Genomic DNA, 57,157 nt, shown 5'->3' with positions numbered 1-57,157 from the left:
GCTCGTCGCCCGTGCGGGTGTCCCGGTAGGCGACGGCGACGAGGTCGCCGTGCCGGGTGGGCAGGGTCGTGACGGCGACGCGCTCGACGAGGATCTCGGTGGCGCGCCGGTAGGCGGCGAGGTCGGCCACGCTGATCAGGGCGAGGCCGTGCTCGGCCGCGAACTCCCGCAGCGCGGGCAGCCGCATCATCGTGCCGTCGTCGTGCACGAGCTCGGCGAGCACCCCGGCCTCGCCCCGCCCGGCCAGCCGCGCGAGGTCGACCGCGGCCTCGGTGTGCCCGCGTCGCTCCAGGACGCCGCCGGGGCGCGCCCGCAGCGGCAGCACGTGCCCGGGCCGGGTGAGGTCCGCTGGCACCGCCTTCGGGTCGGCGAGCAGGCGTGCGGTGCGGGCGCGGTCGGCGCCGGAGATGCCGGTCGAGACGCCCGTGGCGGCGTCGACCGTCACCGTGTACGCCGTGCGGTAGGCGTCCTCGTTCGCCTCGACCATGAGGGGCAGCCCGAGCCGGTCGAGCGAGTCCCCCGCCACGCCCACGCACACGAGGCCGCTCGTGTGCCGCACGAGGAAGCCCATGAGCTCCGGCGTCGCGGCGTCGGCGGCGAGGATGAGGTCGCCCTCGTTCTCCCGGTCCGCGTCGTCCGCGACGACGACGGGGCGGCCCGCCGCGACGTCGTCGATCGCCCGCGCCACGCGCTCGACGGCGCCGCTCATCGTGCCGCCACCGTCGCCGCGAGGTGCCGCTCGACGTACTTGCTCAGCACGTCGACCTCGAGGTTGACCCGCTCTCCGACGGCGCGGGAGCCGAGCGTCGTGCGGGCCCTGGTCTCGGGGATGAGGCTCACGGTGAACGCGTCGTCGCGGACGTCCACGACGGTGAGGCTCACGCCGTCGACGGCGATCGAGCCCTGCGCCACCACGTACCGCGCCAGCGCCGGGGGCAGCGCGACGTCGACGACCTCCCACTGCGTGCCCGGCGTGCGGGCGAGCACCGTCCCGACGCCGTCGACGTGGCCCTGCACGACGTGCCCGCCGAACCGTCCGTCCGCCGCGAGCGCGCGCTCGAGGTTGACCGGGTCGCCGGCTCGCCGCCCGCCGAGGCTCGTACGGGCCAGGGTCTCGGCCATGAGGTCGGCGGTCCAGGTGGCGCGGCCGTCGTGCACCCCCGTCTCCGCCACGGTCAGGCAGCAGCCGTCGACGGCGATCGAGTCGCCGAGCCGGACGCCCTCGAGCACGGTGTCGGCGGCGACGGTGAGGCGGGCGCCGTCGGCGTGCTCGCGCACCGCGACGACGGTGCCGAGCTCCTCCACGATTCCGGTGAACATGGCTCAGCGCTCCTTCCGCGGCCGCAGGGCGAGCCGCACGGTGGGGATGTCGGTGGCGTCGTCCGGGTCCCGGGGCAGGACGGCGACGTCGAGGAGGTCGAGGCGCGCGGCGTCGGCGATGGTCCCGATGCCGAGGTCGGCGACGGCCGACGCGCCGACCCCGAGCAGCACGGGCGCGACGTACGCGACGACGTCGTCGACCAGGCCGGCGCGCCAGAAGGCGGCGGCCAGCGCCGGCCCGCCCTCGAGCAGCACGTGCCGGTGCTCGCGGTACCAGAGCAGGTCCAGCACCTCGTGCGGGTCGTGGGTGCGCAGGTGCATCACGGCCTCCCCCGCGGCCGCGGCCCGCGCGAGGCGCGACGACGGCGGCAGGTCCCGCAGCCCGACGACGACGCGGTCCGGCTGCTGCCCCGTCAGCGGGGCGTGCCGCACGGTGAGGTCGGGGTCGTCGGCGAGCGCGGTGCCGGTGCCGACGACGACGGCGTCCACCCCGGCGCGCAGGCGGTGCACGTCGTGGCGCGCGGCCCGTCCCGTGATCCAGCGCGAGGTGCCGTCGGCGGCCGCGGAGCGCCCGTCGAGCGTGCTCGCGACCTTCCAGGTGACGACGGGACGGCCGAGCTCCTGCGCGCGCGTCCAGACGGCGTTGAGCGCGCGCGCCTCGTCCGCCAGCACGCCGCCGACGACCTCGACGCCCGCGGCGCGCAGGCGTGCGGCGCCGCCCGACGCGGCGGGGTTGGGGTCGTGCTGGCCGTGCACGACCCGCGCGACCCCCGCGGCCAGCAGCGCGTCGGCGCAGGGACCGGTGCGGCCGTGGTGGTTGCAGGGCTCGAGCGTGACGACGGCGGTGGTCCCGCGCGCGGCGCCCGGGCCGCGGGACTCGGTCGCACGGCGCAGCGCCTCGACCTCGGCGTGCGGCGTGCCCGCGCCGCGGTGGAAGCCCTCCGCGATCGGAGCACCGTCGGCGTCGAGGAGCACGCACCCGACGCGCGGGTTGGGTCCTCGTGCCGGCCCCTGCGCGGCCAGCTCGAGCGCACGCTGCATCGCGGCGCGCTCTGCCGTGGTGGCACTCATCCGTCCTGCCCCTGTCGTCCGGTCGCGGACCCCGGGGCAGGAAGGCGGGGTCGGACGTGCTCGCACCGACCGGTCGCGGACGGTCGTCACGAAGGACGACACCGGCCGAGGGGCCGGGGGTCGGACCGGACGGGGAGCCGTCGCGTGCGCTTCCCATCCGGACTTTGACCGTCGGTCCAGGAGTTCCACCTGGTCAACCGGTCACAGGCTGTGACCGGGTCGCGGACTTTCACCGCCGGCTCGGAATTTCACCGACCCCAGAGCACGCGAGCAATTCGCTCGTCATCGCCGACCGTGCCACGGCCCGCGCCCGCGTGGCAAGCCCGAGTGGCGCACGTCTCACCCGCGACCGCGCGCCGTGCGCCGCTCGTCGTCCCGCCCCAGCGCGACGCCGAGGGCGACGAGCACGAGGAGATCCACCACCAGGCCCGCCACCGCCACCCACTGCACCGCGCGGAACGCGAGCAGCTGGGTGACCAGCAGGCTGACGAGGACCCCGCGCCGCACCCACACCGCCCCCGCGCGGTGGTCCCGCGGGCCGACGACGAGCGCCCGCACGACGCACGCCACGGTCGCGGCGACGGCCACGAGGATCCCGACGCCGACCCAGGACGGCACCGCGATCCCGCCGAGCAGCACCCGCAGCGCCACCACGACCGACCCGGCACTGGTGGCGAGCACCGCCACCGTCACGACCGCGGCGGCCCACCGGTGCTCCATCGCCTCGGCGAACCACGCGGACACCCGGACGACCAGCGCCCGGACGGGGTCCGGCACGGTCACGTCGTCGCGCGGCACGGCCTCCACCAGCGCGGCGACCTCCTCCGCCGCCGGCTCGCCGCGGCCCCGCTCCACCAGCGCCCGCGCCTCCTCGCGCTCCCCGTCCGTGAAGCCGCCCGCCACGCCGGCCACGGCGCGGTCGGTCGCCACCGCGAGATACTCCGCGGGGTGGTGCGCCCGTCGCCCGTGCAGGGCCTCCACGAGCAGCACGAGCACGACGACGACCGCGTAGATCAGCGCCGCCGTCGGCTCGTAGAAGTAGTCGTTGTCGGAGGTGACGAACTTGCCGATCTCGTCGACGAACAGCCCGAAGCCGACGCCGCCCAGCACCGCACCGAGCGACCGCGGCGCCGGCCCGACCCACGACAGCAGCACCACCACCGCGAGCGCCATGCCTAGCCCGCCCCACAGGACGTGCGCCACGTGCAGCCCGCCGCCGCCCACCTGCGGGTACCCGGACGCCGCGAGCAGGAACCGCGTGACGAGCACCGTCGCCACCGTCACGACCAGGAACGTCACCAGGTGGCGCACCGCGGACGTGTCGCGCGCCGCGCCCAGGCGCAGCAGGCGACCACGGCGGGCCAGCGGGGCCCGGCTCATCGGCGGCTCATCGGCGGCTCATCGGCGGCTCATCAGCGACTCGTCGGCGGCTCACCGGCGCGTCAGCGCCGCCGCTTCTCCCGCACGCGGACGCTGATCTCGATGGGCGACCCCTCGAACCCGAAGGTCTCGCGCAGGCGGCGCTCGATGAAGCGTCGGTACCCGGCCTCGAGGAACCCGGTGGCGAAGATGACGAACCGCGGCGGGCGCGTCGAGGCCTGGGTGCCGAACAGGATGCGCGGCTGCTTGCCGCCGCGCAGCGGGTGCGGGTGGGCGGCCACGAGCTCGCCGAGGAACGCGTTGAGGCGCCCGGTCGGGATGCGGGTGTCCCACGACTCGAGCGACGTCTCGAGCGCGCGCGTCAGCTTGTCGGTGTGCCAGCCCGTGCGGGCCGAGACGTTGACGCGCGGCGCCCACTGCACCTGCACCAGGTCCCGCTCGATCTCGCGCTCGAGGTACGGGCGACGGTCGTCGTCCATGAGGTCCCACTTGTTGTACGCGATGACGAGCGCCCGGCCCGCGTCGACGGCCTGCGAGATGACGCGCGTGTCCTGCTCGGTCATCGGCTGCGAGGCGTCGACGAGCACGACGGCGACCTCGGCCTTCTCGATCGCGGCCTGGGTGCGCAGCGAGGCGTAGAAGTCGGCGCCGCGCGTCTGGTGCACGCGGCGGCGGATGCCCGCGGTGTCGACGAACCAGTAGGGCACGCCCTTGATCTCGACGAGCTCGTCGACCGGGTCGCGGGTGGTGCCCGCGGTCTCGTCGACGACGACGCGCTCGGCGCCGGCGATCTTGTTCAGCAGCGACGACTTGCCGACGTTCGGGCGGCCGACGAGGGCGACGCGGCGCGGGCCGGCGGGCCGCAGCTCCCCGTGCTCGGAGACCTCGGGCAGCACCTTCATCGCGGCGTCCAGCAGGTCCCCGGTGCCGCGCCCGTGCAGCGCGGAGACCGGGTGCGGCTCGCCGAGGCCGAGGGCCCAGAGGTAGGCGGCGTCCGCCTCGCCCGACGGCCCGTCGACCTTGTTGGCGCACAGCACGACCGGCTTGCCCGAACGGCGCAGCAGCTCCACGACGCGCTCGTCCGTCGACGTCGCGCCCACGGTGGAGTCGACGACGAAGATGACGGCGTCGGCCAGCTCGACGGCGACCTCCGCCTGCTCGGCGACCTTCGACTCGATGCCCGCGACGTCGACCTCCCAGCCGCCCGTGTCCACGAGGGTGAACTCGCGGCCGGCCCACTCGCCGGGGTAGCTCACCCGGTCGCGGGTGACGCCCGGGGTGTCCTCCACGACGGCCTCGCGGCGGCCGAGGATGCGGTTGACGAGCGTCGACTTGCCGACGTTCGGGCGGCCGACGACGGCGAGCACCGGCAGCGGCGCCTCGCCGGGGCCGAAGCCCTCCTCGTCCCACTCGGCGTCCAGCAGCGCTCGGTCGGCCTCGTCGAGCTCGAAGTCCTCCAGGCCGGCGCGCAGCGCGCGCTCGCGCGCCTCGTCGTCGCCGTCGGACTCGAGGACCTCCGCCACGGCGTCACGGCCCTCGGTGTCCGCATGGTCCGCGGGCGCCGCGGCGACGCCGGGCGCAGGCGGGGCGGTGGGCTCGTCGGTGGGCTCGGCAGCGGGCACGGAGCCGTCGGCGGGAGTGGTCATGCGCACCATTCTCCCAGGCCGAGCGGCCTGTCACGAACGAGACCCGCGTCACCGGGTCCGGACGGTGCCGCGCGCACGCGCCGGGTGGCGGGTCAGGCGGTGACCTGCGCGACGACCGCGAGGACGGCGTCGACCGTCTGGTCGAAGTCGAGGTCGGACGAGTCGACGGTGACGACGCCGTCGGCCGCGACCTGGAACTGGCTGACGGTGGAGTCGTCGCGGTCGCGGCGCAGCACCTGGTCGCGCGTCGCCTCGACGGCCGACTCGTCGGCCGCGCCGTGCACCTCGAGCGAGCGGCGGCGCAGCCGGGCCTCCTCGCTCGCGGTGAGCAGCACGCGGGCGTCCGCGTCGGGGGCGACGACGGTCGTGATGTCGCGCCCTTCCGCGACGACGCCCTTGCCGCCCGAGAAACCGCCCGGCGCGCTCTCGGTCTCGATCACGGCGCGCTGCCGGCGCCGGAGCTCGGCGCGCACGTCGAGGTTGGTGGCCACCTGCGAGACGGCCGTGGAGACCTCGGTGGTGCGGATCGCCGCGGCGACGTCGCGACCGCCCAGGCGGACGGTCGGGGCAGCCGGGTCCACCCCCATCTCGAGCGGCATGGCGCGCACGGCGTCGGCCACCGCCGCCTGGTCGGCGAGGTCGGTGCCGCCGTCGACGCACCACAGCGTCGCGGCCCGGTACATCGCGCCGGTGTCGAGGTAGGCGAGCCCCAGCCGGGCCGCCACCGCCTTGGAGACGCTGGACTTGCCGGACCCGGAGGGACCGTCGACGGCGATGACGACCACGAGTGCTCACCTTCTGTTGTCGCGCGGGGTGTCGCGCGGGACTACGGGACTTCGGGGGCTGCGGGGGGCTGCGGGGACTGCTGGACGGGGTGCGACGACGTCACATGTCGACGTCGCGCATGAGGGTGCCGAGCTCGGTGCGCCCGAGCACCCGCGAGCGCCCGACCCGCAGGTCGCCCAGCACGATCGGGCCGATGCGGGTGCGGACGAGGCGCGTGACCGGGAACCCGACGGCGTCGAGCATGCGACGCACGATCCGGTTGCGGCCCTCGTGCAGCACCACCTCGAGCATCGTCTCGCCGGGCACGGAGTCCACCACGCGCACCTTGTCGGCGCGGGCGAGGCCGTCCTCGAGCTCGACACCGTCGGTGAGCTGCTTGGCGTGGCGGGGGTAGAACTCGCCGCCCGTCACGGTGACGAGGTACGTCTTGCGGATCTCGTACCGCGGGTGGGCGAGCCGGTTCGCGAGCTCGCCGTCGTTCGTGAGGAGCAGCAGGCCCTCGCTGTCGGCGTCGAGCCGGCCGACGTGGAACAGCCGCTCCGGCCGGTCCTTGACCAGGTCGGCGAGGGTGGGGCGGCCCTCGGGGTCGCTCATCGTGGAGACCACGCCGAGCGGCTTGTTCAGCGCGAGGGTGATCTTCGAGGTGTCGAGCTGCACGCGCATGCCGTCGACGTGCACGACGGCCTTCGCCGGGTCGACGCGCAGCCCGAGCTCGGTGACCAGGACGCCGTCGACCTCGACGTGCCCCTCGGCGATGAGCTCCTCGCACTTGCGGCGCGACCCCAGGCCCGCCTGGGCGAGCACCTTCTGCAGCCGGACGCCGTCCGCGACGTGCACGTCGCGGTCCGGCTCGCCGGAGCGCGGCGCCGGACGGCGGGGCGGGGCCTGGCGCTGCGTGCGCCGCGCGGCGGGACCCTGGGGACGGCTGGTGCGGCGGCTCCCGCCGCGGCGTTCGGTGCTCATGGTGCCCGATTCTCTCAGGTCGGGCCGGTCCTGCTCGACGACGCCGCACCACGCCCTGCGCCGGTGCGCCGGCACGGCCCTCAGGCGCCGGCCGCGGCCCCCCGGTGGGCGGCGAGCACCGCCGCGAAGGCCGAGGCGAGGCGGGGCGCGACCGCGCGGGCGTCGTCCACGTCGCCGCACACCATGGCCCCGTCGCGCAGCATCATCAGCTCGGCCGCCACCGCCTGCGGGTCGTCGGCGCCCGCGTCCCGCGCGACGTCGGCGAAGAAGCCCGCGTACCGGGCACGGTGGCCGGCGACGATCCGGCGCACCGGGTGCGCCGCGTCCGCGTACTCGGCCCCGGCGTTCACGAAGGCGCAGCCGCGGAACTGCGCGCTGCCGGCCACGGCGCCCAGGGCCTCGGCGAGGGCGGCGAGGGTCGCCGCCGGGTCGCCGGCATGGTCCCCGCGGAGCCGCTCGAGCAGCGCGCGCTCCTCGTCCGCGATCGCCTCGAGGTAGGCGACGGCGAGGTCGTCCTTCGTCGGGAAGTGACGGTAGAACGTGACCTTGGACACGCCCGCCGCGGCGATCACCTTGTCGGCGCTCACGGCGCGGACGCCGTCCGCGTAGAACAGCCGGCTCCCCTCCTCGAGGATCCGCTCACGCACCCGCCCGCGCCCCGCCGGCCGCTCCGGGGGCGAGGCCGCCGTCCTGGTTCCCATCGCACCAACCTCTCACGTCGAGACCTGCCCCGGGGGGCTCACGACGCGATCCGGGGTGCTTGCGACGACCGGCGTCGCGTGGTCTAGTAGACGAACTAGTAACTCTACTAGGTATCCGACCCAGGAGGACCAGCATGAGCGCGCTCTACACGGCGGTCGCGACCGCCACCGGAGACGGACGGGACGGCCGGTCGCGGTCCGACGACGGACTTCTCGACGTCGACCTCGCGATCCCCAAGGAGATGGGCGGCGCGGGCGGCGCCACGAACCCCGAACAGCTCTTCGCCGCGGGGTACGCCGCCTGCTTCCACTCCGCGCTGAAGCTCGTCGCACGGCGGGAGAAGGCCACCGTGAGCGACTCCGCCGTCGTGGCCGAGGTCTCCCTGCACCCGACGCCCGAGGGCGGCTTCGGGCTGGCGGTCGCGCTGCACGCCGAGCTCGGCGGCGTCGACCAGGCGACCGCCGACGCGCTCGTCGCCGCCGCGCACCAGGTGTGCCCGTACTCGAACGCCACGCGGGGCAACGTCGACGTCACGGTCGACGCGACGGTCGCCTGACCTCAGGCGTCGGGCCCGTCCTCCGCCAGGCCGCGACGGAGGGCCGAGGACGGGTCCAGGGCGATCGCCTCGGCGACGTCCGGCAGGTGCGGCGCCAGGGGCGGCAGCTCCTCGAGCGACGACCAGCCCATCCGATCGAGGAACTCACCCGTCGTGCCGAACAGCACGGCGCCGGTCATCGGGTCCTGGCCCGTCTCGGCGATCAGGCCGCGGGCCAGCAGGGTCCGCACCACGCCGTCGACGCTCACCCCGCGCACCGCCGAGACCTGCCCGCGGGTGACGGGCTGGCGGTACGCGATGACGGCGAGCGTCTCCAGGGCCGCCTGGCTGAGGCGGGACGACTGGCCCTCGAGCACGAAGGCGCCCACGACGTCGGCCTGGGCACGCGCCGAGTAGACGCGCCACCCCTCCGCGCCCTCGCGGAGCTCGAAGCCGCGCGGGCGCCCGCCCGTCTCCCCGCGGTACTCCGCGGCCAGCTCCTCGAGCACCTCGGCGACCTCCGGCACGGGCCGCGCCACGCCGGCCGCGAGCCGCTCGACCGCCACCGGCGACTCCGCGACCATGAGGACCGCCTCCAGCGCCGCCGCCAGCCCGCCCGGCAGGGCGTCGACGTCGACGTCGACGTCGACGTCGACGTCGAGCACCGGCTCGGGCGCGGCCGCCGGCTCCGGCTCGGCGGCCTCCGTCTGCTCGTCCGTCTGCTGCGTCATGCCACGACCTCCGTCACGCCGGCGGCGCCCGCGGCGGGCCCCCCGGTCCCCTCGTCCTGCCCGGGCGTCCCGTCGAACTCCTCGAAGCCCGCCGCGAGCTCGCCGTCGTCCTCCTCGTCCGGGCCGTGGTCGCCGCCGTCGTCCGCCGTCCACCGCACGGTCAGCTCGCCGAGCGCCGTGGCCTGCTCGAACGCCACCCGGCCGGAGCGGAACAGCTCCAGCAGGGCGAGGAACCTCGCGACGGCCACGAGCCGCTCCTCCCCCGCGACGAGCGCGCGAAAGGTCGCGACGTGCTCGCGCCGCAGCCGGCGCGCCACCACGCCCGCCTGCTCCCGCACGCTCACGGTGGAGGCGTGCAGGTGGTCGAGCCCGACGACGGGCGGGGGCTTGGGCTCCAGGGCCCGGGCCGCCAGCTCGGCGAGACGCGCGCCGTCGAGGGTCCACACCAGCTCCGGCAGCAGCGCCGTGAGGTGCGACTCGAGCGGCACCGAACGCGGCACCCGGCGCCCCTCGGTCTCCAGCCGCTCGGCGAGGAGACCGGAGACCTCCTTGTACGCGCGGTACTGCAGCAGCCGGGCGAACAGCAGGTCGCGGGCCTCGAGAAGCTCCAGGTCCTCGGCGTCCTCCTCGACGACGCCCGGCAGCAGCCGCGCGGCCTTGAGGTCCAGCAGGGTGGCCGCGACGACGAGGAACTCGCTCGCCGTCCCGAGGTCCCACGACGGGTGCTCCTCGCCGCGGGCGGTCGCCTCGCGGGACGCGGTCTCGGCCTCGCGGATGTGCGCGACGAACTCGTCCGTCACGGCCGCGAGCGCCACCTCGGTGACGTCGAGCTCGTGCTTGGCGATCAGCGACAGCAGCAGGTCGAACGGGCCGGTGAAGTTGTCGAGGTGGACCTCGAACCCCGGTCGGGCGGCGGAGCCGTCGACGGCGTCGACCGCCTCCCCCTGCTCCGGGGCGACGTCAGGCAGCGTCACCACGGGCGACGAGCTCCCGAGCGAGCTGCCGGTACGCGGCCGCGCCGGCGTGGGTCGGCGCGTAGTTGGTGATCGGCTCGGCCGCCACGGACGCGTCCGGGAACTTCACCGTGCGCCCGATGACCGTGTGCAGCAGCGTGTCCCCGAACGCCTCGTGCACGCGCGCCACGACCTCGCGGGAGTGCAGGGTGCGCGAGTCGTACATCGTCGGGAGGATGCCGTCGATCTCCAGGGCCGGGTTGAGCCGGTCGCGCACCTTCTCGATCGTCTCCACGAGCAGCGCCACGCCGCGCAGGGCGAAGAACTCGCACTCCAGCGGGATGAGCACCCCGTGCGCGGCGGTGAGGGCGTTGACCGTGAGCAGGCCGAGCGACGGCTGGCAGTCCACGAGGATCACGTCGTAGTCGTCGAGGGCCGGTCGCAGCGCGCGGGCGAGGACCGACTCACGGGCCACCTCGCCGACGAGCTGGACCTCCGCGGCCGACAGGTCGATGTTCGCGGGGAGCACGTCCATGCCCTCGATGTTCGTGGGCTGCAGCACGTCGGTGAAGCTGACGTCGCGCTCCATGAGCAGGTTGTAGACGCTGAGGTCGAGGTCGTGCGGGCTGACGCCCACCCCCACCGAGGCCGCGCCCTGCGGGTCGAAGTCCACGAGCAGGACGCGGCGGCCGTACTCGGCCAGCGCGGCGCCCAGGTTGATCGTCGTGGTGGTCTTGCCGACCCCGCCCTTCTGGTTGCACATCGCGACGATGCGCGCGGGCCCGTGGGACGCCAGCGGCGCAGGGTCGCGGAAGTCGGGCAGCGGCCGCCCGACGACGTCGGTACGCGGCTCCTCGAGCCCGCCGGCCGGACTGCCCGCGGGGCTGGTCGCGGTGGCCGCGGCCGGTGAGGCGTCGCTCGTGGTCGTCTGCGTCATGGTGTCGCTCCCGAGTCCCTCGCTCACCTGCGTCACGCTACCTCAGGGCCTCCCGGGGTCCGGGCGGCACGCCGGGCGCGCCGCCCTTCCGGGAGCCCCGCCGCACCGAGCCGCATCGAGCACGCCGGAGTCTCGACGGACGGTCAGCCGAGGGCGCGGGGGTGCGCCGCGGCGTACACCTCGCGCAGCGCGTCGCGCGTCACCATCGTGTAGATCTGCGTGGTCGTCACCGAGGCGTGCCCCAGCAGCTCCTGGACCACGCGGACGTCGGCGCCGCCGGCGAGCAGGTGGGTGGCGAACGAGTGCCGCAGCGTGTGCGGCGACACGTGCTGCGTCAGGCCGGCGCGCTCCGCCGCGGCCTGCAGCACGGACCAGGCGCTCTGCCGCGACAGGCGCGCGCCGCGGGTGTTGAGGAACAGCGCGGGCGTGCCGCGGCCGGCCGACGCGAGGGGTGCCCTGGCACGCACCAGGTACGCCTCCAGCGCGGTCCGCGCGTACGAGCCGACGGGCACCACGCGCTCCTTGTCCCCCTTGCCGCGCAGCCGGACGGACCCGGCGCGCGGCACGCCGTCCTGCCCGCCGTCGTGCCCGCCGCCGTCGAGCAGCCCGTCGACGTCGTCGACGTCGAGGCCGACCACCTCGCTGATGCGTCCGCCGGTGGAGTACAGCAGCTCGAGCAGGGCGCGGTCGCGCAGCGGCACCGGGCCGTCCCCGGCGCCGGCCGCGTCGAGCAGGCGGGCGACCTCGTCGACCGACAGCGCGTGCGGCAGCCGGCGCAGCGCGCTGGGGGCGTGCACCTGGGAGGCGGGGTCGGCGCTCGTCGTGCCCTCGGCGTGCGCGAACCGGTGCCAGCCGCGCACCGCGGCCAGCGCGCGGGCCGTGGACGACGGCGACAGCGGCGCCCCGCCGTCCGATCCCTGCCGAACCACCACGACGTACTCCTCGACGTCCCGCTCGCCGACGTCGTCGAGACCGGACCGCCCCGTCGTGCGCAGGTGGCGCGCGTAGCGGCCCAGGTCCCGGCGATAGGCCGCGACGGTGTTGGCCGACAGCCCGCGCTCGACGCCGAGGTGCGCCAGGTAGTCCTGCAGCGCGGCCGCCAGCGCGGGCGGGAGGGGCGGGGCGGACGAGAGGTCGGGCACCCGGACATCATGCCCCGAGGCGGCGACGGCCACGGCTGCCCGGGCCCCCGGAGGGGTCAGAAGGGCAGGAAGACGTCGACCGCGACGGCGATGAACAGCACCGTGAGGTACGTGATCGAGCCGTGGAAGACCTTCATCGCGCCGAGCTTGCCCCGCTCGGGGTGCCCCGCGCGGCGCAGCATCGCGATCACGAGCCAGAGGAACCAGCCGCCCGAGGCGACCGCGACGGCCGTGTAGAACCACGACATCCCGGCGAGCGGGACCAGCGCGAGGGAGCAGGCGATCATCGCGGCGGTGTGCGCGACCATCTCGACCGCCACGCGGCGGTCCGTGGCCACGACCGGCAGCATCGGGACGCCGGCGTTCGCGTAGTCCTTCTTGAACTTCACCGACAGCGGCCAGTAGTGCGGCGGGGTCCAGAAGAAGATCACGCCGAAGAGCGCCACGGCGGCCCAGCTCAGCGACTCGGTCACCGCGGCCCAGCCGATGAACACGGGCATGCAGCCGGCGATCCCGCCCCACACGATGTTCTGCGGCGTGCGGCGCTTGAGGATCATCGTGTAGCCGACCACGTAGATCGCGATGGCCGCGAAGGTCAGCCACGCTGCCGGGACGTTGACCAGCAGGGCGAACCACAGCAGCGACACGACGCCGAGCACCGTGGCGAACACCAGGGCCGCCCGGGGCGTGATCTCCCCCGTGGCCAGCGGGCGCCGCTTGGTGCGGTTCATCACCTGGTCGATGTCGCGATCCAGGTAGCAGTTGAAGACGTTCGCGGACGCGGCGGCCAGCGTGCCGCCCACGAGCGTCTTGACCACGAGCCACAGCGAGGGCAGGCCGCCCTGCGCGAGGATCATCGTGGGCAGCGTCGTGACGAGCAGCAGCTCGATGATGCGCGGCTTCGTCAGCGCGACGTACGCCCCGAGGCGGTCCCTCCAGCCGGTGCCCGGCGCCCCGTTCGCGCCCCCGCCCTGCTCCGCGTCCGCTCCGCGGCGGTCCGCCCGGTCCGCATCGGCACGCTCCCGCTCGGCGCGCGCGGCCGCGCGGGTCGGCGCCTGGGGGTGGGACGTCGTGGTGCTCGTGGTGCTCACGCGCGTGCTTGTCCGTTCTCGGCTGGGGGTCCGGGGAGCTCGGGCGACGTGGGACGGTCGCCGCCTCATCGTACGCCGAGGTCAGCGTCGCGGCGGCCCGGGCGACGGCCTCCCGGCTGTGAGAAATGCCCGCGCGGACGTCATCTCCCCGGACATCCTCCGGCGCGCGCGGCGCCCGGCTCACCTGGTGGGACGAACCGTGCCGGGACGGGCGTGCCGGGAATGCTCGGCGCTAGGGTGGTGCTGCACAACGGTGAACAGCGGGCCGCCCACCCCGGTCGGCCCCTCGACGCCGTGCCCCCGCCGTCGCCTCGAGGACCCCGTGCGGCGTCCGACGCGACGGCGCCCCGTACCGGCAGAGCAGCAGCAATCACCCGGGGCTCGCTCCGGGCAGGAAAGAGGCACATCTGTGAACGCGTTCGACCCCGTCGTCGCCCCGCTCGAGTGGAGCTCGCTCGACGACCGCGCGGTGAAGACCATCAAGGCGCTGGCGGCCGACGCCGTCGAGAAGGTCGGCAACGGCCACCCCGGCACGGCGATCTCCCTCGCCCCCGCCGCGTACCTGCTGTTCGGCAAGACGATGCGGCACGACCCGTCCGACCCCCACTGGGTCGGTCGTGACCGGTTCGTCCTCTCCGCGGGCCACTCCTCGCTCACGCTGTACCTGCAGCTGTTCCTCTCCGGCTACGGCATGGAGCTGGACGACCTCGAGGCGCTGCGCACCTGGGGCTCGCAGACCCCCGGCCACCCCGAGTACCGCCACACCCCCGGCGTCGAGATCACGACCGGCCCGCTCGGCCAGGGCCTCGCGTCCGCGGTCGGCATGGCGTTCGCGGCCCGCCGCGAGCGGGGCCTGCTCGACCCCGACGCCGCGCCCGGCGAGTCGCCGTTCGACCACCACGTGTACGTCATCGCCTCCGACGGCGACCTGCAGGAGGGCGTGACGTCCGAGGCGTCGTCGCTCGCCGGCACGCAGAAGCTCGGCAACCTCGTGGTGATCTGGGACGACAACAAGATCTCCATCGAGGACGACACCGACATCGCGTTCACCGAGGACACCCTCGCGCGCTACGCCGCGTACGGCTGGCACACCCAGCGGGTGGACTGGACGCAGGGCGGCACCGGCTACGCCGAGGACGTCGACGCGCTCGCCGCGGCCATCGCGGCCGCGAAGGCGGAGACCGACCGCCCGTCGTTCATCGCGCTGCGCACCATCATCGGCTGGCCGTCGCCCACCAAGCAGAACACGGGCGGCATCCACGGCTCCGCGATGGGCGCCGACGAGGTCGCCGGCCTCAAGGTCGCCCTCGGCCTCGACCCCGAGGCGACCTTCGCCGTCGACGACGAGGTCCTCTCCTACACCCGCGCCGTCGCCGAGCGGCAGGCCGACCAGCGCGCCGCGTGGGACCGGTCGTACGACGCGTGGCGCACGGCCGCCCCGGAGCGCGCCGCCCTGCTGGACCGCCTCGTGGCCCACGAGCTGCCGGCCGGCTGGACCGACGAGCTGCCCGTCTTCGAGGCCTCCGAGAAGGGCGTCGCGACGCGCGCCGCGTCCGGCAAGGTCCTCACCGCCCTCAAGGACGTGCTGCCCGAGCTGTGGGGCGGCTCCGCCGACCTCGCCGGCTCGAACAACACCACGATGGACGGCGAGCCGTCGTTCATCCCCGTCGAGCACGCGACCAAGAAGTTCCCGGGCAACCCCTACGGGCGGACCCTGCACTTCGGCATCCGCGAGCACGGCATGGGGGCGATCCTCAACGGCATCGTGCTGCACGGCCTCACCCGTCCGTACGGCGGCACGTTCCTCCAGTTCGCCGACTACATGCGCGCCTCGGTCCGCCTCGCGGCCCTCATGGAGATCCCGACGACGTTCGTGTGGACGCACGACTCGATCGGCCTCGGCGAGGACGGCCCGACGCACCAGCCGGTCGAGCACCTCGCGGCGCTGCGGGCCATCCCCGGCCTCGACGTCGTGCGCCCCGCCGACGCGAACGAGACGGCCTGGGCCTGGCGCGGCATCCTCGAGAACACGGCCAACCCCGCAGGCATCGTGCTCACGCGCCAGAACGTCCCGACGTTCCCGCGCGGCACCGACGGCTTCGCCGGCGCCGAGGGCACGCTCAAGGGCGGCTACACGCTGGTCGACGCCACGAACGACGAGACCGGTGCGCCGGACGTCGTCCTCGTCGGCACCGGCTCCGAGGTGCAGCTCGCCGTGCAGGCCCGCGAGCAGCTCGCCGCCGAGGGCATCGCCGCCCGCGTCGTGTCGATGCCGAGCCGTGAGTGGTTCGACAAGCAGGACGCCGCGTACCGCGAGTCCGTGCTGCCGTCCGCGGTGAAGGCCCGCGTGTCCGTCGAGGCGGGCGTCGCGCAGGGCTGGCGCGAGGTGGTCGGCGACGCCGGCCGCAGCGTCTCGCTCGAGCACTACGGCGCGTCGGCCGACTACCAGACGCTGTACCGGGAGTTCGGCATCACGGCGGAGGCCGTCGCGGCCGCCGCGCGCGAGTCGCTCGCCGCCGTGCGCGGCGCTGGCGACGCCGCCTGAGCGCTCGTAGATTCCCAGGGTGGGGCGTCGCCCCGCGGCGCCCCACCCGGCCCCTGTCGAGACTTCCCGCGCAGGGGCTTCCGACCTGGAAGGACGTCCGATGACGCAGAGCACCGTCCCCGCACCGATCACCGACCTGACCGGCGCCGGGGTGTCCATCTGGCTCGACGACCTGTCGCGGGAGCGCCTGCGCAGCGGCAACCTGGCGGCCCTCGTGGCCGAGCGGGGCGTCGTCGGCGTGACGACGAACCCGACGATCTTCGCCAAGGCGCTGTCCAGCGGCGACGCCTACGACGCCCAGCTGGCCGAGCTCGCCGGCTCGGACGTGGACGCCGCGGTCGAGACCATCACGACCGACGACGTGCGCGCCGCCGCGGACCTGCTGCGCCCGCTCTACGACGCCACCGACGGCGTGGACGGCCGCGTGTCGATCGAGGTCGACCCCCGCCTCGCGTACGACGCCGACAAGACGGTGGTCGTGGCGGAGCGGCTGTGGCGCACGGTCGACCGCCCGAACGTGTTCATCAAGATCCCGGCGACCGTGCCCGGCCTGGACGCGATCTCCCGGACCCTCGCGCAGGGCATCAGCGTCAACGTCACCCTGATCTTCTCGATCGAGCGCTACCGCTCCGTGATGGAGGCGTTCGCGATCGGCCTCGAGCAGGCCCGCGCCGACGGCATCGACCTCGGCCCGATCGGGTCGGTGGCCTCGTTCTTCGTCTCCCGGGTCGACTCCTCGGTGGACGCCGCCCTGGAGAAGATCGGGACGCCCGAGGCGCTCGACCTGCGCGGGCAGGCCGCCGTCGCGAACGCCCGCCTCGCGTTCGAGGCCTACGAGCAGTTCGTCGGCACGGACCAGTGGCGCTCGCTCGCGGCCTCCGGCGCGCACCCGCAGCGGCCGCTGTGGGCGTCCACCGGCGTGAAGAACCCGGAGTACTCGGACACCCTGTACGTCTCCGAGCTGGTCACGGACGGCGTCGTGAACACGATGCCCGAGCCGACCCTGCAGGCGTTCGCCGACCACGGCGTCGTCGCGGGCGACACGGTCCGCGGCACCGCGGGCGCGGCGCGTCGCACGATCGAGACCATCGAGTCGCTCGGCGTCTCCCTCGTCGAGGTCACCGACCACCTCGAGACGGACGGCGTCCGCAAGTTCGAGGACTCCTGGACCGAGCTCCTGGACACCGCGTCCGCCGGGCTGAAGGCCCAGAGCGCCTGAGCACTCCCCCGGGGGCGCCACGGCGCCCCCGGGTCCGCACCACCTCCCGCCCGCACGACGAAGAACGGTGCCCACCTCGTGAGACCGGCCAAGATCACCGCCGAGCACAACCCCCTGCGCGACCCCCTCGACCTGCGGCTCCCCCGCATCGCCGGCCCCAGCGGCCTGGTGATCTTCGGGGTCACCGGCGACCTGTCCCGCAAGAAGCTCATGCCCGCCGTCTACGACCTGGCGAACCGCGGCCTGCTGCCGCCCGGCTTCGCGCTGACGGGCTTCGCCCGCCGCGACTGGGAGGACGAGGACTTCGCCCAGGTCGTGCACGACGCGGTCAAGGAGCACGCCCGCACGCCGTTCCGCGAGGCCACCTGGCGCCAGCTCGCCGAGGGCATCCGCTTCGTGCAGGGGTCGTTCGACGACGACGAGGCGTTCGAGCGTCTGCGCCAGACCGTCGAGCAGCTCGACGCCGAGCGCGGCACGGGCGGCAACCACGCGTTCTACCTGTCCGTGCCGCCCAGCGCGTTCCCGATCGTGTGCCGGCAGCTGTCCGAGTCGGGGCTCTCCAAGTCGTCCCCGGACGCGTGGCGCCGCGTCGTCATCGAGAAGCCGTTCGGTCACGACCTCGAGAGCGCGCGCGAGCTCGACGCCGTCGTCTCCCAGGTCTTCGACCCGGAGTCGGTCTTCCGCATCGACCACTACCTCGGCAAGGAGACGGTCCAGAACCTCCTCGCCCTGCGGTTCGCGAACCAGATGTTCGAGCCGCTGTGGAACAGCAACTACGTCGACCACGTCCAGATCACGATGGCCGAGGACATCGGCATCGGCGGGCGCGCGAGCTACTACGACGGCATCGGCGCCGCGCGCGACGTGATCCAGAACCACCTGCTGCAGCTCCTGGCGCTCGTCGCCATGGAGGAGCCGGTCAACTTCGACGCCGAGGCCCTCCGCGCCGAGAAGATCAAGGCGCTCTCCTCGGTGCGGCTCCCCCGCGACCTCGGGCGCCACACCGCCCGCGGCCAGTACGCCTCCGGGTGGCAGGGCGGCGAGAAGGTCGTCGGGTTCCTCGAGGAGGAGGGCTTCAACCCCGACTCCACGACCGAGACGTTCGCCGCGGTGAAGCTCGAGATCGACAACCGGCGCTGGGCGGGCGTGCCCTTCTACCTGCGCACGGGCAAGCGCCTGGGCCGCCGCGTCACCGAGGTGGCGGTCGTCTTCAAGAAGGCGCCGCACCTGCCGTTCGAGTCCTCCCTCACGTCCGACCTGGGCAACAACGCTCTGGTCATCCGCGTGCAGCCCGACGAGGGCGTCACCCTCCGGTTCGGCGCGAAGGTGCCCGGCACCGCGATGGAGGTCCGCGACGTCACGATGGACTTCGGCTACGGCCACTCGTTCACCGAGTCGTCCCCCGAGGCCTACGAGCGCCTCATCCTCGACGTCCTCCTCGGCGACCCGCCGCTCTTCCCGACGCGCGAGGAGGTCGAGCTCTCCTGGAAGATCCTCGACCCGGTGACCGCGTACTGGGCGGGCAAGGGCAAGCCGGAGCAGTACGCCTCGGGCACCTGGGGGCCGGAGTCCGCCGACAAGATGATGGCCCGCGACGGCCGCTCGTGGCGGCGCCCGTGACGAGCGCCCCCACCCCGGACGACGCCCCCCGCGCCGCGGCGAGCCGGACCCACCCGTGCCGCATCCAGCCGTGCCGCTTCCACAGAGGAGAGCCCCGATGATCATCGACATGCCGGACACGACCACGAACGCGGTCGGCAAGCGGCTCGCCCACCTGCGCGACGAGGGCGGCGCGGTGGCGCTCGGCCGGGTGCTCACCCTCGTCGTCGTCGCGGAGGAGGCCGACATCGAGGACTCGGTGCGGGCGGCCAACCAGGCCAGCCACGAGCACCCGTGCCGGGTCGTCGTCGTCGCCCCGCTGGCGCAGCGCGACCGCTCCGCCCCCCGGCTCGACGCCGAGATCCGCGTCGGTGGCGACGCCGGCGCCTCGGAGGTCGTGGTGCTGCGCGCCGGCGGGCCCATGCTCGACCACCCCGACACGCTCGTCATGCCCCTGCTGCTGCCGGACGCCCCGATCGTCGTCTGGTGGCCCACCGGCGGCCCGGACGCCCCGTCCGCGGACCCGATGGGCGCGATGGCGCAGCGCCGCATCACCGACACGACGACGGCGGCCGACCCGGTCGCGATGCTGCACCGCCTGTCGGGCGCGTTCAGCCCCGGGGACACCGACCTCGCGTGGGCGCGCGTCACCCTGTGGCGCGGGCTCATCGCGGCGGCGGTGGAGCAGCCCCCGTTCGAGCCCGTCACCGCGGTGACCGTCGAGGGCCAGGAGCAGCACACGTCGCTCGACCTGCTCGCCGCCTGGCTCGGCCAGCGCCTGCGCTGCCCTGCCACGGTCGTGCGCACGGACAGCGACGACGCGATCACCCGCGTGACCCTGGAGCGCAAGAGCGGGCCGATCGTGCTCGACCGCCCCGACGGCCGCGTCGTGTCGATCACGCAGCCCGAGAAGCCGGAGCGCCGCATGGCGCTCCCGATCCGCGCGCTGAGCGAGGCCCTCATCGAGGAGCTCCGGCGCCTCGACCCCGACGAGCTCTACGGCGAGGTGCTCACCAAGGGCCTCGAGCGTGTCGAGACCGTCCGGGCGTCGGCGAAGGTCACGGCGTGAGCGCGCCGCTCGTCGTCGTCCACCCCGACCCCGCCGTCCTCGCGGAGGCCGCCGCGGCCCGGCTGCTCACCCGCCTGCTCGACGTCCAGTCGGTCCGCACCCCCGTGCACGCGGTGCTGACGGGCGGCACCGTGGGCATCAAGACGCTCGAGGCCGTGGCCGCGAGCCCGCTGCGCACGGCCGTGGACTGGTCCGGGGTGCACCTGTGGTGGGGCGACGAGCGGTTCCTGCCCGACGGCGACCCGGACCGCAACGAGACCCAGGCCCGCGCCGCCCTCGTGGACGCGCTGGTCGCGGGTTCCGGCCTGCCCGCCGACCACGTGCACGCCATGCCGGCGCGCGGCTCGGTGGTCGACGGCGACCCCGTCGAGACGCCGGAGCAGGCGGCCGCGGCCTACGCGGCCGAGCTCGCGCCGTTCGCCCCGGCGCGCGCGTCCGACGCGGAGGAGGCGGCCGTCCCGGAGTTCGACGTGCTGCTGCTCGGCATGGGGCCGGACGGGCACGTCGCCTCGTTGTTCCCCGGGCACGACGGTCTCGAGGCACGCGGGGCGACGGTCGGGGTGCACGGCTCCCCCAAGCCGCCGCCGGAGCGCGTCTCGCTCACGTTCGACGCCCTGCGGCGGGCGCGCGAGGTGTGGGTGGTCGCGGCCGGAGCGGAGAAGGCGGCCCAGGCCGCCGCCGCCCTCGCGGGCGGAGCGGTGACCGACGTCCCGGCGGCCGGGGCCCGCGGCACCGAGCGCACGCTGTGGCTGCTCGACGCTGCCGCGGCCGGCCCGGCCGCCTGACCTGCTAGCTCGCCGACCGGTGCCGGTCGGCGAGCAGGCGGGCGGGCGTCTCGTCGTCGAACTCGGCGAAGAACTCCCCCACCCGCTCGGTGAGCTCGCTCATCCCGTCGCACGCGAACAGGGTGGGCTGGTAGTGCGAGATGTCGTACTCCACGGTGCCCATCGAGTAGAAGTCGAGCGGCAGGATCGTGGCGCCGCGGAACTCCTCGATCTCGCCGTACGACGACAGCAGGCCCGCGCCGTACGCCCGCAGCTCGCCGTCTTCGTACATCACCCCGAACTCGATGGTGAACCAGAAGACGTCCGCCACGAACTGCAGGCCCTCGGCCGTCTCGCAACGCCGCGCGGCCTCGCCCGCCCGTCGCTTCACGTCGGCGATCGCCGGGTTCGCGAGCAGGTTCCCGTGCCCGACGACCTCGTGGATGATGTCCGGCTCGGGGGTGTACAAGGGCTGCGACCCGTGTCGCAGGTACTGCGTGGAGTGGAAGACGCCGTCGGCGAGCGAGCCGTAGAACTGGTCCAGCGGCACCAGTCCTGCGGCCGGGTGCAGGCGGAAGCCGCTGAGCGGCTCCAGGCCGGCGCTCACCTCGTCGAGCTGCGGCACCCGGTCGGTCGGCAGGCCCAGGGATTCCTTGCCCTCGAGGTATCCGCGGATCGCCAGGCGCTCGTGCTTGGGGGCGAGCTCGGCGCACACGGTGCGCCAGATCTCGTTCTCCCCGTCCGTGTACTCGACGCGGGGCACGGGGTCGCCCGGCGACCAGCGCAGCGCGGGGCCGGCGATGACCTCCCGGCGGCGCCGGTACTCCGGGTCGTTCGCGCCGGGGTGGTCGTCCGTGAGGTGCACCGTGACGCCGTGCTCGTCCTCGGTGACGGGGGCGTAGAGCTGTCCTTCCTCGAACATGCGGCCAGACTACGCCACCGTCTCGACAGGTGGACACCCCTCGGGTCGGAGCCCGACCCTGCTCCGTCAGCTCGCCCGGCGCAGCCCCGTCCGACGCGCTCGCAGCGTCGCGAGCGCCTCCTCGAGGAGCGCGGCGCCGTCCTCCTCGGAGCGCCGTTCCTTCACGTACGCGAGGTGCGTCTTGTACGGCTCGTTCCGCACCGGCTCCGGCGGGTTGGCCGCGTCCAGCCCGGCGGGGAAGCCGCAGCGCGGGCAGTCCCAGAACTCCGGAGGCTCGACGTCCTCGTTCGCCGAGAAGCTCGGCGTCGTCTCGTGCCCGTTCGCGCACCAGTACGAGACCCGCATCCGGGGTGCCGCCTCGCCGCGCTCGGACTCTCCCAGCGGACCCGCGCCGACGCGCGAGCCCCTGATCGCATGACCGGCAGTAGCCACGTCCTGTCGTCCTCACCTTCGACTCAGTGGGCGTACGCCCACGGACGATCTTCGTGAAACCGTCGGACCGGGCTCGGGCCCGGTCCTGGTGCCCCCCTCACCGGCCCGGGGCCGGCGACGGTCGCGGTCGTGCCGGCTCAGCTCACCTTCGTGATGAGGCCCAGCAGCACGATCACGACGAACCAGACGAGCGCGAAGCTCACCGTGATCCGGTTGAGGTTGCGCTCCGCGACGCCGGAGCTCCCGGCGGCGCTCGAGATGCCCCCGCCGAACATGTCGGACAGACCGCCGCCCTTGCCCTTGTGCATCAGGATGAGCAGGGTCAGGAAGGCGCTGGTGATCACCAGGAGAACCTGAAGGATGATCTGCAAAACGTCCACGGTGTCCTCGGCTGTCCTCGTTCGTCGTCCGTCCCGCGGGGCGGGCTTCTGTTCGTCACCCGACCAGGACGTCGTCCCGGCCGGGTCAAGAGTAAGTGACGGACGCCTCTCGAGGCGAACACCGATGTTTCCATCGGGTGACGATCCCGGGAGGCGTCCGTCGGGCGGGTCCGGGCCCGCCGTAGAGGTGTCGCGTCAGGCGACGTGCGACTGGTAGCGCGCGATCTTCGCGAACTCGACCGGGTCGAGGCTCGCGCCACCGACCAGCGCGCCGTCGACGTCGGCCTGGGCCATGATCTGCGCGACGTTGCCCGACTTCACCGACCCGCCGTACAGCACGCGCACGCCCGCGGCGAGCTCCGCGTCGTACAGCTCCGCGAGACGGCCACGGATCGCGCCGCAGACCTCCTGCGCGTCCTCCGGGGTCGCGACCTCGCCCGTGCCGATCGCCCACACGGGCTCGTAGGCGATGACGACCTGCGCGGCCTGCTCCGCCGGCACGTCGGCCAGCGCAGCGTCGACCTGCGCGAGGGTGTACGAGACCTGCTCGCCGGCCTTGCGCACGTCCAGGCCCTCCCCGACGCACAGGATGGGCACGAGGCCGTGCTCGAAGGCGGCGCGCACCTTGGCGTTCACCAGCGCGTCGTCCTCGGCGTGGTACTCGCGACGCTCGGAGTGACCGACCGCCACGTAGGTGCAGCCCAGGCGTGCCAGCATCGGGCCCGAGACCTCGCCCGTGTAGGCGCCCGACGCGTGCGTCGACAGGTCCTGCGCGCCGTAGCGCACATCGAGCTTGTCGGCGTCCACGAGGGTCTGCACCGAGCGCAGGTCCGTGAACGGCGCCAGGACGGCGACCTCGACGGCCTCGTAGTCGTGCTTCGCGTCCTTGAGCGTCCACGCGAGCTTCTGCACCGCGGCGATCGCCTCGGTGTGGTCCAGGTTCATCTTCCAGTTGCCCGCCATCAGGGGCGTGCGGGTGGTGGCCACGATGGGCTCCTCGTTCTCTCGTGCTGGGTGGGAAGGATCGGTCGGCGTCCGGCGCCGCCGGTGCGTCAGTCGGCGAGGACCGCGAGGCCCGGGAGCTCCTTGCCCTCGAGCAGCTCCAGGCTGGCGCCACCGCCGGTGGAGATGTGGCTGAAGCCGTCCTCGTCGAAGCCGAGCACGCGCACCGCCGCGGCCGAGTCGCCGCCGCCCACGATCGAGAACGCGCCCGCCGCGGTCGCGTCGACGATGCCCTGCGCGACCGCGCGGGTGCCCGCGGCGAACGCGTCGAACTCGAACACGCCCATCGGGCCGTTCCACACGACCGTCTTCGCGTCCGCCAGCCGCGCCGCGAACAGCGCGCCGGAGTCCGGGCCGATGTCGAGGCCCATGGTGCCGTCGGGGATCTGGTCGGCAGGCACGGTGCGGTGCGGCGCGTCGGCGGCGAACGAGTCCGCGGCGACGATGTCGGTGGGCAGCACGATCTCCACGCCCGACTCGGCAGCCTGGGCGAGGTAGCCCTTGACGGTGTCCACCTGGTCGGCCTCGAGCAGCGACGAGCCCACGGAGTGGCCCTGCGCGGCGAGGAAGGTGAAGACCATGCCGCCGCCGATGAGCAGGCGGTCGGCCTTCGTCAGGAGGTTCTCGATGACGCCGAGCTTGTCGGAGACCTTCGAGCCGCCCAGGACGACGGCGTACGGGCGCTGCGGGTCCGTCGTGGCACGCGAGAGCGCCTCGACCTCCTTGAGGACGAGGTCGCCGGCCGCGGCCGGGAGCAGCTTCGCGACGTCGTAGACCGACGCCTGCTTGCGGTGCACGACGCCGAAGCCGTCGGAGACGAAGGCGTCGGCCAGCGCGGCGAGCTCGCCCGCCAGCTCCTCGCGCTCCGCGTCGACCTTCGAGGTCTCACGGGCGTCGAACCGGACGTTCTCCAGGAGGGCGACCTGGCCGTCGGTCAGGGCGGCGACGGTCTCCCGGGCCGACGGGCCGGTCAGGTCGCCCGCCAGGGCCACGTCCTGGCCCAGCAGCTCGCCGAGGCGCGCAGCCACGGGCGCCAGGGAGTAGGCGGGGTTCGGCTCGCCCTTGGGGCGGCCGAGGTGGGCGGTCACGACGACGCGCGCGCCGGCGTCCGTGAGGCGCTTCAGCGTGGGCAGCGCGGCCTTGATCCGGCCGTCGTCCGTGATGGTGGTGCCGTCGAGCGGCACGTTGAAGTCCGAGCGGACGAGGACGCGCTTGCCGCGCAGCTCGCCCAGGGTGTCGATGGTCTTCATGGGGCACACCTGTCCGTCAGGGCCCGGTGCGTGCGGCGCGACCCTCTGCGTCCGCACGTCCCGGACCGGGGTGATCTGGTCCGTACATGACGACGTCCGCGTGCGCGGCCGGGGATCGGCGCGCGCACGCGGACGTCGTGACTCACGCTCGAGCGATGTCGGGCGCCGGAGTCGTCAGAGCTTCTCGCCGACGTGGACGGTCAGCGCGACGAGCGAGTTGGAGTAGCCCCACTCGTTGTCGTACCACGAGACGACCTTGACCTGGTTGCCGATCACCTTGGTCAGCTTCGAGTCGAAGATGCTCGTGTGCGGGTTGGTGACGATGTCCGACGACACGATCTCGTCGTCCACGTACTCCAGCGTGCCCTTGAGCGGGCCCTCGGCGGCGGCCTTGACCGCGGCGTTGACCTCCTCGACCGTGACCTCCTTCGGAGCCTCGAAGGTGAGGTCGGTGGCCGAGCCGGTGATGACCGGGACGCGCAGGGCGTAGCCGTCCAGCTTGCCCTTCAGCTCCGGGAGCACCAGGGCGACGGCCTTGGCCGCACCCGTGGTGGTCGGCACGATGTTCTGCGCGGCGGCGCGGGCGCGGCGGAGGTCCTTGTGCGGGCCGTCCTGCAGGTTCTGGTCGCCGGTGTACGCGTGGATCGTCGTCATGAGGCCACGCTCGATGCCGATCGAGTCGTTGAGGGCCTTGGCGAGCGGCGCGAGGCAGTTCGTGGTGCACGACGCGTTCGAGATGATGTGGTGCGCGGCCGGGTCGTACTGGTCGTTGTTCACACCCATGACGAAGGTCGCGTCCTCGTTCTTCGCCGGGGCGGAGATGATGACCTTCTTGGCACCGGCGTCGATGTGCGCCTTGGCCTTGGTGGCGTCGGTGAAGAAGCCGGTGGACTCGATGACGATGTCCGCGCCCAGCTCGCCCCAGGGGAGGTTCGCGGGGTCGCGCTCGGCGAGCGCACGGATCTTCTGGCCGTCGACGATGATGTTCTCGTCGTCGAAGTCGACCGACTTCGGGAAGCGGCCCAGCACCGTGTCGTACTTGAGCAGGTGGGCCAGAGTCTTGTTGTCGGTCAGGTCGTTGACGCCGACGACCTCGATGTCCGCACCCGACTCCACGAGAGCGCGGTAGAAGTTCCGTCCGATCCGACCGAAGCCGTTGATCCCGACGCGGATGGTCACGATTGCCCTCCTCAGGGCGCGCCGGTGAGATCCCGACGCACACGGTTGATGCCGACTTCCGCACGCCGCGAGGGGCGTGCTGATGATTCACGTCGTGACCCCGGAACCACCCGACGTTCTTCCACCGGGCGGTCAGCCTCGGGTCACGTCGTCGTCACCTGACGGAATGAGCCTATACCCGAAACCGTGGTGCCGCTGACCCTCGACGGCCTCGTGAGACATGTGGTCTGACCATATGGACACCGTGGCTCGAGCGCCCCGTCCGCCGCCCGTCGGACGGCGTCAGAGGTCGAGCAGCTCCGGGCTCAGGCCGGCCTCGGTGTCCGGGATCCCGACGTCGATGGCCCGCTTGTCCGCCGTCGACAGGAGGCGCCGGATCCGGCCCGCGACCGCGTCCTTGGACAGCGGCGGGTCGGCCAGCTGCCCGAGCTCCTCCAGCGACGCCTGCTTGTGCGCCAGGCGCAGCTCCCCCGCCTGCCGCAGGTGCTCGGGCACGTCCTCGCCCAGGATCTCGAAGGCACGCTGCACCCGCGCGCCCGCCGCGACGGCGGCGCGCGCCGACCGCCGCAGGTTCGCGTCGTCGAAGTTCGCGAGCCGGTTGGCGGTGCCGCGCACCTCGCGGCGCGCGCGCCGCTCCTCCCAGATCTCGCGGGTGCGCACCGCGCCCATCCGGCGCAGGATCTCCCCGATCGCCTCGCCGTCGCGCACCACGACGCGGTCCACGCCCCGCACCTCTCGCGACTTCGCCTGCACGCCCAGGCGCCGCGCGGCGCCGACCAGCGCGAGCGCCGCCTCGGGCCCGGGGCACGTGACCTCCAGCGCCATGGAACGGCCCGGCTCCGTGAGCGACCCGTGCGCGAGGAATGCACCACGCCACACCGCCTCGGCCTCCGCGACGCCCGCCGACACGACCTCAGGGGCGAGACCGCGCACCGGCCGCCCCCGGGAGTCCAGCAGGCCCGTCTGGCGGGCGAGCGACTCGCCGTCGCGCACCACGCGGACCACGTACCGGTTGTTCTTGCGCAGCCCCCCGGCCTGCACCACGATCAGGTCGCTCGTGTGCCCGTAGAGCTCCGTGATCGACTGCCGCAGCCTCGCCGCGGCCGCCTCGTCGTCCAGCTCCGCCTCGATCACCACGCGGCCCGAGATGATGTGCAGCCCGCCGGAGAACCGCAGCGTCGCCGAGACCTCCGCCTTGCGGCACGACGTCCGGGTCACCTTGATCCGCGCGAGCTCGTCCTTCACCTCTGCCGTCAGCGCCATGGCGTCATCCTGCCACGCGAGGCAAGCACCCTGAGCCGTCGGCGGGGTGCCACCGAGGGCCGGTCACACGTCCCCGTAGACGCCCTCGAACACGTCGCGATAGGCCGCCGCCAGGCGCAGCGGGTCGTGGCGCGCCGTCCCGTCGCCGCGACGGACCTGCCGCATGAGCAGCCGCGCACCCATCGCCTGGGCAGCGTCGGCGAGCTCGTCGACGTCCTCGACGGCGGACGGGTCGGCCAGCACCGCGTCCACGCGCAGCCCGGGCGCGTGCCGGAACAACGCCTCGAGGTGGTCCGTCGCGGTGAGCCCCTGGGTCTCGCCACGCTCGGCGGCCAGGTTGAGCGTCACGCACACCCGCGCGTCGGTCTCGAGCAGAGCCCTCGCGAGCTCCGGCACCAGCAGGTGCACCAGCACCGACGAGTACCAGGATCCCGGGCCCAGCACGACCCAGTCCGCGGTGCGGACCGCCTCCACCGCCTCCGGGCACGCCGGCGGGTCCGCCGGCACCAGCCGCAGCTGCTCGATCCGCCCCTCGGACACGGCGACACGGCTCTGCCCGACGACGGTGTCGAGGGTCGCGACGCCGTCGCGACGCACGTCCGCCTCCACCACGAGAGGCACGGACGCCATGGGCAGCACGCGCCCCCGCGCGCCGAGCAGCCGGCCGACCCAGTCGAGCCCCGTCACCGTGTCGCCGAGCAGCTCCCACAGCGCGACGATCAGGAGGTTGCCCATGGCGTGCTTGTCCAGGCTGCCGCCCGAGACGAACCGGTGCTGCAGCAGGTCGCTCCAGGTGCGGCCCCACTCGGAGTCGTCGCACAGCGCCGCGAGCGCCATCCGGAGGTCGCCGGGCGGGAGCACGTCGAGCTCGTCACGCAGGCGCCCCGACGACCCCCCGTCGTCCGCGACCGTCACGACGGCGGTGAGCCGGTCGGACATCAGCCGCAGTGCGGACAGGCTCGCGAACAGGCCGTGCCCTCCCCCGAGCGCCGTCACCGCCGGCGCCCCAGGGCTCGCGACCGGCGTCGTCACTCCTTCCCCAGGTCGCGGGCCGTGAGGGAGACCCGCTGGCCCGCCTCCCGCAGCCGCTGGGCGATCTCGCCCGCGATCGCGACCGAGCGGTGCTTCCCCCCGGTGCACCCGACGGCGATCGTCACGTACCGCTTCTCCTCGGCCAGGTAGCCGGCGAGGACGGGTTCGAGCGCGGCCACGTACCGGTCCACGAAGTCCCGCGCGCCGGGCCGGGCGAGCACGTACTCCCGCACCGGGGCGTCGCGGCCCGTGAGGTGACGCAGCTCGGTGATCCAGTACGGGTTCGCCAGGAAGCGGACGTCCACGACGTGGTCGGCGTCGAGGGGGATGCCGTACTTGAAGCCGAACGCGAGCACGTTCACGCGCAACGCGTCGGGGGCGCCGTCCGCGATGGCGGCGCGCACCTCGCGCGCGAGGTCGTGGACCGACAGCTCCGACGTGTCGATGACCACGTCGGCGCGCTCCGCGATCGACGCGAGCGCGCGGCGCTCCTCGCCGATGCCGTCGAGGATCCGGCCCTCGCCCTGCAGGGGGTGCGGACGGCGGACGCTCTCGTAGCGCCGCACCAGGGTCTCGTCGCGCGCGTCGAGGTACAGGATCCGGTAGTTCACCCCGGCGTCGCGCAGGTGCTGCAGCACCCGGGTGAGCTCGGCGAAGTACTCCCGCCCGCGCACGTCGACCACGACCGCGAGCCGCTCCACGGACGAGCCCGCCCGGGTCATGAGGTCGACGAGCGGCACGATCATCATCGGCGGCAGGTTGTCGACCACGAACCAGTCGAGGTCCTCGAGGACGCCCGCGGCACGCGAGCGGCCGGCGCCCGACATGCCGGTGATGATCAGCACCTCCGGCTCGGACTGCTCCGGCGCGGGGGTCGCGGCCTCGATCTCGGGAATGCCCTGCGGGACGGTGATGGGGTCCGGCTCGCTCATGCGCCCAGCATGCCAGGAGCCGCACCGTCGTGGCTGGTCGGCGCGCTGCCCGCGTCCGGCGTTACGGCCGGGGAGGTCGCTCCTGAGGTCGTGTCCGGTGCGCCGCCGTCACCGCCGAGCGCGGCGACGACCGCCTCGGCGGTCCGCCGGCCCATGCCGCGCACACCGGCGATCTCCTCCACGCTGGCCGCGCGCAGGCGCTTGACCGAGCCGAAGGTGCTCAGCAGCGCCTTGCGGCGTGTCGGCCCGAGGCCCGGTACGTCGTCCAGGACGGACGCCGTCATGCCCTTGCTCCGGCGACGCCGGTGCTGCGTGATGGCGAACCGGTGGGCCTCGTCGCGCACGCGCTGCAGCAGGTAGAGGCCTTCCGAGGAGCGCTGCAGGATCACCGGGTAGTCCTCGCCGGGGACCCACACCTCCTCGAGCCGCTTCGCGAGCCCGCACAGCGCGACGTCGGTGACGCCCAGCTCGTCGAGCGCGCGCTGCGCCGCCGCCACCTGCGGCGGTCCGCCGTCGACGACCACGAGGTTCGGCGGGTACGCGAACCGCTTGCGCTCCCCCGGCTCCTCGGCGGGCACCTCGCCCGAGCGCGGACGGGCGCGGGCGGGCGCGCCGGCACCGTCGCTGTCGTCGCTGTCGTCGAGCTCCACGTCGCCCGACGCCAGCCGGTCGGCCAGGTAGCGCCGGAACCGGCGGGTGATCACCTCGTGCATGGCCGCCGTGTCGTCCCGTGCCCCGTCACCCTCGGGTCCGCGCACCGAGAAGGTGCGGTACTCGCTCTTGCGCGGCAGCCCGTCCTCGAAGACCACCATCGACGCCGACTGGTACGTGCCCTGCGTGTGCGAGATGTCGTAGCACTCGATGCGCAGCGGGGCCGACTCCAGCCCCAGCGCCTCCTGGATCTCCCGGAGCGCCTGGCTCCGTGTGGTGAGGTCGCCCGCCCGGCGCGTCCGGTGCAGGGCGAGGGCGTGCTCCGCGTTCGCCTTCACGGTGGCGGCGAGCTCGCGCTTGTCCCCGCGCTGCGGCACCCGCAGCTCCACCCGGGCTCCGCGCAGACCGGTCAGCCAGGCCGACATCTGCCCGGGATCCGGGGGCAGCACGGGGACCAGCACCTCGCGCGGGACGGCGTCGCGCGTCTCGCGCCGGGACGCGGCCCGGCCGTCGGCGTCGAGGTCCGCCTCCTCCGCCGCCGCGCGCGCGTCCTCGACGGCGCCGTACACCTGCTGCAGCAGGTGCTCCACGAGCTCCGCGTCCGTGACGTCCTCGACCTTCTCCACGACCCAGCCGCGCTGCCCGCGGATGCGTCCGCCGCGCACGTGGAACACCTGGACGGCGGCCTCGAGCTCGTCGCCCGCGAGCGCGAAGATGTCCGCGTCGGTCGCGTCGGGGAGCACGACGGCGTTCTTCTCCGTGGCCCGGCGCAGCGCCTGGATGTCGTCGCGCAGCCGGGCGGCCTGCTCGTACTCCATGGACGCGGCGGCCTCGTTCATCCGCGCGGTGAGGCGCCGCTCGAACCGCTGCGTGTCGCCGGCCATGAAGTCGCAGAAGTCCTGCGCCAGCTGCTTGTGGTCGTCGACGGTGATCCGACCGACGCAGGGCGCCGAGCACTTGTCGATGTAGCCCAGCAGGCACGGTCGGCCGGTCTGGTGGGCGCGGCGGTACACGCCGGCCGAGCAGGTGCGGATCGGGAAGACCCGCAGCAGGAGGTCGAGGGTCTCGCGGATCGCCCATGCGTGGCCGTACGGCCCGAAGTACCGGGTCCCGGGGCGCTTGGCCCCGCGCATCACCTGGGCGCGCGGCACCTCCTCGGCCATGGTCACCGCGAGGTACGGGTACGACTTGTCGTCGCGGTACTTCACGTTGAACCGCGGGTCGTACTCCTTGATCCACGAGTACTCGAGCGCCAGGGCCTCGACCTCGGTGCCCACCACCGTCCACTCCACCGACGCCGCCGTGGTCACCATGCTCTGCGTGCGGTGGTGCAGGTGCGCGACGTCCTGGAAGTAGTTCGACAGCCGCGCCCGGAGGTTCTTCGCCTTGCCCACGTAGATCACGCGGCCGTGCGCGTCGCGGAACCGGTAGACGCCGGGCGACGTGGGGATCTCCCCCGGCTTCGGGCGGTAGGTCGCTGGGTCGGCCATGCCGTCAGCCTAGGTCAGGCCACCGACGCCCCCGGCGCCGCGGTGGGCGGGCCGGGGGCCGGCGGCCGCTACTTCATCGTCCCCGCCGTGACGGACCCCTGGAGCTGGCGCTGGAAGATCAGGTAGGCGATGAGCACCGGCACGATCGTCACGACCACCGCCGCGAACATCGCGCCGAAGTCCACGGCGTACCCCGCCGACGACACGAACGCGGCCAGCCGCTGCGACAGCACGTAGTTCTGCTGCTCGGGGTTCAGCGCGATCGGCAGGATGAACTGGTTCCACAGGCCCAGGAAGTTGAAGATCGCCACCGACGCCATGCCGGGCCTCGCCATGGGCAGCATCACCTGGAAGAAGGTCCGCCAGTTGCCCGCCCCGTCGATCGCCGCGGCCTCGGCGATGTCGTCCGGGAGCCCGCGGAAGAACGCGTAGAGGAAGAACACCGTGAACGGCAGCGCGAACGCCACGTACACCACGATCAGCCCCGGCAGCGTGCCGAGCAGGGCGGCGTTCTGGAGCACGAAGAACAGCGGGACGATCGCGAGGAAGACCGGGAACGTCAGGCCCGCCAGCATGAGGTAGTAGATGGCCCGCCGCCCGGGGAACTCGAACCGGGCGAGCACGTAGGCGCACATCGCCCCCAGGAGCATCACGAGCACCAGCGCGGACCCCACCACGATGATCGTGTTCACGAAGGCCCGGCCGATCTGGGCGTCGACCCACGCGTTCTCGTAGTTCGTGAACGACCAGTGCTCCGGCAACGAGAACGGCGACGCGAAGATCTCCGCGCTCGTCTTGAAGGAGCCGATGAGCACCCAGATCATCGGTGCGATGACGAGGATGCACCAGATCACGAGGACGGTGTGCGAGACCCCGGCGGCGACGCGGTCGCCGCCCGCCGCGCGGGCGGTGCGGGTCCGTGGGACGGCGCGTGCCGCGCGCGGCACCGCCTCGGCGTGGGCGGTCATCCCCGGCCCCTCTCGCTACGGCCGCCGGCGAGGCGGTTCACGGTGAACACCAGCGCGGCGAACACCAGGGTCACGATCGCCATCGCCACGCCCATCGCGCTGGCGTAGCCGAACTTCCCCTCCGTGAACGCCGTGCGGAACAGCTGCTGGGACATCACGAGCGTCGAGTTGTCGGGGCCGCCCTGCGGGTTGAGCGCCTGCACGTACACGAACAGGTCGAGCGCGATGATCCCCAGGTAGATGTAGGCGGTCTGCACGTTGTCCCGGATGAGCGGCAGCGTGATGGACCACGAGGTCCGCCACCGCCCGGCGCCGTCGATCCGCGCCGCCTCGTAGATCTCCGACGGGACGCCCTTGATCGCCGCGATGAAGAGCAGCATGTAGAAGCCGACGAAGCCCCACACGACCACGAACATCGTCACCGGCATCGCCGTGCCCACGTTCCCCAGCCACGCGAACGACTGGAACCGGTCGAGCCCCAGCCCCGTGAGGATGCCGTTGACCAGACCGTTGCTCGGGTCGAGGATGAGGCGCCACATGATGCCGACGGCGATCGCCGGGATCACGTACGGGAAGAGGGACACGACCCGGTAGAAGCCCGACCCTCGGACGCCCCGGATCTGTCCCCTCCCCGCTCCGCCCACCGTGATGAGGATCGCGAACGTCAGCGCGATGACGATGGTGATGAGCGGGATGAACAGTCCGAACATCACGCTGTTCCCGACGGCGTTGACGAACCGCGGGTCCTGCAGCAGCGTCGTGAAGTTCGCCAGACCCACGATGTCGAACTCGGTCGTGAAGCCCGACCAGTTGGTGAGGGCGTAGAACGCGGCCTGGACGAACGGCCAGATCACGAAGACCAGGAAGAGCGCGAGCGGGAGCCCGAGGAAGACGACGAAGAAGCTCACGGTGTCGAACGACCACCCGCCCAGCCGCCCCCTGCGGGGCCCGCGCCCGGGCCCCGCAGGAGCTCCCTCGCCGGCGGGCAGGACCTGCCCGGCGCCGGGGATGGCGGTCATGACACCTCGATCTTGTCGATCGTGTCGTCGTTCGCGATGCGGTCCGTGATCGCCTGCAGCTCCTTGGTGAGGTCCGCCACCGACTTCTTGCCGTCGAGGAAGGAGTTCCAGATCGGGAGCTGCTCCTGGTTCATGCCGTAGGTGTTGACGAAGTTGAACGTGAAGATGTCGGTCCCGGCCGCGCTGAGCATCTCGGTCTGCGACACCAGTGCCGTCGACCCGAACCCGTCGGCGGGGACGATGTCCTTCACGATCGTCGGGGCCAGCTTCGTCTTGGAGAAGTTCGTCGCGGCCTCCTTCGAGAGCATGACCCGCAGCAGCTCCTTGCCGCCGGCGACGCTCTTGGCCTGCGACGGCACGATGAACGGCTCACCGGCGGTCGAGTGCAGCGCCGTCGCCGGCATCGCCGGGCTCGCGGTGACCGAGAAGCTCGGGACGCCCTTCATCTGGAAGTCGGACGCCGTCTGGTCCTTCATCTCGTTCTCGATCCAGGAGCCCGACGGGTAGAGCAGGGCCTCCTGCTTGTTGCTCCACTGCGCCTGGGCCGCGGTGAACTGCGTGCCTGACCCGCCGGGCTTGAAGTACCCGGCGTCGATGATCTCCTTCATGATCGTGAAGGTCGCCTGGAGCGAGTCGTTGGACCAGCAGTCCGGCTTGAGGTTCTCGAGCGCCAGCCGGACCTCGTCGCCGCCCTCCTTGATGGCCGACTCGATCGCGAGGGTTTGGTAGTACGTCGCGGCCTCGGTGCCCCACAGGAAGAGGTACTTGCCGGCCTTCTTCGCCTCCGCGCCGAGGGCCTTGGCTTCCTCCCACGTGGCGGGCGGCGTCCAGCCGTTCTTGTCGAAGAGGCTGCCCGAGTACCAGACGCCGTAGACGGTGAGGACGTAGTTGAGCGCCGCGAACTTGTCCCCGTAGGTGCCCGGGGCGAGGACGCCCTCGTACAGGGTGTCGCGGATGGTCGTGCCCTCGACGTTGGGCGCGTCGATGATGTCGGTGAGGTCCTCGAGCTGGTCGAGGATCGTGTTGAACCCGATCGACTGGGCGCCCGAGTTGTCCACCAGGTCGGGCGGGTTGCCGCCGACGAAACGCGGCTGCAGCTCCGTGGCGATCTGCGTCGAGGGCGAGACCTTGACGGTCGATCCGGCGTGCAGGCCGGCGAGGACCGTGCCGGCGAACTCGACGTAGTCGACGCCGTAGCCGCCGTCGAAGATCACCGCGTCGACCGTGGTGTTCTCGGCCATGCCGAACGGGTTCTTCGCGTCCATCTCGCCACCGGGGGCGGCACTGGTGGCTTCCTCGCCTCCTCCCCCGCCCGTGGCGCACGCCGCGAGCGGGAGGCCGAACGGGACGGCGGCGGCCGTGTACATCACGGCACGGAGCACCGACCGACGGGAGGGCTGGGGGGTGATGTTGCTCTGGTCAGTGGTGAAGTTGCTGGTCATCGTCGTTGATGCCCTTCGTGTCAGGGTGCGTCGCGGGACGCCCCGTCAGCCGTGCTGCTCTGCCCCGCCCGGGGCCCTGCGCCGACCTCCTCGTCTCGCGCCACGGTGAGCCGTTGCGGCGGGTTCCGCACCGCTCACGGAAATAACTCCCATCCACCACGGGGATGGAGTGGAAAATATTCACGCACGGCCGCCACGTCAACAGCCGACACGACAGTGTGACCGGACTGGTATAGATCACCCGCTCGGGTGCGGGTGGCCCCTTACGAGGCGGGCGCCGCGAGCCGCACGGGCGCAGGCTCGACAAGGACCGCGAAGTTGACCGACCGCGCGATGAAGCACAGGGCGTGCGCGCGGTGGTGGAGCTCCGCCACCGCCTCGTCCGTCGCCTGCGGGCCCGCGTCGACGGTCACCCTCGGTCGCAGCGTGACGTCCGTGAACTGCCCCTCGCCCCGAGACTCCACCCGCATCGTGCCGGTCGTGTCGTCCACGTACTCGCGGACCACCAGGCCGTGCTCGGCAGCCAGGTGGAGGAACCACAGCATGTGGCACTGCGCGAGGCTCGCGACGAACAGCTCCTCCGGGTTGTGGCGCGCCGGGTCACCGCGGAACGCCGGGTCGGCGCTCCCGAGCAGCGGCGGCTTGCCCGAGACCAGGACCGTGTGGTCCCGGGAGTACGACGTGTAGGACGTCGTGCCCGGCCGGCCACCGGGGTCGGAGGCCCCGGCCTCGGCAGCATCGGGCCAGGCGACGGTCACGGCGTAGTTGTGGTGCGCTCCCATGGCCACACGCTAGGACGTCAGGCCGCGCTGCGCTTACCGGGACGCTTCGACGCGGTCTTCCCCTTCGTCGTCGCCTTCCCCGAACCCTTCGTCGTGCCCGTCGCCGAGCCCTTCGCCGAGCTCCGCGCCCGCGGCGCCGACGACGCCGAGGTCGCGGCGGCGGACCTCGCCCGGCCGGCAGGGGTCGCCGTCGGCACGGGTGGGTGCTCCTGGAGGATCGGCGCGAGGAACTGGCCCGTGTGGCTCGCCTCGACGTGCGCGACGTCCTCAGGCGTGCCCTCCGCCACCACCGTCCCGCCGCCGGAGCCGCCCTCCGGCCCCATGTCGACGATCCAGTCGGCGCTCTTGATGACGTCGAGGTTGTGCTCGATGACGAGGACGGTGTTGCCCTTCTCCACCAGCGACTGCAGCACGCCGAGCAGCTTGCGGATGTCCTCGAAGTGCAGGCCCGTGGTCGGCTCGTCGAGGACGTAGATCGTGCGGCCCGTGGAGCGCTTCTGCAGCTCGCTCGCGAGCTTGACCCGCTGCGCCTCGCCGCCCGAGAGCGTCGGCGCCGGCTGCCCGAGGCGGACATAGCCGAGACCCACCTCGACCAGCGTGGTGAGGTAGCGCGAGATCGCGGGGAACGCGGCGAAGAACTCCGCGGCCTCCTCGATCGGCATGTCCAGCACGTCCGCGACCGTCTTGCCCTTGAAGTGCACCTCGAGGGTCTCGCGGTTGTACCGCGCCCCGTGGCACACCTCGCACGGCACGTAGACGTCGGGCAGGAAGTTCATCTCGATCTTCAGCGTGCCGTCGCCCGCGCACGCCTCGCAGCGGCCGCCCTTGACGTTGAAGGAGAAGCGACCCGGGCCGTAGCCCCGGACCTTCGCCTCCTCCGTCTCCGCAAAGATCTTGCGGATCCGGTCCCACACGCCCGTGTAGGTGGCCGGGTTGGACCGCGGCGTGCGCCCGATCGGCCCCTGGTCGACGTGCACCACCTTGTCGAGCTGATCCACGCCCGTGACCCGGGTGTGCCGGCCCGCCACCTGGCGCGCGCCGTTGAGCTCGTTCGCGAGCACGGTGTGCAGGATCGAGTTGACCAGCGTCGACTTGCCGGACCCCGAGACGCCCGTGACCGCCGTGAGCACGCCGAGCGGGAACGACACGTCGATCCCCCGCAGGTTGTTCTCCCGGGCGCCGACGACCGTGACCTTCCGGCCGGGGTCGGTCGCGCGACGCTCCGCGGGCAGCGCGATGCTGCGCCGGCCGGAGAGGTAGGCGCCGGTCATCGAGCCCTCGGCCTCGAGGAGCCCGGCGTAGTCGCCCGAGTGCACGACGCGGCCGCCGTGCTCGCCCGCGCCCGGGCCGACGTCGACGATCCAGTCCGCCGCGCGGATGGTGTCCTCGTCGTGCTCGACGACGATCAGCGTGTTGCCGAGGTCCCGCAGGCGGGTCAGCGTCTCGATGAGGCGGCGGTTGTCGCGCTGGTGCAACCCGATCGACGGCTCGTCGAGCACGTACAGCACGCCGACGAGGCCCGAGCCGATCTGGGTCGCGAGCCGGATGCGCTGGGCCTCGCCACCCGACAGGGTGCCCGCCGGACGCTCGAGCGACAGGTAGTGCAGGCCCACGTCGACGAGGAAGCCGAGCCGGGCGTGGATCTCCTTGAGGACCTCGGCCGCGATGGCGCGCTCGCGCTCGCCCAGCTCGAGCCCGTCGAGGAAGGTCTTGGCCTGGTCGATCGGCAGCCGGCACACGTCCCAGATCGACTTGCCGCCGACGGTGACCGCGAGGACCTCGGGCTTGAGCCGTGCCCCCGAGCACACGGGGCACGGGACCTCCCGCATGTAGGCCTCGTACTTCTCCTTCGACCAGTCGGACTCGGTCTCCCGGTGCCGGCGCTCCAGGAAGGTCACCGCGCCCTCGAAGCCGGTGGAGTACTGCCGCTCGCGGCCCCAGCGGTTCTTGTACCGCACGTGCACCTGGTGGTTGCGGCCGAACAGGATCGCGTCACGGGCGCGCTGCGGCAGCGCGCGCCACGGCACGTCCATGGAGAAGCTCATCTCCTCCGCCAGCGCGGTGAGCACCCGCTCGAAGTACTCCGACGACGTCTGCGCCCACGGCACCACGGCACCGTCGCGCAGGGTCCTCTCCTCGTCCGGCACGACGAGGTCGGCGTCGACCTCGAGGCGGAAGCCGATGCCGGTGCACTCCGGGCACGCGCCGTACGGGGCGTTGAAGGAGAACGTGCGGGGCTCGATCTCGTCGAGCGCGAGCGGGTGGTCGTTGGGGCACGCCCGCTTCTCCGAGAACTTGCGCACCCGGTCGAGGTCGTCGATGTCGGCGTCGACGAGCTCGACCATGACCAGGCCGCCCGCGAGCCGCAGCGCGGTCTCCACCGAGTCGGTGAGCCGGCGCTGGACGCCGTCGCGTGACACGAGACGGTCGACGACGACCTCGATGTCGTGCTTGAGCTTCTTCTCGAGCGTGGGCGGGCTGGTCAGCTGCACCACCTCGCCGTCGACCCGCGCGCGGGCGAAGCCCTGCGTCTGCAGCTCGGCGAACAGGTCGGCGTACTCGCCCTTGCGCCCGCGCACGACGGGTGCGAGCACCTGGTACCGGGTGCCCTCCGGCAGCTCGAGGAGCTTGTCGACGATCTGCTGCGGCGTCTGCGAGCGGACCGGCTCGCCGCACACGGGGCAGTGCTGCGTCCCCGCGCGGGCGAAGAGCAGGCGCAGGTAGTCGTAGACCTCGGTGATCGTGCCGACCGTCGACCGCGGGTTGCGGTTGGTCGACTTCTGGTCGATCGACACCGCGGGCGACAGGCCCTCGATGAAGTCGACGTCGGGCTTGTCCATCTGACCGAGGAACTGGCGGGCGTACGCGGAGAGCGACTCCACGTAGCGGCGCTGCCCCTCGGCGAAGATCGTGTCGAACGCCAGGGAGGACTTCCCCGAGCCCGACAGCCCGGTGAAGACGATCAGCCCGTCGCGCGGGAGATCGAGCTCGATGTTGCGCAGATTGTGCTCGCGGGCGCCGGAGATGACGAGGCGGTTGCTCACCCGGGCATCCTACGTCGGCGCGCCGACATTCGTACAGGCGTTCTATACCTTTCGGGGTCTTTTCGCGTGCCTGACCGGTCACACCCGGCCTCCCGACCCGCTCCTGGACGTCCCGGGCCCGCGACCGCGCGGGATGCTTGGATACGGCCATGTCCGTCTACGCCGTCACGTACGTCTACGTCACCGACCCCGACCGCCTCGCGGAGGTCCGTCCGGAGCACCGGGAGTTCCTCCGCGGCCTGCACGAGAGCGGCACGCTGCGCGTGTCCGGCCCGCTGCCCGCGACGCCGGACGGCGAGCCCGGCGGCGCGCTCCTGGTCGTCGAGGCCGAGGACGCGACCGGCGCGCTCGAGCTGCTCGCGGCCGACCCCATGCGGCGCGAGGGTCTGGTGGCGCACCGCGCGGCGCGGGAGTTCGTGCCCGTGATCGGCGGCTTCGCCGCCTGACGCCGGACGCGCGCGGGCCCCGGACGGCGTGCCGTCCGGGGCCCGTGCGCTCGTGTCGTCAGCGGCCCGAGGACTCCGGCCCGGAGGACGCGGGAGCGGTGCCGGGCTCCGACGCCACGTCCTGCGCCTCCGGTGCCGGCGTCGTCGACGACGCCGCGCCCGCGGCGTCGGCCGCGCCCGCCGGCGCCGCGTCCTTCGCGGCGACCGCGGCGGTCCGCCGCGTCTTCGCCAGGCTCGCGACCGTCGCGATCGCGATCGAGCCGAGGATCACGGCGAGGGACAGCCAGATCGGGATCTCAGGTGCCCAGGCGACGTGCTCGCCCCCGTTGATGAACGGGAGCGTGTTGGTGTGCAGCGCCTCGAGGATGAGCTTGACGCCGATGAACCCGAGGATGACCGCCAGGGCGATCGGCAGGTACACCAGCCGCTCGAGCAGGCCGCCGAGCAGGAAGTAGAGCTGCCGCAGGCCCATGAGGGCGAAGATGTTCGCGGTGAAGACGATGAACGGATCCTTCGTCAGCCCGAAGATCGCGGGGATCGAGTCGAGCGCGAACAGCAGGTCGGTCGAGCCGATCGCGACGAACACCACGAGCATCGGGGTGAACAGCTTCTTCCCGTCGACCACCGTGCGCACCTTCGCGCCGTCGTACTCCTGGCTCACCGGCAGCACGCGGCGGAGCAGGCGGATCGCCACGTTCTCCTTGAACTCCTCCTCGTCGTCGCCTCCCGCCACGAGCTTGACCGCCGTGTAGATGAGGAACGCGCCGAAGAGGTAGAACACCCACACGAACTGCTCGAGGATCGCCGCCCCCGCGAGGATGAACGCCCCGCGCAGCACCAGCGCGATGATGATGCCGACCATCAGCACCATCTGCTGGTGCCGCTTCGGCACCGCGAACCGCGACATGATGATGACGAAGACGAACAGGTTGTCCACGCTCAGGGAGTACTCCGTGAGCCAGCCGGCGTAGAACTCCCCGGCGGGGGCTGTGCCGCCCACCGCCAGCACGATCAGCCCGAACACCAGCGCCAGCGCCACGTAGAAGCCGACCCACAGGCCGCTCTCCTTCATGCTCGGCACGTGCGGGCGCCTGCCGACGATGGCGAGGTCGACGGCGAGCAGGAGGATCAGCGCCGCGAGCGACGCCCACTCGAACCAGACCGGCAGCTCGTGGATCATGCGTCTCCTTCGGAGGTGGGTGTCGGCGCGGCGACGGCACGGGCCCGACGGTCACGCCGGTCGCGCGCCAGGGAGGCGATCGTCGTGACGGCGAGCACCACCACGATGAAGCTGAGGGACAGCGTCGTCGAGATCTCGGGGATCGCCTCGACGTGGTTCCCGCCGTTGATGAACGGCAGCTCGTTGGTGTGCAGGGCGTGGATCACCAGCTTGACACCGATGAAGCCGAGGATCGCCGCGAGGCCGTAGTTGAGGTAGACGAGGCGGTCCAGGAGACCGTCCACGAGGAAGTAGAGCTGCCGCAGCCCGAGGAGGGAGAACGCGTTGGCCGCGAAGACGAGGTACGTCTCCTGCGTGAGACCGAAGATGGCGGGGATCGAGTCGACGGCGAACAGCAGGTCCGCGCTGCCGATCGCGACCATGACGATGAGCATCGGCGTGATGAACCGCTTGCCGTCGATCTTCGCGGTCATCTTGTCGCCGACGTACGTGTCCGTCGTCGGGAAGAGGCGGCGGGTCAGCCGCAGGACGCCGTTCTCGTTCCACTCCTCGTCGTGCCCCGTGCCCGAGCGGGCCTGGGCGATCGCGGTCCAGATGAGGAACGCGCCGAAGATGTAGAAGACCCAGGCGAAGTTCGCGATGATCGCGGCGCCGGCGATGATGAACACCGTGCGCAGCACCAGCGCGATCGTGATGCCGATGAGGAGCACGCGCTGCTGGTACTCGCGGGGCACCCGGAAGCTCGTCATGATCAGGACGAAGACGAACAGGTTGTCGACGCTGAGCGACTTCTCCGTGATGTACCCGGCGAAGTACTCCCCGCCGTACGTCCCGCCCCACACGACCCAGACGATCACGCCGAACACGACCGCGACCGCGACGTAGGCCAGGGACCACGTGGCCGACTCGCGCAGCGTGGGGGCGTGCGGGGTGCGCACGTGGCCGACGTAGTCGACCGCGAGCATCGCGAGGATCACGCCGACGGTGACGATCCAGACCCAGACGGGCACATCCATGAAAACTCCTCCGGTACGTAGCACTGAGCACCGGAGGTCTTCCCCACCCGGAGCGGCTGCGAGCCTGGCGTCCGGGCCGACGAGGCCGGTCCGGCATCCGTGCCGGACGTGATGACGACCTCACCGTGGGCGGGGTACTCCCCTCCAACCCGCACACCCTACATGAGACCCCGGACCCGCCATCCGCGCATGTCACGACGGGATCTCCCGCCCCGCTCAGGCCGTCGCGGCCTGCATCTGCCGCAGCTCCTTCTTCAGCCCGCCGATCTCGTCGCGGAGGCGGGCCGCGACCTCGAACTGCAGCTCCGCGGCGGCGGCGTGCATCTGGTCGCTGAGCTCCTGGATGAGCTCCGCGAGCTCGCCCGCAGCGGCCCCGGCGAGCCGGTTGCCGGTGGTGGCGCCCTCCTTCGGCGAGCCCGGCACGGGCGCGCGCCCCTTGCCCTGCGCGGACGCGGGGGCCTTGCGGTACCCGCCGGACAGCAGCTCCTGCGTGTCGATGTCCTCGCGGGCGAGCATGTCGGTGACGTCCGCGATCCTCTTGCGCAGCGGCTGCGGGTCGATCCCGTGCTCCTCGTTGTACGCCACCTGCTTCGCGCGACGGCGGTCCGTCTCGTCGAGGGCGTACCGCATGGCCGGCGTGATCTTGTCCGCGTACATGTGCACCTGGCCGGTGACGTTGCGCGCCGCGCGCCCGATCGTCTGGATGAGCGACCGCTCGGAGCGCAGGAAGCCCTCCTTGTCGGCGTCGAGGATCGCCACCAGGGACACCTCCGGCAGGTCCAGGCCCTCGCGCAGGAGGTTGATGCCGACCAGCACGTCGTACTCCCCCAGCCGCAGCTCGCGCAGCAGCTCGACGCGGCGCAGCGTGTCGACCTCGGAGTGCAGGTATCGCACCCGCACGTCCTTCTCGAGGAAGTAGTCGGTGAGGTCCTCGGCCATCTTCTTGGTGAGGGTCGTCACGAGCACCCGCTCGTCCTTCTCGACGCGCTCGCGGATCTCGTGCAGCAGGTCGTCGATCTGACCGGTGGTCGGCTTGACGACCACCTGCGGGTCCACCAGACCGGTGGGCCGGATGACCTGCTCCACCACGCCGTCGGACATGGAGAGCTCGTAGTCGCCCGGGGTCGCGGACAGGTAGACCGTCTGCCCGATCCGCTCGACGAACTCCTCCCAGCGCAGCGGCCGGTTGTCCATCGCGCTCGGCAGGCGGAACCCGTGCTCCACGAGCGACCGCTTGCGGGACATGTCCCCCTCGAACATCGCGCCGATCTGGGGCACGGTCTGGTGCGACTCGTCGATGACGAGCAGGAAGTCCTCGGGGAAGTAGTCGAGCAGGGTGTTCGGCGGCGACCCCTGCTCGCGGCCGTCGATGTGCCGCGAGTAGTTCTCGATGCCGCTGCACGTGCCGATCTGGCGCATCATCTCGATGTCGTACGTGGTGCGCATCCGCAACCGCTGCGCCTCCAGCAGCTTGTTCTGCCGCTCGAGGTCCGCCAGCCGTTCCGCGAGCTCGGTCTCGATGCCGCCGATCGCCCGCTCCATCCGCTCCGGGCCCGCGACGTAGTGCGTGGCCGGGAAGAGGTAGACGCTCTGCTCGTTGCGGAGGACCTCGCCCGTGAGCGGGTGCAGCGTCTGGATCGACTCGATCTCGTCGCCGAACATCTCGATGCGGACGGCGAGCTCCTCGTACACGGGGATGATCTCCACCGTGTCGCCGCGCACGCGGAACGTGCCGCGCGTGAACGCCATGTCGTTGCGCGTGTACTGCATCTGCACGAAGCGGCGGAGCATGTCGTCGCGGTCGACCACGTCCCCGACGTCGAGCCGCACCATCCGGTCCACATACTCCTGCGGGGTACCCAGGCCGTAGATGCAGGACACCGACGCCACGACCACGACGTCGCGCCGGGTCAGCAGCGACGACGTCGCCGAGTGCCGCAGCCGCTCCACCTCGTCGTTGATCGACGAGTCCTTCTCGATGTAGGTGTCCGTCTGCGCGATGTACGCCTCGGGCTGGTAGTAGTCGTAGTACGAGACGAAGTACTCGACGGCGTTGTTCGGCAGCAGCTCGCGGAACTCCGTGGCCAGCTGCGCGGCGAGCGTCTTGTTGGGTGCCATGACGAGGGTGGGCCGCTGCAGCTTCTCGATGAGCCACGCGGTCGTCGCGCTCTTGCCGGTGCCGGTCGCGCCGAGCAGGACGACGTCCTTCTCCCCCGCCTGCACGCGGGACGTGAGGTCTGCGATGGCGGTGGGCTGGTCTCCCGAGGGCTCGTAGTCGGACACCACCTCGAAGGGGGCCACCGCACGCTGCAGGTCGGTCACGGGTCGCATGGCACCACCGTACGGCGCGCCTCCGACACCCACCGGTGAGCCCGCCGGTGCGACGGCCGAGGGCGCGCCGCCGCGGCGTCAGGCCTCGGACGCGGCGGCGGACTCCTCGTCCACCTCCGCGCGCAGACGCTGCCAGAGCGTGTCGACCTGCTCGCGCAGCCCGTCCTCCGTGCCCGTGCCGTCCAGCACGACGTCCGCGACGGCGGACCGCTCGTCGTCCGTCGCCTGCGCGCCGACGCGCGCCCGCGCGGCCGCGTCGTCGAGGCCGCGCCCGCCCACGAGCCGCGCGACCCGCTGGTCCGCCGGGGCGTGCACGACCACCAGCAGGTGGAAGTGGTCCGCCTGGCCCGTCTCGACGAGCAGGGGGATGTCGTGGACCACGACGGCCCGGTCGTCCGCCGCGCCGGCGAGCGCCTCGCGCTCGGCCGCGAGACGGCGGATCTCCGGGTGCAGGATGCCCTCGAGGCGCGCCCGTGCCGCCGCGTCGTCGAAGACGAGCCGCCCGAGCGCGGGCCGGTCGAGGGAGCCGTCCGCCGCGAGGACGCCGTCGCCGAAGGCCGCGACGACCTCCTCGAGCCCGACCGTCCCGGGCTCCACCACCTCCCGGGCGAGGACGTCGTGATCGATCACGACGGCGCCCAGCTCGGCGAGGCGGCGCGTGACGACGGACTTCCCTGCGGCGATGCCGCCCGTGAGGCCGATGCGAAGCATGGGCCCATCCTGCCCCCGGCGTAGGCTTCCCGCCATGAGCGCCCAGCGGCACCGGGCCGGGGCGGGCCGGGAGGTGCCATGGCGGGCGGACCCATGATGCGGTCGTACCTGAACGACGCGACGGTGAAGGACCGCCGGCTCGCGGGCCCGACGCTCCGACGCATCCTCGGCTTCGCCCGCCCGTACCGGGCGCAGCTCGCGGCGTTCGTCGGGCTGCTGGTGCTCAGCGCGGCGGCCGGCGCCGTCACACCGCTGCTGTTCCGCCGTCTCATCGACGACGGCATCGCGACCGGCGACCGCGGGCTCGTGCTCGCCATGGCCGCCGCCGCGGCGTCGATCGCGATCGTCACGGCCGCGCTCGCGGTGGCGGAGCGCTGGTTGTCGTCGCGCGTGGGCGAGGGCCTGATCCTGGACCTGCGGTCCGCCGTCTTCGACCACGTCCAGACGATGCCCCTCGCGTTCTTCGCCCGCGCGCGCACCGGCGCGCTCGTGCAGCGGCTCAACGGCGACGTGCTCGGCGCGCAGCAGGCCTTCACCTCGACGCTGCAGACCGTAATCTCCAACGGGCTGACGATCGCGTTCACCCTCGCCGCGATGCTCGCCATGTCGTGGCGGCTCACCCTGGTGTCCCTGGTGCTCGTCCCCGCGTTCGTGCTGCCCGCCCGCTGGTTCGGGCGCCGCCTCGCCGGGCTGGCGCGCACCGGGTACGACCTCAACGCGGACGCCGGGCAGATGATGAACGAACGGTTCAACGTCGCCGGCGCCCACCTGGTCAAGGTGTTCGGCGACCCGGAGGCGGAGAGCGCGCGGTACGCGGCCCAGGTGCGCCGGCTGCGCGACCTCGGTGTCCGCACGGCGCTGCTCGGCACGTGGTTCCGCGTCGGCCTGACGACGCTCGCGTCCCTGGCCATCGCCGTCGTCTACGGCCTGGGCGGGCTGCAGGCGATCGCGGGCGAGCTCACCGTCGGCACCGTCGTCGCGCTCACCGCCTACCTCGGTCGCCTCTACGGGCCGCTCACCGCGATGTCGAACGTGCAGGTCGACGTGATGACCGCCCTGGTCAGCTTCGAGCGGGTGCTCGAGGTGCTCGACCTCGAGCCGGCGCTCGCCGAGAAGCCCGGCGCCGCCGACCTGCGCGCGGCGGTGGCCTCCCGGGGTGCCTCCGTCGAGCTGGACCGCGTGACCTTCCGGTACCCGCGGGCCGACGAGGTCTCGCTCGCGTCCCTCGAGTCGGTCGCGACCCTGCGCTCCGACCCCACCGGGGACACGCTGCGCGACGTGTCGTTCTCCGTGCCCGCCGGCGCGATGGTCGCACTGGTGGGGCTCTCCGGGGCCGGCAAGACGACCGTCTCCCAGCTCGTCTCGCGCCTGTACGACCCCACCTCCGGAACGGTCCGAATCGCCGGAGCGGACCTCCGCGACGTCACCGCCGCGTCGCTGCGCGGCACTGTCGGCGTCGTCGCCCAGGAGGCGCACCTCTTCCACGACACCGTGGCCGCGAACCTCCGCTTCGCGCGGCCCGACGCGACCGACGAGGACCTCGAGCGGGCGCTGCGGCAGGCCCGCATCTGGGACCTGGTGGCCCGGCTGCCCGAGGGCGTCGACACCGTGGTCGGCGACCGCGGCTATCGCCTCTCCGGCGGGGAGCGGCAGCGGCTGGCCATCGCGCGCCTGCTGCTCAAGGCGCCCGACGTCGTCGTGCTCGACGAGGCGACCGCCCACCTGGACTCGGAGTCCGAGGCCGCCGTCCAGGCGGCGCTCGACCAGGCGCTGTCGGGCCGCACGTCCCTCGTCATCGCGCACCGGCTGTCGACCGTCCGGGCGGCGGACAGGATCGTCGTCCTCGCCGAGGGCCGCGTGGTGGAGACCGGCACGCACGCCGAGCTGCTCGCCGCGGGCGGCCTCTACGCCGAGCTCTACGCGACGCAATTCGCGGACGCCGGCGCGACGCCCGCCGAGTAGGCGCGCACCCTCCGGCCACGCACGACGGCGGCCCGCCACCCCGAGGGGTGACGGGCCGCCGTGGGCTACCGGTAGGTCGCGGACGACCCGGTGTCAGTCGCCGATCAGTTGCCCGTGAGCTTCTCGCGGAGCGCGGCGAGCGCCTCGTCCGAGGCGAGCGTGCCCGCGGCCTCCTGCGCCGGCGGGGCCGACGAGTAGGACGAGGACGAGCTGCTCGAGCTGCCGCTGGGGACAGCGTCGTTGACGGCCGCGTCGGCGTCCGCCGCGATGGCCGCACGGACCTGCTCGCGGTGCGACTCCCAGCGGGCGTGCGCCTTGGCGTACTCCGCCTCCCAGGCCTCGCGCTGCGTCTCGAAGCCCTCGAGCCACTCGTTGGTCTCCGGGTCGAAGCCCTCGGGGTACTTGTACTCGCCGTTCTCGTCGTACTCGGCAGCCATGCCGTAGAGCGCGGGGTCGAAGTCCTCGGACTCCGGGTCCATGCCCTCGTTGGCCTGCTTGAGCGACAGCGAGATGCGGCGACGCTCGAGGTCGATGTCGATGACCTTGACGAACACCTCGGCACCGACGCTGACGACCTGCTCGGGCAGCTCGACGTGGCGGACGGCCAGCTCGGAGATGTGCACCAGGCCCTCGATGCCGTCCTCGACGCGGACGAACGCACCGAACGGCACGAGCTTCGTGACCTTGCCGGGCACGACCTGGCCGATGGCGTGCGTGCGGGCGAAGGTCTGCCACGGGTCCTCCTGCGTCGCCTTCAGCGACAGGGAGACGCGCTCGCGGTCGTGGTCGACGTCGAGCACCTCGACGGTGACCTCCTGGCCCACCTCGACGACCTCGGACGGGTGGTCGATGTGCTTCCAGGACAGCTCGGAGACGTGCACCAGGCCGTCGACGCCGCCCAGGTCCACGAACGCACCGAAGTTGACGATCGAGGAGACGACACCGGGGCGCACCTGGCCCTTCTGCAGCGTCTGCAGGAAGGTGGAGCGGACCTCGGACTGCGTCTGCTCGAGCCAGGCACGGCGCGACAGGACCACGTTGTTGCGGTTCTTGTCGAGCTCGATGATCTTGGCCTCGATCTCCTTGCCGACGTACGGCGCGAGGTCGCGGACGCGACGCATCTCCACGAGGGAGGCGGGGAGGAAGCCACGAAGACCGATGTCGAGGATGAGGCCGCCCTTGACGACCTCGATGACGGTGCCGGTGACGACGCCGTCCTCCTCCTTGATCTTCTCGATCGTGCCCCAGGCGCGCTCGTACTGGGCGCGCTTCTTGGACAGGATCAGGCGACCCTCCTTGTCCTCCTTCTGGAGGACGAGAGCCTCGACGGCGTCGCCCACGGCGACGACCTCGCCCGGGTCCACGTCGTGCTTGATGGAGAGCTCCCGGGACGGGATCACGCCCTCCGTCTTGTAACCGATGTCAAGAAGGACCTCGTCGCGGTCGACCTTGACGATCGTGCCTTCCACGATGTCACCATCGTTGAAGTACTTGATGGTGGCGTCGACGGCGGCAAGGAAGTCCTCTTCGGTGCCGATGTCGTTGACGGCAACCTGCGGGGCGGACTTCGTGGTGGAGATGGTCATTGAGTAGATGCTCCGATGCGGACAGGACGTAGTGCGGACAGGGTCTGTGGCGCGAGCACCCGGGCATCGACGCGGGGACCGGTCCGCACGACGGCGGTCCGAACCCCGAGACGTCCTCAGGCGCACTGCACCGCCGACAATCTTATCGATCGTGCGGCGAGGGGTCAACGCGGCCCCCGTGCCACGATGGCCGGGTGAGCCACCATCCTCCCGCGCCCCGTCCCGTCACGCACGCGGGGTACGACGACGTCCCCGACGAGGCGGGGAACGCGGCCGCGCGGGGGTGGTGGGACGAGAACGCCGACGAGTACCTCGCCGAGCACGGCCCGTTCCTCGGCGACGCGGGCTTCCGCTGGGGCCCGGAGGGGCTCACCGAGGCGGAGGCCGGCCTGCTCGGCGACGTCGACGGCGCGCGGGTCGTCGAGATCGGCGCCGGGGCGGCGCACTGCTCGCGCTGGCTGGTCGGCCGCGGGGCCCGGGTCGTGGCCACCGACGTCTCGGCGCGGATGCTGGCCGGCGCGGCACGGCTCAACGACGCCACGGCCACGCCGGTGCCGCTGGTGCAGGCCGACGCCCGGTCCCTCCCCTTCGCCTCCGGGTCCGTGGACGTCGTGTTCACCTCGTACGGAGCCATCCCGTTCGTCGCGGACGCGGAGCGCGTGCACGCCGAGGCGGCCCGCGTGCTGCGGCCGGGCGGCCGGTGGGTGTTCTCCGTGACGCACCCCGTGCGCTGGGCGTTCCCCGACGACCCCACCACCCGGGGCCTCACCGTGCACCGCTCCTACTTCGACCGCCGTCCGTACGTCGAGACCGACGACCTGGGCGAGGTGCGCTACGCCGAGTACCACCGCACGGTCGGCGACCACGTGCGCGACGTCGCCGCCGCCGGCCTCCGCCTGCGCGACGTGGTCGAGCCCGAGTGGCCGGAGTGGAACACCGCCACCTGGGGCGGGTGGAGCCCCGAGCGCGGCGCCGTGCTGCCCGGCACCGCGGTCTTCGTCACGACCAAGGACTGACCCGAGGGGCCCGACCGGTCGTCGGCGGTGACGAAGACGGACGCGGGCCAGGTGCCGTCACGGTCGCGGGACCGAGATCCATCGCCGTCCTCCCCGTCAGTGCCCGGCGTCGTGCCAGGTCGCCCCCGCGCCGACGGAGACGTCCAGCGGCACGTCCAGTTCCACCGCGGAGCCCATCTGCGAGCGCAGCACGTCCTCGGCCGCCTCGCGCTCCCCCGGCGCCACCTCGACCACCAGCTCGTCGTGCACCTGGAGCAGCAGCCGCGACGCGAGGCCCCGCTCGTCCAGCTCGCGCTGCACGCCGAGCATCGCGACCTTGATGATGTCGGCGGCGCTGCCCTGGATCGGGGCGTTGAGCGCCATGCGCTCGGCCATCTGCCGCCGCTGCCGGTTGTCGCTCGTGAGGTCGGGCAGGTAGCGCCGGCGCCCCAGGATCGTCGCGGTGTACCCCGTGGCGCGGGCCTCCTCGACCACCCCCGTGAGGTAGTCGCGCACCCCGCCGAAGCGGGTGAAGTAGTCGTCCATCAGCGACTGCGCCTCGCCGGTCGGGATCGTGAGCTGCTGCGACAGCCCGAAGGCGCTCAGCCCGTACGCGAGCCCGTAGCTCATCGCCTTGATCTTCGAGCGCATCTCGGCCGTGACGTCCTCGGGCGCCACCTCGAACACCCGGGACCCCACGTACCGGTGCAGGTCCTCGCCGGACCGGAAGGCCTCGATCAGCCCCTCGTCGCCGGACAGGTGCGCCATGATCCGCATCTCGATCTGGCTGTAGTCCGCGGTGAGCAGCGTCTCGTAGCCCTCGCCGACCCGGAACGCGCGGCGGATGCGGCGGCCCTCCTCGGTGCGGATCGGGATGTTCTGCAGGTTCGGGTCCGTGGAGCTCAGCCGGCCCGTGGCCGCGATCGTCTGCTGGAACGTCGTATGGATCCGCCCGTCGGGCGCCACCGACTTGAGCAGGCCCTCGACCGTGGAGCGCAGCCGGGTCGCGTCACGGTGCGCCAGCAGGTGCTCCAGGAACGGGTGCTCCGTCTTGACGTACAGGTCCTGCAGGGACGCGGCGTCGGTGGTGTAGCCCGTCTTGATCTTCTTGGTCTTGGGCATGCCGAGCTGGTCGAACAACACCTCCTGCAGCTGCTTCGGGCTGCCGAGGTTCACCTGCCGGCCGATCACGTCGTACGCGTCGGCCGCGGCGTCCGCCACCATCGACGCGAACTGCTTCTCGAGCTCCGTGAGGTACTCGACGTCCGCCGCGATGCCCGTGGCCTCCATCCGCCCCAGCACGGCCGTGAGCGGCAGCTCCAGGTCCGTGAGCAGCCCCGCGGCGCCGCGGTCCTCGAGCTGCCCGGACAGCGCCTGCGCCAGGTCGACCACCGCCGCCGCCCGCACGGCCGCCTGCCGCGCCCGCGGGTCCTCGTCGCCGCCGTCGAGCGCGAGGTCGAGGGCGCCCTGCCCGGCTGCGTCGGGCGCCTCCCCCGCGGACAGCTCCCGCCCGAGCAGGCGGACCGTGAGGTCGGCGAGGTCGTAGCCGCGCTGGTCGGGGTAGCAGAGGTAGGCCGCGAGCTCGGTGTCGAACGAGACGCCCCGCAGGTCGAGACCGCGCCCGGCCAGCTCGTGCCCGGCGGTCTTGGCGCCGTGCACGACCTTCGGCGCCGCCGGGTCGGCGAGCCACGTCGCGAGCGCGCGCTCGTCCTCGGGCGTCACGTCGGCCAGCTCGACGACCGTCGCGGTGGTCTCCCCGTCGTGGTCGTCGGCGAGCGCGACGTCCCACGCGTCCCCGGCCCCCGGCGTCGGCGTCCCCGTGACCTCGAGCCCGAGGGGGCGGCCGGAGCGCGCGGCCAGCCAGCCGCCCAGCCCGCCGGGCTCGAGCGCAGCGAGCGCGACCTGCACGCCCTCCGCCTCGACCGCCTCGGCCGGCTCCGCGGACGGGTCCGCCGCGAGCAGGCGGTCGCGCAGCGCGCCGAACTGCAGGGTGTCGGACACCCGGTGCACGGCCTCCCGGTCGAAACCGGCGAGCCCCAGCTGGTCCACCGACAGGGGGAGCTCGACGTCGTCCAGCAGCCGGTTCAGCTCACGGTTCAGGCGTACCTGCTCGACCGCCTCCCGCAGGTTGCCCGCGGCCTTGCCCTTCAGCTCGTCGACGTGCTCGAGCAGCGGCTCGAGGCCGCCGTAGGTCGTGACCCACTTGGCCGCGGTCTTGGGGCCGACGCCGGGCACCCCGGGCAGGTTGTCGCTGGACTCCCCCACGAGGGCCGCGAGGTCGGGGTACTGCTGCGGGGGCACGCCGTACTTCTCGGCGACAGCCTCCGGGGTCATGCGCGCCAGGTCGGACACGCCGCGCTTCGGGTACAGCACGGTGACGTCCTCGGTGACGAGCTGCAACGAGTCCCGGTCGCCGGAGCAGACGAGGACGTCGAAGCCCGCCTCGCGGCCCTCGCGGGCGAGCGTGGCGAGGATGTCGTCGGCCTCGATGCCCTCCCGCTGCAGCGCGGGGACGCGCAGCGCCTCGAGGACCTCCTTGATGAGCGGCACCTGCCCGCGGAAGACCTCGGGGGTCGCGTCACGGTTGCCCTTGTACTCGGGGAACCGCTCGGTGCGGAACGTCACGCGACCGGCGTCGAACGCGACGGCGGCGTGCGTCGGCTGCTCGTCGCGCAGCAGGTTCGTCAGCATCGAGGTGAAGCCGTAGACGGCGTTCGTCACCTGGCCGCTGGACGTCACCAGCGTGTCCGGCAGCGCGAAGAACGCTCGGTACGCCATGGAGTGGCCGTCGATCAGCAGGAGGCGTGGGCGGGTCCCGGTTCGCGCGGAGGTCGTCACGGGTGCCAACCTATCGCCCATGTCTGACACCACCGCCGACGCGCCCCGCTTCCCCCGCACCCTCGAGGAGTGGAGCGCCGCCGCGCGGGGCACGCTCATCGAACGCCTCGGGATCCGGCTCACGGAGGTGGCCGCCGAGCGCACCGCCGGCACCATGCCGGTGGCCGGGAACACCCAGCCGGCAGGGTTGCTGCACGGCGGCGCGACGGCGTCGCTCGCGGAGACGCTCGCCTCGGTCGCCGCGCAGCAGCACGCGGGACCGGCACGCGCCGCGGTCGGCCTGGAGCTGAACGCGACCCACCACCGCGGTGCGCGGTCCGGGAGCGTGCACGGGGTGGCCACGGCCCTGCACCTGGGGCGGTCGACCGCCGCCTACGAGATCGTCGTCACCGACGACGACGGCCGGCGCGTCTGCACCGCGCGGCTCACCTGCATGATCCTCGACGCCCGCTGAGAGCGGGCGGGCACCGCGCGGGCCGCGGAGCCCGACGGACCGGTCAGGAGGGGACGGACTCGCTCGCCGGGTCGTGCCGCGTCGCGACACCCAGGGAGGTCACGCCGTCCGGGCCCTCCACGCCCTCGCCGCGGTCGGCGGCACGCTCGGCGGCCGCGCGCAGCGCGGCGTCCCGCTCGGCCTGGAAGGCGCGCAGGTCGACCGGGCCGGTGGGCAGCCCCGCGGCCCGCGCCCGGCGACGGCGGGCGACGAGATCCTCGATCGCCGCGCGGGTCGCGTCGCGGCGCCCCGCCCGGGCCGCCGTCCGCGTCCCGCGGGGGTTCTCCTGGACCAGCCGGCGCTGCAGCGTCGCCGTGGCGACCACGCGGTGCCCCGACGTGGGGGCGAAGCCCAGCCGGGCGAGGAAGCGGTGCATGCCGCGGGCGCCCGGGGCGGGCGCGCAGTAGACGTTCTCGGCGCCCCGCTCCCCCGCCACGGCGGCCGCGGCCGCGAGGAGCGCGTGCCCGACGCCGCGGCGGCGGGCGGACGGGCTGACGAAGACGGCGTCGACGTACAGGCTCGTGGTCGTCGCGAACAGCAGCGGGTCGATGACGCGCAGCACGGCGAACCCGCAGATCTCGCCCTCGTGGCTCGCGACGAGCACCTGCCCGCCCGCACCCAGCAGCACGCTCAGGTGCTCCAGGAGGCGAGAGGCGTCCGAGGGGGTCCCCTGCGCGGCCGACGGCGACTCCTCGACGGCGCGCTCCGCAAGGCGCGCGACGTCGACCATGTCGTCCTGCTCGACCGGCCGGACCTCGACCGCTGCACGCATCGGCACCTCCTCGACGAATGACCGTCCCGTCCCGGGGCGCGGTGGGAGCCTTCCCACCCCGACTCCGAGGGCCACCCCGGCAGCCCCGGGGTCACGGTCGTTGAAGCATGAATATCACAGATTGGTCACGACACCCAGGCGACGATAGCGACCCCGTCGCCCTCGCACAATGGGCAGTGGCCCGGTCCCAGGACTCCTCCTGCGACCGGGCCACCGTGGTGCGGATCAGGCTCCGCCGACCTGCTCGATGACGGCGTCCGCGACCTCGCGCATCGTGAGGCGGCGGTCCATCGACGTCTTCTGGATCCAGCGGAAGGACTCCGGCTCGCTCAGACCCATCTTGGTCATGAGGAGGCCCTTCGCGCGGTCCACGCGCTTGCGGGTCTCGAACCGCTCGGTGAGGTCGGCGACCTCGGCCTCGAGCGCCCCGATCTGCTGGTAGCGGGAGATCGCGATCTCCACCGCCGGGAGCAGGTCCGCCGGCGTGAAGGGCTTGACGACGTAGGCCATCGCGCCGGCGTCGCGCGCCCGCTCGACGAGCTCCGTCTGGGAGAACGCGGTGAGCAGGACGACCGGGGCGGCGTGCGCCTTGCCGATCCGCTCGGCCGCCGAGATGCCGTCCAGCTCGGGCATCTTGACGTCCATCACGACGACGTCGGGCTTGAGCTCGGTGGCGAGCCGCACCGCGGTCTCGCCGTCGCCGGCCTCGCCGACGACGTCGAAGCCCGCCTCGCGGAGCGTCTCGACGACGTCCATCCGGATGAGCGCCTCGTCCTCGACGACGACCGCGCGACGCGCGGGTCGCTCCGGCGTCTTCGGGGCCTCGGGCTCCTGGTCGATCAGGGGCGGCAGGTCGAGCGGCACCGTCGCCTCGGGCTTCGCGTCGTGGGGCTTCTCGTCGGTCACCCGTCCATCCTAGTGGTCGCGCGGGGGCGCCGCGTCCCGTGCCGGGTGTGACGAGTGCGACGGCTCGGCCCGCCGACCGGCCGACGGACGGTTCGGTCGCCGCCCCGCGCGCGTGGTTGGATGGGCCGCGCGCCCCGGTAGCCCAACCGGCAGAGGCAATCGGCTCAAACCCGATCCAGTGTGGGTTCGAATCCCACCCGGGGCACCTCCGCGTCCGCACGACGCCCCCACGACACCCCCTCGACCCGGACCCGGCGCGAGCCCTTGCCGCCGTCCCGCCGTGTCGGTAACTTTCAGGATCAAGCCCTTTCGGGGCAACCCTTGACCGCTCCGCACGTGTCCGGCGTCGCCGCTCCCCCGCAACGAGGCGAGGGCCCGGCGACCCCATCGCGACGGCGACGACGCCGGCGCCACCTGGCAGGACGACCGGCCACGGCCCACCGACCGCGACGTGGCGGTCCGCGAGTCGCCCTGCAGCAGCACGAGGCAGGAAGGACCACCTGACGATGCGCGACGACCACACCGCCGTCGGACCCACCGCCCCACGGGAACCGCGGGGACCACGGTTCGACCGGCGCCACCTCCTCACCGGCACGCTCCTGGGCGCGGCGAGCGTCCCGTTCGCGGCGGCCGCCACGCAGGCGGCACCCCGCCGCGCCGCGGCCCCGGCGTCCGCCGGGCGCCCCGCCCGCCCCGTCGTCCCCGGCGCCGACCGCGCGCACGCCGACGGCTGGTCGGCCCTCAGGGGCGACCGGGTCGGCGTGATCACCAACCCCACCGGCGTGCTGCGCAGCCTGCGCAACGTCGTCGACGAGATGCACGAGTCCGGCGCCGTCGACCTCGTCGGAGTCTTCGGGCCCGAGCACGGCTTCCGCGGGACGGCCCAGGCCGGCGGCTCGGAGGGCACCTTCGTCGACGAGCGCACCGGACTGACCGTCTACGACGCCTACGGGGCCGGCGTCACGACGATGACCGAGATGTTCCGGGCCGCGGAGGTGGAGACCGTCGTCTTCGACATCCAGGACGTCGGCGCCCGCTTCTACACGTACATCTGGACGATGTGGACGGCGATGCAGGCCGCCGTCGCGACGGGCTCCCGCTTCGTCGTGCTCGACCGGCCCAACCCGGTGGGTGGCACGGCACGCGGCCCGATGATGACCGCCGGGTTCACGTCGGGCGTCGGGGCCAAGGAGATCGTGCAGGCCCACGGCATGACCGTCGGGGAGCTCGCCCGGTTCTTCGACGGCGAGTTCCTGCCCGACGTCGCCGGCGCGCGCCTGGACCGGCTCGACGTCGTCGAGGTCGCCGGCTGGCGGCGCGACGTGACCTTCGCGGGCACCGGGCTCGACTTCGTCATGCCCAGCCCGAACATGCCGACCCCCGACACGGCCCTCGCCTACCCCGGGACCTGCATGTTCGAGGGCACGAACCTGTCCGAGGGGCGCGGCACCACCCGCCCCTTCGAGCTGATCGGCGCGCCGTACGTCGACCACCGCTGGGCGGCGGCCCTCACGGACGCCGGCCTGCCGGGCGTCCTGTTCCGGGAGGCCTACTTCAACCCGACCTTCAGCAAGCACGCCGGCACCGTGTGCGGAGGCGTCCAGGTCACCGTCGACGACCCGGCCCGGTTCGACCCGGTGCGCACCGGGGTCGCGATGCTCGTGGCGGCGGCGTCCCTCTACCCCGAGTTCGCCTGGCGCGAGGACGCATGGGACCCCGAGCGGCCCTTCTGGATCGACAAGCTCACCGGCTCGCCGCGCCTGCGGCAGCAGATCGACGCCGGGGCCACCACCGACGACGTCGTCGGCGCCTGGCACGACGAGCTGGCGGACTTCGACAGGCGTCGTCAGCAGTACCTGATCTACCGCGGGCCGCGGGCGTGAGCGCCGCCCTGCGGCGGGGGCCGCGCCAGGGCCGCGTGGCGACCGCGGCCGTGCTCGCGGCCGGCCTGGTCGCGGTCCCGCTCGTCCACGCCACCTCGGCGGCCGCCGACCAGCGCGGGCCCGCGGTGGGCTTCATGCCGCCGTCGACCACGCTCGCCGCGGCCGACCCGGCGGACGTCGGGCTCGACCCGGCGCCGATCGAGGAGGCCGTCGCGCAGGTCCGCGCGCACGAGGTGCCGGTGGGCTCGGCGGCCTACCCGCTCTACCCGGGGGCCGTCGGCCTCATGGGGTACCAGGGGAAGGTCGTGCGCACCGACGCCAGCGGCTGGGCCGTCGCCTACGGCGACGAGGGCGTCGCCCTGCCCGCCGACGAGCGCGTGCCGATGCGTGAGGACACCATCGTCGACCTCGCCTCGGTGTCGAAGCTGTTCACCTCGATCGCGGTCGTCCAGCTGGTCCAGGAGGGCCGCGTCGCGCTCGACGAGCCGCTCGCCACCTACGTCCCCGAGTTCGCCGCCGGCGGCAAGGGGGAGGTGACCGTGCGACAGCTGCTCACCCACACCTCGGGCCTCGTGTCGTGGCTGCCGCTGTGGAGCGCCTACCCCGACCCGGAGTCCCGGATCGCCGCGGTGATGGCGCAGCCCCTCGACGCGCCGCCGGGGACGCGCTACCTGTACAGCGACCTCAACCTCATCAGCCTCGGCGTGCTCGTCGAGCGCCTCCGGGGCGCGCCGCTCGACCAGGTCGTGGCCGACCGGATCACCGGCCCGCTCGGGATGACGGACACCGGGTACAACCCGACCGCCGTGGAACGTACGGCGGCGACGGAGTACCAGGCCAGCCCACCGCGCGGCGTCGTCCGGGGCGAGGTTCACGACGAGAACGCCTGGTCCCTGGGCGGGGTCGCCGGGCACGCCGGCGTGTTCTCGACGGCCGGCGACCTGGCGATCCTGTCCCAGGCCCTGCTCAACGGCGGCCGGTACGGCACGGCCCGCATCCTGTCCCCCGCGTCGGTGCGTCTCATGGTCACGGACCTGAACGGCGCCTTCCCCGGGGACGCCCACGGGCTCGGCTTCGAGCTCGACCAGCGGTGGTACATGGACGCCATGTCGGGGCCGCGCACGGCCGGGCACACCGGGTACACGGGCACGTCGATCGTCATCGACTTCGACACGCACTCGTTCGCGATCCTGCTGACCAACCGCGTGCACCCGTCGCGCGACTCGGGCAGCATCAACCCCGCGCGGCGGGAGTGGGCGAGCGGTCTGGCCCACGCCCAGGGGATCGAGCCCCGGCGCGGCGCGGACGCCTGGTTCTCGGGCGACGAGAACGCCACGACGTCGACGCTCACCACCTCGCTCGACGTGCCCGCGAGCGGGGGCCGCCTGGCGTTCGACCTCTACCTCGACACGGAGGAGACCGACCTGCTGCACCTGGAGACCTCCGCCGACGGCGGGACGACCTGGGCGCCGCTGCCGTTCACCGTGCGGGACCGCGGCCCGGCCGAGCATCCCGACGGCACGGCGTCGGGCTCGGGCACGCGGCGCTGGGCACAGGCCCGGGCACAGCTGCCACCGGGCGACCTGGACCTGCGCTGGCGCGTCGTCACCGACCCGCTGTACCTCGGCCGCGGCGTCCTGGTCGACGACGTCGTCGCCCGCGCCCCCGGCTCCCTCCTGCTGGACGGGGAGGCGACGCCCGAGGCGTTCCGGGCCGACGGCTGGCGCCTCGTGAGCCGCTAGGTCCGGCCCGGGAACGCCGGGTACGACGACGCCGGGGGCGTGCGGCAGGCTCGGC

48 protein-coding genes, 1 tRNA gene and 1 riboswitch (1 of these 50 cut by a window edge) are annotated in these 57,157 nt (G+C 73.1%); of the genes, 13 read left to right on the top strand and 36 right to left on the bottom strand.

The window, feature by feature from the left end; translation table 11 throughout:
* The 8 genes from ACFCZN_RS06260 to ACFCZN_RS06225 form a co-directional block, all read right to left on the bottom strand.
* On the bottom strand, positions 1-709 hold the 5' portion of the coding sequence (locus ACFCZN_RS06260; RefSeq protein WP_430556183.1) for a bifunctional 3,4-dihydroxy-2-butanone-4-phosphate synthase/GTP cyclohydrolase II. Its footprint begins 620 nt before the window's first position; the window shows 709 of its 1,329 coding nt (coding positions 1-709); the start codon lies at positions 707-709; the stop codon falls past the left edge of the window.
* Positions 706-1,320: a riboflavin synthase gene (locus ACFCZN_RS06255; RefSeq protein WP_430556182.1), complete on the bottom strand. Its 615-nt coding sequence runs from the start codon at positions 1,318-1,320 to the stop codon at positions 706-708. The genes ACFCZN_RS06260 and ACFCZN_RS06255 overlap by 4 nt, the downstream gene beginning before the upstream one ends.
* A gap of 3 nt (positions 1,321-1,323) precedes the next feature.
* A complete protein-coding gene (ribD, locus tag ACFCZN_RS06250; protein WP_430556181.1) occupies positions 1,324-2,391 on the bottom strand; it encodes a bifunctional diaminohydroxyphosphoribosylaminopyrimidine deaminase/5-amino-6-(5-phosphoribosylamino)uracil reductase RibD in 1,068 nt (355 codons plus the stop codon).
* A 140-nt stretch (positions 2,392-2,531) separates the two neighbouring features.
* Positions 2,532-2,661: riboswitch (FMN riboswitch) on the bottom strand.
* A gap of 69 nt (positions 2,662-2,730) precedes the next feature.
* Positions 2,731-3,771, bottom strand: coding sequence for a hypothetical protein (locus tag ACFCZN_RS06245; RefSeq protein ID WP_430556180.1), 1,041 nt, complete (start codon positions 3,769-3,771; stop codon positions 2,731-2,733).
* A 62-nt stretch (positions 3,772-3,833) separates the two neighbouring features.
* A complete protein-coding gene (gene der / locus ACFCZN_RS06240) occupies positions 3,834-5,417 on the bottom strand; it encodes a ribosome biogenesis GTPase Der (RefSeq protein WP_430556179.1) in 1,584 nt (527 codons plus the stop codon).
* 92 nt (positions 5,418-5,509) lie between these two features.
* The gene (cmk, locus tag ACFCZN_RS06235; protein WP_430556178.1) at positions 5,510-6,202 is read right to left on the bottom strand and encodes a (d)CMP kinase; all 693 of its coding nucleotides are present in this window, start codon (positions 6,200-6,202) and stop codon (positions 5,510-5,512) included.
* 100 nt (positions 6,203-6,302) lie between these two features.
* Positions 6,303-7,166: a pseudouridine synthase gene (locus ACFCZN_RS06230; protein WP_429763421.1), complete on the bottom strand. Its 864-nt coding sequence runs from the start codon at positions 7,164-7,166 to the stop codon at positions 6,303-6,305.
* 80 nt (positions 7,167-7,246) lie between these two features.
* Positions 7,247-7,867, bottom strand: coding sequence for a TetR/AcrR family transcriptional regulator (locus ACFCZN_RS06225; RefSeq protein WP_429763420.1), 621 nt, complete (start codon positions 7,865-7,867; stop codon positions 7,247-7,249).
* 134 nt (positions 7,868-8,001) lie between these two features.
* Here ACFCZN_RS06225 and ACFCZN_RS06220 point away from each other — a divergent pair, with 134 nt between their 5' ends.
* Positions 8,002-8,424, top strand: coding sequence for an organic hydroperoxide resistance protein (locus tag ACFCZN_RS06220; protein ID WP_429763419.1), 423 nt, complete (start codon positions 8,002-8,004; stop codon positions 8,422-8,424).
* Between the two features lie 2 nt (positions 8,425-8,426).
* On the opposite strand, the gene ACFCZN_RS06215 is transcribed toward ACFCZN_RS06220, so the two are convergent.
* From ACFCZN_RS06215 to ACFCZN_RS06195, 5 genes are all read right to left on the bottom strand, one after another.
* Positions 8,427-9,134, bottom strand: coding sequence for an SMC-Scp complex subunit ScpB (locus ACFCZN_RS06215; RefSeq protein WP_430556177.1), 708 nt, complete (start codon positions 9,132-9,134; stop codon positions 8,427-8,429).
* Positions 9,131-10,111 carry a segregation and condensation protein A gene (locus ACFCZN_RS06210; RefSeq protein WP_430556176.1) on the bottom strand — a complete coding sequence of 327 codons (981 nt, stop codon included), beginning with the start codon at positions 10,109-10,111 and terminating at the stop codon, positions 9,131-9,133. Before ACFCZN_RS06210 ends, ACFCZN_RS06215 begins: the two co-directional genes overlap by 4 nt.
* Positions 10,095-11,024, bottom strand: coding sequence for a ParA family protein (locus ACFCZN_RS06205; protein WP_430556212.1), 930 nt, complete (start codon positions 11,022-11,024; stop codon positions 10,095-10,097). The genes ACFCZN_RS06210 and ACFCZN_RS06205 overlap by 17 nt, the downstream gene beginning before the upstream one ends.
* 143 nt (positions 11,025-11,167) lie before the next feature.
* Entirely contained in the window at positions 11,168-12,166 is a 999-nt protein-coding gene (locus ACFCZN_RS06200) for a site-specific tyrosine recombinase XerD (RefSeq protein WP_430556175.1), read from the bottom strand.
* 56 nt (positions 12,167-12,222) lie between these two features.
* Positions 12,223-13,074 (bottom strand): heme o synthase, encoded by an 852-nt coding sequence (locus ACFCZN_RS06195; protein WP_430545617.1) that lies wholly within the window; start codon positions 13,072-13,074, stop codon positions 12,223-12,225.
* Positions 13,075-13,666: 592 nt separating this feature from the next.
* Here ACFCZN_RS06195 and tkt point away from each other — a divergent pair.
* From tkt to pgl, 5 genes are all read left to right on the top strand, one after another.
* Positions 13,667-15,802 (top strand): transketolase, encoded by a 2,136-nt coding sequence (gene tkt / locus ACFCZN_RS06190; RefSeq protein WP_430556174.1) that lies wholly within the window; start codon positions 13,667-13,669, stop codon positions 15,800-15,802.
* Positions 15,803-15,902: 100 nt separating this feature from the next.
* Entirely contained in the window at positions 15,903-17,021 is a 1,119-nt protein-coding gene (tal, locus tag ACFCZN_RS06185; protein WP_429763414.1) for a transaldolase, read from the top strand.
* A 78-nt stretch (positions 17,022-17,099) separates the two neighbouring features.
* Positions 17,100-18,641, top strand: coding sequence for a glucose-6-phosphate dehydrogenase (gene zwf / locus ACFCZN_RS06180; protein ID WP_429763413.1), 1,542 nt, complete (start codon positions 17,100-17,102; stop codon positions 18,639-18,641).
* Between the two features lie 97 nt (positions 18,642-18,738).
* Positions 18,739-19,689 (top strand): glucose-6-phosphate dehydrogenase assembly protein OpcA, encoded by a 951-nt coding sequence (gene opcA, locus ACFCZN_RS06175; protein WP_430556173.1) that lies wholly within the window; start codon positions 18,739-18,741, stop codon positions 19,687-19,689.
* A complete protein-coding gene (pgl, locus tag ACFCZN_RS06170; protein WP_430556172.1) occupies positions 19,686-20,474 on the top strand; it encodes a 6-phosphogluconolactonase in 789 nt (262 codons plus the stop codon). Before opcA ends, pgl begins: the two co-directional genes overlap by 4 nt.
* A 4-nt stretch (positions 20,475-20,478) precedes the next feature.
* On the opposite strand, the gene ACFCZN_RS06165 is transcribed toward pgl, so the two are convergent.
* The 15 genes from ACFCZN_RS06165 to uvrA form a co-directional block, all read right to left on the bottom strand.
* Positions 20,479-21,375, bottom strand: coding sequence for a phenylalanine 4-monooxygenase (locus ACFCZN_RS06165; protein ID WP_430556171.1), 897 nt, complete (start codon positions 21,373-21,375; stop codon positions 20,479-20,481).
* A 66-nt stretch (positions 21,376-21,441) separates the two neighbouring features.
* The gene (locus tag ACFCZN_RS06160) at positions 21,442-21,807 is read right to left on the bottom strand and encodes an RNA polymerase-binding protein RbpA (RefSeq protein WP_429763408.1); all 366 of its coding nucleotides are present in this window, start codon (positions 21,805-21,807) and stop codon (positions 21,442-21,444) included.
* Between the two features lie 137 nt (positions 21,808-21,944).
* Positions 21,945-22,187: a preprotein translocase subunit SecG gene (gene secG / locus ACFCZN_RS06155; RefSeq protein WP_380326827.1), complete on the bottom strand. Its 243-nt coding sequence runs from the start codon at positions 22,185-22,187 to the stop codon at positions 21,945-21,947.
* 195 nt (positions 22,188-22,382) lie between these two features.
* The gene (tpiA, locus tag ACFCZN_RS06150) at positions 22,383-23,150 is read right to left on the bottom strand and encodes a triose-phosphate isomerase (RefSeq protein ID WP_429763789.1); all 768 of its coding nucleotides are present in this window, start codon (positions 23,148-23,150) and stop codon (positions 22,383-22,385) included.
* 89 nt (positions 23,151-23,239) lie between these two features.
* Positions 23,240-24,439: a phosphoglycerate kinase gene (locus ACFCZN_RS06145; protein ID WP_429763407.1), complete on the bottom strand. Its 1,200-nt coding sequence runs from the start codon at positions 24,437-24,439 to the stop codon at positions 23,240-23,242.
* A 174-nt stretch (positions 24,440-24,613) separates the two neighbouring features.
* Positions 24,614-25,618: a type I glyceraldehyde-3-phosphate dehydrogenase gene (gene gap / locus ACFCZN_RS06140; RefSeq protein ID WP_429729141.1), complete on the bottom strand. Its 1,005-nt coding sequence runs from the start codon at positions 25,616-25,618 to the stop codon at positions 24,614-24,616.
* 282 nt (positions 25,619-25,900) lie between these two features.
* On the bottom strand, positions 25,901-26,881 hold the full coding sequence (gene whiA / locus ACFCZN_RS06135) for a DNA-binding protein WhiA (protein ID WP_429763406.1): 981 nt from the start codon (positions 26,879-26,881) through the stop codon (positions 25,901-25,903).
* 63 nt (positions 26,882-26,944) lie between these two features.
* Positions 26,945-27,913: a uridine diphosphate-N-acetylglucosamine-binding protein YvcK gene (yvcK, locus tag ACFCZN_RS06130; RefSeq protein ID WP_430556170.1), complete on the bottom strand. Its 969-nt coding sequence runs from the start codon at positions 27,911-27,913 to the stop codon at positions 26,945-26,947.
* Positions 27,910-28,845 carry an RNase adapter RapZ gene (gene rapZ, locus ACFCZN_RS06125; protein WP_429763404.1) on the bottom strand — a complete coding sequence of 312 codons (936 nt, stop codon included), beginning with the start codon at positions 28,843-28,845 and terminating at the stop codon, positions 27,910-27,912. Before rapZ ends, yvcK begins: the two co-directional genes overlap by 4 nt.
* Positions 28,842-30,986, bottom strand: a complete 2,145-nt coding sequence (gene uvrC / locus ACFCZN_RS06120) for an excinuclease ABC subunit UvrC (RefSeq protein ID WP_430556169.1) — start codon at positions 30,984-30,986, stop codon at positions 28,842-28,844. Before uvrC ends, rapZ begins: the two co-directional genes overlap by 4 nt.
* Positions 30,987-31,054: 68 nt before the next feature.
* Positions 31,055-31,954: a carbohydrate ABC transporter permease gene (locus tag ACFCZN_RS06115; RefSeq protein ID WP_430556168.1), complete on the bottom strand. Its 900-nt coding sequence runs from the start codon at positions 31,952-31,954 to the stop codon at positions 31,055-31,057.
* Positions 31,951-32,973: a carbohydrate ABC transporter permease gene (locus ACFCZN_RS06110; RefSeq protein WP_430556167.1), complete on the bottom strand. Its 1,023-nt coding sequence runs from the start codon at positions 32,971-32,973 to the stop codon at positions 31,951-31,953. The genes ACFCZN_RS06115 and ACFCZN_RS06110 overlap by 4 nt, the downstream gene beginning before the upstream one ends.
* Positions 32,970-34,340: an N-acetylglucosamine/diacetylchitobiose ABC transporter substrate-binding protein gene (ngcE, locus tag ACFCZN_RS06105; RefSeq protein ID WP_430556211.1), complete on the bottom strand. Its 1,371-nt coding sequence runs from the start codon at positions 34,338-34,340 to the stop codon at positions 32,970-32,972. Before ngcE ends, ACFCZN_RS06110 begins: the two co-directional genes overlap by 4 nt.
* Positions 34,341-34,678: 338 nt before the next feature.
* Positions 34,679-35,197 carry an OsmC family protein gene (locus ACFCZN_RS06100; RefSeq protein WP_430556166.1) on the bottom strand — a complete coding sequence of 173 codons (519 nt, stop codon included), beginning with the start codon at positions 35,195-35,197 and terminating at the stop codon, positions 34,679-34,681.
* 17 nt (positions 35,198-35,214) lie between these two features.
* Entirely contained in the window at positions 35,215-38,241 is a 3,027-nt protein-coding gene (gene uvrA / locus ACFCZN_RS06095; protein WP_430556165.1) for an excinuclease ABC subunit UvrA, read from the bottom strand.
* Positions 38,242-38,390: 149 nt separating this feature from the next.
* On the opposite strand from uvrA, the gene ACFCZN_RS06090 reads away from it, so the two are divergent.
* Complete coding sequence (locus ACFCZN_RS06090; RefSeq protein ID WP_430556164.1) at positions 38,391-38,687, top strand: YciI family protein; 297 nt, start codon at positions 38,391-38,393, stop codon at positions 38,685-38,687.
* Between the two features lie 58 nt (positions 38,688-38,745).
* Here ACFCZN_RS06090 and ACFCZN_RS06085 read toward each other — a convergent pair whose 3' ends face one another.
* From ACFCZN_RS06085 to coaE, 4 genes are all read right to left on the bottom strand, one after another.
* A complete protein-coding gene (locus ACFCZN_RS06085; RefSeq protein ID WP_429763394.1) occupies positions 38,746-39,867 on the bottom strand; it encodes a TerC family protein in 1,122 nt (373 codons plus the stop codon).
* Positions 39,864-40,883: a TerC family protein gene (locus tag ACFCZN_RS06080; protein ID WP_429763393.1), complete on the bottom strand. Its 1,020-nt coding sequence runs from the start codon at positions 40,881-40,883 to the stop codon at positions 39,864-39,866. The genes ACFCZN_RS06085 and ACFCZN_RS06080 overlap by 4 nt, the downstream gene beginning before the upstream one ends.
* A gap of 216 nt (positions 40,884-41,099) precedes the next feature.
* Positions 41,100-43,214 (bottom strand): excinuclease ABC subunit UvrB, encoded by a 2,115-nt coding sequence (uvrB, locus tag ACFCZN_RS06075; RefSeq protein WP_429763392.1) that lies wholly within the window; start codon positions 43,212-43,214, stop codon positions 41,100-41,102.
* 78 nt (positions 43,215-43,292) lie between these two features.
* Positions 43,293-43,925 carry a dephospho-CoA kinase gene (gene coaE, locus ACFCZN_RS06070; protein ID WP_429763391.1) on the bottom strand — a complete coding sequence of 211 codons (633 nt, stop codon included), beginning with the start codon at positions 43,923-43,925 and terminating at the stop codon, positions 43,293-43,295.
* A gap of 78 nt (positions 43,926-44,003) precedes the next feature.
* On the opposite strand from coaE, the gene ACFCZN_RS06065 reads away from it, so the two are divergent.
* Positions 44,004-45,887, top strand: a complete 1,884-nt coding sequence (locus ACFCZN_RS06065; RefSeq protein WP_430556163.1) for an ABC transporter ATP-binding protein — start codon at positions 44,004-44,006, stop codon at positions 45,885-45,887.
* 104 nt (positions 45,888-45,991) lie between these two features.
* On the opposite strand, the gene rpsA is transcribed toward ACFCZN_RS06065, so the two are convergent.
* The gene (gene rpsA, locus ACFCZN_RS06060; RefSeq protein WP_429763389.1) at positions 45,992-47,473 is read right to left on the bottom strand and encodes a 30S ribosomal protein S1; all 1,482 of its coding nucleotides are present in this window, start codon (positions 47,471-47,473) and stop codon (positions 45,992-45,994) included.
* 194 nt (positions 47,474-47,667) lie between these two features.
* On the opposite strand from rpsA, the gene ACFCZN_RS06055 reads away from it, so the two are divergent.
* Complete coding sequence (locus tag ACFCZN_RS06055; RefSeq protein ID WP_430556162.1) at positions 47,668-48,489, top strand: class I SAM-dependent methyltransferase; 822 nt, start codon at positions 47,668-47,670, stop codon at positions 48,487-48,489.
* Positions 48,490-48,585: 96 nt separating this feature from the next.
* Here ACFCZN_RS06055 and polA read toward each other — a convergent pair whose 3' ends face one another.
* On the bottom strand, positions 48,586-51,327 hold the full coding sequence (gene polA, locus ACFCZN_RS06050) for a DNA polymerase I (RefSeq protein WP_430556161.1): 2,742 nt from the start codon (positions 51,325-51,327) through the stop codon (positions 48,586-48,588).
* Here polA and ACFCZN_RS06045 point away from each other — a divergent pair.
* The gene (locus ACFCZN_RS06045; protein ID WP_430556160.1) at positions 51,326-51,760 is read left to right on the top strand and encodes a hotdog fold thioesterase; all 435 of its coding nucleotides are present in this window, start codon (positions 51,326-51,328) and stop codon (positions 51,758-51,760) included. The two genes, polA and ACFCZN_RS06045, sit on opposite strands and share 2 nt — an antisense overlap.
* A 43-nt stretch (positions 51,761-51,803) precedes the next feature.
* On the opposite strand, the gene ACFCZN_RS06040 is transcribed toward ACFCZN_RS06045, so the two are convergent.
* Positions 51,804-52,571, bottom strand: a complete 768-nt coding sequence (locus ACFCZN_RS06040; protein ID WP_429763385.1) for an N-acetyltransferase family protein — start codon at positions 52,569-52,571, stop codon at positions 51,804-51,806.
* Between the two features lie 225 nt (positions 52,572-52,796).
* On the bottom strand, positions 52,797-53,423 hold the full coding sequence (locus tag ACFCZN_RS06035) for an ANTAR domain-containing response regulator (RefSeq protein ID WP_429729957.1): 627 nt from the start codon (positions 53,421-53,423) through the stop codon (positions 52,797-52,799).
* A gap of 185 nt (positions 53,424-53,608) precedes the next feature.
* On the opposite strand from ACFCZN_RS06035, the gene ACFCZN_RS06030 reads away from it, so the two are divergent.
* The 3 genes from ACFCZN_RS06030 to ACFCZN_RS06020 all read left to right on the top strand — a co-directional run bounded on the left by ACFCZN_RS06030 (position 53,609) and on the right by ACFCZN_RS06020 (position 57,102).
* Positions 53,609-53,682, top strand: a tRNA-Leu gene (locus ACFCZN_RS06030).
* A 301-nt stretch (positions 53,683-53,983) separates the two neighbouring features.
* Complete coding sequence (locus ACFCZN_RS06025; RefSeq protein ID WP_430556159.1) at positions 53,984-55,360, top strand: exo-beta-N-acetylmuramidase NamZ domain-containing protein; 1,377 nt, start codon at positions 53,984-53,986, stop codon at positions 55,358-55,360.
* Positions 55,357-57,102, top strand: coding sequence for a serine hydrolase (locus ACFCZN_RS06020; RefSeq protein WP_430556158.1), 1,746 nt, complete (start codon positions 55,357-55,359; stop codon positions 57,100-57,102). Before ACFCZN_RS06025 ends, ACFCZN_RS06020 begins: the two co-directional genes overlap by 4 nt.
* Positions 57,103-57,157: the final 55 nt, after the last annotated feature.

This window comes from Isoptericola sp. NPDC056134 (assembly GCF_042264825.1).
Lineage (GTDB): Bacteria > Actinomycetota > Actinomycetes > Actinomycetales > Cellulomonadaceae > Isoptericola > Isoptericola nanjingensis.
This window is presented reverse-complemented; position numbering and strand designations above follow the sequence as displayed.

What these genes read in the sequence shown, in the direction of transcription:
- ACFCZN_RS06080 (WP_429763393.1), bottom strand. Translation starts at nt 40,883, where the DNA reads ATGGATGTGCCCGTCTGGGTCTGGATCGTCACCGTCGGCGTGATCCTC.
- tal (WP_429763414.1), top strand. Translation starts at nt 15,903, where the DNA reads ATGACGCAGAGCACCGTCCCCGCACCGATCACCGACCTGACCGGCGCC.
- ACFCZN_RS06215 (WP_430556177.1), bottom strand. Translation starts at nt 9,134, where the DNA reads ATGACGCAGCAGACGGACGAGCAGACGGAGGCCGCCGAGCCGGAGCCG.
- ACFCZN_RS06255 (WP_430556182.1), bottom strand. Translation starts at nt 1,320, where the DNA reads ATGTTCACCGGAATCGTGGAGGAGCTCGGCACCGTCGTCGCGGTGCGC.
- ACFCZN_RS06065 (WP_430556163.1), top strand. Translation starts at nt 44,004, where the DNA reads ATGGCGGGCGGACCCATGATGCGGTCGTACCTGAACGACGCGACGGTG.
- ACFCZN_RS06245 (WP_430556180.1), bottom strand. Translation starts at nt 3,771, where the DNA reads ATGAGCCGGGCCCCGCTGGCCCGCCGTGGTCGCCTGCTGCGCCTGGGC.
- der (WP_430556179.1), bottom strand. Translation starts at nt 5,417, where the DNA reads ATGACCACTCCCGCCGACGGCTCCGTGCCCGCTGCCGAGCCCACCGAC.
- uvrC (WP_430556169.1), bottom strand. Translation starts at nt 30,986, where the DNA reads ATGGCCGACCCAGCGACCTACCGCCCGAAGCCGGGGGAGATCCCCACG.
- ACFCZN_RS06225 (WP_429763420.1), bottom strand. Translation starts at nt 7,867, where the DNA reads ATGGGAACCAGGACGGCGGCCTCGCCCCCGGAGCGGCCGGCGGGGCGC.
- ACFCZN_RS06025 (WP_430556159.1), top strand. Translation starts at nt 53,984, where the DNA reads ATGCGCGACGACCACACCGCCGTCGGACCCACCGCCCCACGGGAACCG.
- opcA (WP_430556173.1), top strand. Translation starts at nt 18,739, where the DNA reads ATGATCATCGACATGCCGGACACGACCACGAACGCGGTCGGCAAGCGG.
- ACFCZN_RS06220 (WP_429763419.1), top strand. Translation starts at nt 8,002, where the DNA reads ATGAGCGCGCTCTACACGGCGGTCGCGACCGCCACCGGAGACGGACGG.
- ACFCZN_RS06230 (WP_429763421.1), bottom strand. Translation starts at nt 7,166, where the DNA reads ATGAGCACCGAACGCCGCGGCGGGAGCCGCCGCACCAGCCGTCCCCAG.
- coaE (WP_429763391.1), bottom strand. Translation starts at nt 43,925, where the DNA reads ATGCTTCGCATCGGCCTCACGGGCGGCATCGCCGCAGGGAAGTCCGTC.
- ACFCZN_RS06040 (WP_429763385.1), bottom strand. Translation starts at nt 52,571, where the DNA reads ATGCGTGCAGCGGTCGAGGTCCGGCCGGTCGAGCAGGACGACATGGTC.
- polA (WP_430556161.1), bottom strand. Translation starts at nt 51,327, where the DNA reads ATGGGCGATAGGTTGGCACCCGTGACGACCTCCGCGCGAACCGGGACC.
- ngcE (WP_430556211.1), bottom strand. Translation starts at nt 34,340, where the DNA reads ATGTACACGGCCGCCGCCGTCCCGTTCGGCCTCCCGCTCGCGGCGTGC.
- ACFCZN_RS06145 (WP_429763407.1), bottom strand. Translation starts at nt 24,439, where the DNA reads ATGAAGACCATCGACACCCTGGGCGAGCTGCGCGGCAAGCGCGTCCTC.
- ribD (WP_430556181.1), bottom strand. Translation starts at nt 2,391, where the DNA reads ATGAGTGCCACCACGGCAGAGCGCGCCGCGATGCAGCGTGCGCTCGAG.
- tpiA (WP_429763789.1), bottom strand. Translation starts at nt 23,150, where the DNA reads ATGGCGGGCAACTGGAAGATGAACCTGGACCACACCGAGGCGATCGCC.
- whiA (WP_429763406.1), bottom strand. Translation starts at nt 26,881, where the DNA reads ATGGCGCTGACGGCAGAGGTGAAGGACGAGCTCGCGCGGATCAAGGTG.
- ACFCZN_RS06165 (WP_430556171.1), bottom strand. Translation starts at nt 21,375, where the DNA reads ATGTTCGAGGAAGGACAGCTCTACGCCCCCGTCACCGAGGACGAGCAC.
- ACFCZN_RS06045 (WP_430556160.1), top strand. Translation starts at nt 51,326, where the DNA reads ATGTCTGACACCACCGCCGACGCGCCCCGCTTCCCCCGCACCCTCGAG.
- ACFCZN_RS06205 (WP_430556212.1), bottom strand. Translation starts at nt 11,024, where the DNA reads ATGACGCAGACGACCACGAGCGACGCCTCACCGGCCGCGGCCACCGCG.
- ACFCZN_RS06085 (WP_429763394.1), bottom strand. Translation starts at nt 39,867, where the DNA reads ATGATCCACGAGCTGCCGGTCTGGTTCGAGTGGGCGTCGCTCGCGGCG.
- uvrB (WP_429763392.1), bottom strand. Translation starts at nt 43,214, where the DNA reads ATGCGACCCGTGACCGACCTGCAGCGTGCGGTGGCCCCCTTCGAGGTG.
- ACFCZN_RS06100 (WP_430556166.1), bottom strand. Translation starts at nt 35,197, where the DNA reads ATGGGAGCGCACCACAACTACGCCGTGACCGTCGCCTGGCCCGATGCT.
- ACFCZN_RS06115 (WP_430556168.1), bottom strand. Translation starts at nt 31,954, where the DNA reads ATGACCGCCCACGCCGAGGCGGTGCCGCGCGCGGCACGCGCCGTCCCA.
- rapZ (WP_429763404.1), bottom strand. Translation starts at nt 28,845, where the DNA reads ATGAGCGAGCCGGACCCCATCACCGTCCCGCAGGGCATTCCCGAGATC.
- ACFCZN_RS06110 (WP_430556167.1), bottom strand. Translation starts at nt 32,973, where the DNA reads ATGACCGCCATCCCCGGCGCCGGGCAGGTCCTGCCCGCCGGCGAGGGA.
- rpsA (WP_429763389.1), bottom strand. Translation starts at nt 47,473, where the DNA reads ATGACCATCTCCACCACGAAGTCCGCCCCGCAGGTTGCCGTCAACGAC.
- ACFCZN_RS06090 (WP_430556164.1), top strand. Translation starts at nt 38,391, where the DNA reads ATGTCCGTCTACGCCGTCACGTACGTCTACGTCACCGACCCCGACCGC.